This is a genomic window from Rubritalea spongiae, from assembly GCF_042652385.1.
Lineage (GTDB): Bacteria > Verrucomicrobiota > Verrucomicrobiia > Verrucomicrobiales > Akkermansiaceae > Rubritalea > Rubritalea spongiae.
In genome coordinates this window covers 2991865-3048971 of sequence record NZ_JBHSJM010000001.1, presented here as the reverse complement: position 1 = coordinate 3048971, position 57107 = coordinate 2991865, and the positions used below count along the sequence as shown (strand labels likewise).

Below are 57107 nucleotides of genomic sequence, written 5' to 3'. Positions count from 1 at the left end.
CTATCCATTCTGTACTATCGACCCAAATGTAGGCGTCGTCACAGTACCAGACGAACGAATCGCCGTTCTTAGCGAGCTTTCTGGCTCTAAAAAACTGATTCCTACAGCCATCGAGTTTGTGGACATTGCTGGACTTGTTGAAGGCGCCTCAAAAGGAGCTGGCCTTGGCAATAAGTTCCTCGCAAACATACGCGAAGTAGATGCCATCGTCCAAGTAGTACGTTGTTTTGAAAATGACGACATCATCCATGAACTCGGCTCAGTCGATCCCGTCCGTGACATTGAAATCATTAACTCAGAGCTAATCCTCGCTGATATCGCAGCTCTAGATAAACGACGCGACTCCCGGGCTAAAAAAGCCAAAGGCGCAGACAAAGAAGCTAAGGCTGAAGTCGCACTCATCGACAAACTCCTGCCACACCTCAACGAAGGCTACCCAGCCATCACCCTAGAACTCTCAGACGAAGAGCGCGAGCTCCTCAAAGACTTTTTCCTCCTCTCCAATAAGCGCTCCATCTTCGCCTGCAACGTCTCCGAAGACGAACTCGCAGCTGCAACGGACAACCCAGACGCACACCCACTCGTCTCCAAAGTCAAAGCCTACGCCGCAGAAATGCACGGCGCAGAATCCATCGTCATCTCAGCTAGCATTGAAGAAGAACTCATGGATCTCGACCCAGAAGAAGCAAAAGAATTTCTCGGCGACATGGGCGTAACCGATTCTGGCGTTTCAACCCTGATCAAAGGTGTCTACCACCTCCTCGGACTCCGCACTTACCTCACCACTGGCGTCCAAGAAACTCGAGCTTGGACCATCACCGCTGGCGACAAAGCTCCTGCAGCGGCTGGCGTCATCCACACAGATTTCGAAAAACAATTCATCCGCGCTGAAGTCATCTCTTACGACGACTACGTAAAACACAAGACCGTCGCAGCAGCACGTGATGCTGGCGCTCTCCGCGCTGAAGGAAAGGAATACGAAGTTCAAGATGGAGATGTCATCAACTTCCTCACCGGCGCATAAGCTGCCGCAACTACACATGATTTGCGAAAAAGCCACCCAGCGTTACAGCGAGGTGGCTTTTTCTTTTTGAAATCCCCTGCGACCTCTAGCAGAATTCATCCATGGCAAATATTCTCATCGTCGGCGGCACCGGCTGCGTCGGCATCGAAACCACACAAGCACTTCTCCAGCAAGGAACTCACAAGATCATTTGTCTCTCACGCGGCCAAACAACACACGCCGAAAATCAGCACATCACTTACCAGAAGGGCGACATCCTTGACCTCGATAGCCTCAGCTTAGCACTCGAAACCCACGCCATCACCCACGTCCTCCACGTTGCAGCGCTGCGCACCTCAGACTGCAAGGCGCAGCCGCATCTTGCGGTTAAAATTAATGTCAACGGTACCGCCAACCTCCTCGAAGCCATCCGCCAGTACGGCAAAGTTCAGCGCCTTGTTTTCCTCAGCACCGCAGCAGTCTACACAGTTTCAGATGATGAATCATTCGTCTCCGAGAATTCTCCCACCACCCCTCTCAACGCCTACACCGCGACCAAACTCGCCGGCGAACAACTCGTCGAGTGCTACTCCACCAATTACCAAATCCCCTCCACAATTCTCCGGCCTCAAATTATTTACGGTCTCAGCCGTGGCAGCGAAGGCTCCACTGCAGGAGTCAGCACCGCCATCACCAAAGCATTCCATAATGAGCCATTCACCATCCCCTTCGGCGGAACCACAGGCTTCCACTACGCACCTGACATTGGACAGAACACCACTCTAGCTCTGATCTCCAGTCCACAACATTTCGCCTGCTATAACCTCCCAGTCGAATCACTCTCGCTCAGTGAAATCACCCAAAACATCAACCGCGAGTTCCAAAATGAATCGATTTCACACGACAGCACCATCTATCCCTTCCCAACCGGATTGATCTACGACGCCTTCAAAAAGGACTTCCCAGACTACTCCCTCACCCCTTTCACCACGGCCCTCACGCAGATGCATCAACAACTCGCGCAGTAAGCTGCAAAGCTTTCTCAAAAACTATACCCCAATCAAAAAAAAGCTTCGAGCACGTCAGCGCTCGAAGCTTTTTGCATAAATTAACTCAGTAAAAGATCTAACGCTTATTTCTCAGATATGGCGGGATATCGAGATCCTCACCATCTACCAAATTTGGCTCTTCTCCATCAAATTTCCCACGCGGGCCGCCATCGAGATCCAACTCCTCTTGTGAACCTTTGCTAGTTTTCACAGCGCCATCAATAAGGTCTTCTTTGACCTCTTTCTCGAGCTCCTCAAACATTGTCATTTCATCGACCTCCTCCGGCTCTTCGCTCTCTTCAACTCGCTCAGAAACTGCAACAACTTCTTCCTTTTCTTCTAAGTTTACTATCTCTTCTACCTCAGTTTCAGGCTCATCAGACTCCCCAGAAATCTCCACACCCTCGTCATCTAGTAATGATGCCTCTCCTTCTGTCTCTTCGTCATCTAACTCCTGAGTCATTTCTTCTAGCTTATCCAGAAGGTTACCCTCTGAAACGACTTCGACATCAGCAGGCCTTTGGGAGCTTTCTTCAATTACCTCTTCGAGAGTGTCAGGTTCTACAGTTACCTCTGTCTCCTCGACAACTTCTTCCACCTCGGCGATCACAGTTTCTGTTTGCACTTCCTCAGCCTTTGAAAATTCATTTTCGGGTAGCGAACTAATAATAGTCACACTCAGGCTATCTCCCATATTCGCGTCCACAGCTGCACCGAACAAAATATGTGCACTTTCAGGAACATGCTTACTGAGTTCGCGCATCAACAATTCAACCTCGTATAAAGTTAGACTCTCACCACCGCAGACGTGCACCAAAGCTGTCTTCGTACTCTTGAGGAAACGTCCCTTATCTAACAGTGGGCTCGTCAGAGCATTTTGCAATGCTGCTTGGCTACGATTCTCACCTTGAGCAATCCCTGATCCAAATAAACAACGAGAACGGCTAGAGCTCAGCGAACTAATTAAATCATCTAACCCAACATTGATAATTCCTGGACGCACCACCAAGCGAGTCACCGCTTGAATACTCTCAGAAATCATCCGGTCTGCCGCAGCAAAGGCTTCATGAATCCCTTGCGCTGCCAGCACCAGCTCACCCATGCGAGAATTTTCAAAAGTCACCAAGGCATTTGCAATCACCGAAAGCTCATTCAGCGCAGTCTCAGCCTGCTCTCGACGGCGGCGCCCTTCAAACTCAAATGGCATGGTCGCAAAAATGACCACGAAAGCGCCCATTTCTCTGGCAATCCGAGCAACCAATGGTGCAGCACCCGAGCTAGTCCCGCCACCTAAGCCAACACAAATAAAAACCATATTGCGCTCACGCAGAGCATCGCGAATTTCAGTCTCCTGTTCCTTAGCAGCTTTTGCACCTAACTCAGGGTCACCACCACAGCCGAGCCCCATCGTTAGCTTGGCTCCCAGTTGTACTTTCTCAGAAGCAACAGAGCTCGTCAAAGAACGCGAATCGGATGCAAGAGCGAGCAATTCAACGCCCTGCATTCCATCCAATGCCACGCGATCGATCATATTTAACCCGGCGCCCCCCACACCTACGATTTTCACTTGAGAGTCTGGAATGGTCTGCTGTTGGTCGCGCTGGTATTCAATCATACTGGATAGAAATTTAGTTAGGTTTTCTGTACTACTTCTGCAGGAACTTGGCCAGACGATAAACTCTAACACTCACTTTTCTCTTCTCAGAAAGAAAACCAAGCATAGACTGCCGCCATGCCTCGCATCGCTCTGCTTCAACTCACCGCTCACACTGAGCCAACTGAGAACATTGCCAAGACTGAAAAAGCTATCCGCCAAGCTGCATCCGAAGGTGCCCAGATTATCTGCACCCAAGAGCTTTTTACGACAGAATATTTTTGTATCACCCAAGACACCGATAATTTTGATCTGGCCGATCCAATCCCTGGGCCATTGACAGAAAACCACCAAGCTTTAGCCAAAGAACTGGGCGTTGTGATTGTCGCTAGCGGATTCGAAAAACGAGCCACCGGACTCTATCACAACACCGCTTGGGTAATCGATGCCGACGGCTCTTACCTTGGTCATTATCGTAAAATGCACATCCCACAAGACCCTGGTTTTGAAGAAAAATTCTACTTCACTCCTGGCGACAAAGGTTACAAATCATGGGACACACAATTTGGAAAAATCGGCGTGCTGATCTGCTGGGACCAATGGTATCCTGAAGCTGCACGACTCACTGCTCTCGCTGGGGCTGAAATTCTTATTTACCCTACCGCCATCGGTTGGCTCCCCGAAGAAAAAGAACAGCTCGGTGAAGCCCAGCACAATGCCTGGCAAGCTGTACAATGCGGTCATGCAGTGGCAAACAGCTGCTACGTCGTTGCGATCAACCGCACGGGAACCGAAGGTGAAACAGAATTTTGGGGCCAATCATTTATCTCTAACCACTACGGCCAAGTCATCGCCAAAGCTCCAGTTCACGAAGAACAAATCCTCACCGCTGAGCTCGATCTCGACGCACTCGAACAACACCGTCGGATTTGGCCATTCTTCCGCGACCGCCGAATCGATTCCTATAGCGATATCACCAAGCGCTTCGTAGACTAACAGTCACAATGCATTTTACAGTTGATCCCATGCCCGAACATCAACATCTCCATTGGCCCGCAGAATGGGAGCAACAAGACGCAGTCTGGTTCAGCTGGCCGCACAGGCAAGACACTTGGCCAGCCGAAAAATTAACGCAGATCCAGCGCCAATTCGCCCACATCATCAGCACCTGTGCACGCTTTCAGCCCGTGCACATCAATGCTGCTGAATCCCTCCATTCGAGCATTCGTAAAACACTCACTCAGTCGCACTGCGAGCTAGATCACATAACGCTCTATCCGCACGCCACCAACGATGTCTGGTGCCGCGACCACGGAGCCAGCATTACCATCAATAAAAGCAGTAACAAGCTGCGCGCTGTCGATTGGCACTTTAACGCATGGGGAGGCAAATTCCCTCCATGGGATCTCGACGATCAAATTGCAGCACAAATGGCCACCGCTCTCGGTGCTGAACAGTATCGCTCTCCCCTCTACCTCGAAGGTGGAGCCATCGAAGGCAATGGCGCAGGAACTCTCATCACTACCGAAGCCGTCGCTCTCAATACCAACCGAAATCCAGAGTGGACCAAATCAGATGTCGAAACCGAACTGCGCAAAGCACTCGGAGTCCAAGACATTTTCTGGCTCCCCTCTGGAATCGAAGGAGACGATACCGATGGCCACATCGACGACCTCACGCGCTTCGTCCAAGAAGACGCCATCGTCTCAGCCGTCGAAACTAACAGTAAAGACGCGAATTACCACACGCTCCAGCGCAACCTCGAAATCCTCCAAGACCTCAAAACCACCCGCGGCTCCAATGTCGAAACCATCGAACTCCCCATGCCTGAGCCACTTCGTACCAAAGGCTGGCGACTCGAAACCCTACCTGCCAGCTACGCCAATTTCCTCATAATCAACGGCGCTGTGCTAGTCCCCACCTTCAACCAAACCAAAAATGACGACCACGCACTAGGCATCCTCCGCGAATGCTTCCCCAAGCGAGAAGTGATCGGCATCGATTGCCGTGACATCGTCTGGGAAGGCGGCGCCATTCACTGTATTTCACAGCAACAGCCGGTACTCTAACTACCGCAAGCTATTATAAAACTCGCTGCATTTCCCCATTGCTCTGACCCGAGTTTTGCATTTTGTTAGAGACCTCCAAATAAAGAACAACCCACATGACACAACCACCACCGCTTCCACAGGAACAACGTCGTTTTAGCCTTTCTGAATTCGTAGCAGCTACTGAACAAAAAGACCGCGGCGAGGGAGTCTTCGAACTCGAAACTCCACGCATGTTAGAAATTAATCTCAACGGACGCATCAACACCAAACTCGGCTCCATGGTTTCCTACCGTGGCTCCGTCAAGTTCACACGCGAGGGAATCCTCGACCAAGGCGTCGGCAACCTGCTCAAAAAAGCAGTATCTGGCGAAGGAATGCGCCTCACCTATGCCGAAGGTCAAGGCCAAGTCTATCTCGCTGACGCTGGTAAAAAAATCTCTATCCTCCATCTCGAAAATCAAGGAATTGTCGTCAACGGCAACGACGTGCTAGCCTTTGAAAGCAGTTTGAAGCACAAAATTTCCATGATGAAAAAGGTAGCGGGACTCGCCCAAGGAGGCCTCTTCAATGTTACCTTTAACGGTTCAGGTCTTCTTGCTATCACCAGCCATTACGAACCAGTCACCCTCCGCGTGACACCTGGCTCACCAGTATTCACCGACCCCAATGCGACCATCGCTTGGAGTGACAGTCTCTCACCAAACATCAAGACGGACGTCTCACTTAAATCCTTCTTCGGCCGCGCCTCCGGTGAAACCTTCCAAATGGCATTCGAAGGAGACGGCTTTGTCGTCATCCAGCCTTACGAGGAAATCTACCTCAACTCTAACGGCTAGAACCACCAATTCACATTTCATCTTCAGCACCATCGCTCACACGAGCCTTGGTGCTTTTTTATGAAGCGTAGTTATGCCAATTCACAGCGGCTCCAACGATTCCCTCGATCAACATTTGGACTCCAATCACTGCTAAAATAAGACCCATTAAACGAGTGACGATATTTAAACCACTTTTACCCAGGGTAGAGACTACTTTTCGACTACCGATGAAGAAAAAGAAAGTAACCACACATAATAATGCAAACATCGCAATGGTGATGACAGTCTCAGTCCAGCCGCCAGCCGATGAAAAGTTAATCGCAGTCGCTATCGTTCCCGGGCCAGCAAGGATCGGAACAGCCAAAGGTGAAATCGCCACCCCGTCATCCGCAGCATGATCTTCGCCTCGTGGCTTGTGCATTTTCGAACGCTCACCATTGAGCATATTGTAGCCAATAAAAAAAACTAGAATTCCACCAGTTACCCTCAACGCAGGAAGTGAGATCCCAAACATATGGAAAATCACATTTCCTAACAACGCAAAGGCAGTGACTATACAAAACGCGACTAATAATGCCTTAATCGCTATCTGACGCTTTTCAGCATCGGACTCCTCACTGGTCAAACCGACAAATACCGCCGTATTCGCCACTGGATTCATGATCGCGAAGAAGCCTAAAAAGACGTTGAGTATATGTCCTGTGATGTCGTTCATGTTAGAGGCCTGTACTTAAGACTGATACAGGTCTCTTGGAAATGATAAAAAAGTCACATTTCCCTGAGGCTATTTCACGAACAATTCTTTTACAAAAGAGTGAGTTGATACACACACCAATGCTCCATCTCACGATCTTCAGCTGACAAGCCCCACTGGCTCCGTATTTCAGCCCAAAGCTTTTCTGAGCGAACTAGGTAATCTTTCGCCTTACGTTTACTACCTGCATGCATTTCAATCTCGGCCAAATCACACAAAATTCGAGCCGACATCCGACGTGCCGACACCGACCGCAAACATGCCGGACCGCTGAGCACCGAAGCCAATAAGTCTAAAGCTCTGTCTCCATCCGACCTCGCCTTCACCGTACTGGTCTGCATCATGCTGCGCGCCCACAATAAAGCAGCACAACGACAGTACGCTGACACATTGTCAGGCTCAGCTACTAACAATCCGTTCAAAGCGTCAACCTGACGATCCATCAACTCGATCGCTGAGCGCTGATTCCCTTTATCCCAAGCTAAAAATGCTCGCACTCCATCAAGTGACGATTGAATCAACACATCACCACCACCAAGATCCAACGAACGTTTCGCACTTCCTAAGAGGTCATCCACTTTCGATAATTTCCTCTCGCGCAGACAATCCTCCGCAGCGACGACGTCTAGCTTAGCTAAAAGTAAATGCGCGCTGCGGCATTGAGGATCTTGAGCAACCAGCCATGAAGCCTGTTCGCGCGCCTGCTGCTTTAACTCCTCGCTCCACGCGCTCTTACCATCGATCGAGGGCAGAACACTCACGCTCTGACAGAGCTGAGCTAGTTTCGTGCGTAGTTTTCGGCTGTCTGGAGCATCTTTCACCACTGCGTCTAAAAATTTAATTGCAGTTAGATAATGCTTCAATGCGACGCGTGGTTCTTCTTTCAATTTTAAGTCGCCCTTCACTTCAAAGAACATCCCCGAGATGTAATTATGTTCTTCCGTAGCTTGCTCCATATTTTGCATCAACTCTATGCAAGATTCCACCAAAGCTTCTGCTTCTGCTTGTTTCCCCTGAGAAGCTAAATTGCGTGCGTGTTTGTAATAAATGCGGGCCAATATTAGCGCTCGTTCTTGCTCCATTCCAGCTGCCTCCCAATCAATCGAGCCGAGGTCGTGTAATTCAATTTCACCAGCCAGAGCCTGCGATTGAAGCACGCGCAAATTAATTAATGCCCGCTCACCCTCAAATGCGGCGTCTTCAGCCAAACTTTTGCTAAGCTCCTCCCACGATTTTTGAATCGCTTGCTCGCGCGCTTTTTCATCCTCTAAATCCAGTAACACACCGTGACGCGCTTCTGTTTTGAGAGCGTATATCTCTTGCGATAAACCAACCATCTTCTGGATCGATTCTCTCAAGCCCGACAGCTCCTTCCCAGCTTCTTCCGCTTGCTTTTGCATCTGCTCTTGATTCAGAGCTAATTCTTTCTCTTTTGCAGCCACTTGCGCCTTCTCGGTGTTAAGAGCTTCCTCCTTCTGTGCTGTAAACTCCCTTTCTTGCGAAATCTCACTTTCGCGTTTCTCGAGTGTTTCAAGCGTGGCTTGATGTTGATTCTGTAAGTTACCGAGTTTCACCGTCACCACCGCCCAATGCGTAACGGCCAAACCAATCCCAACTATTGCCGCAGCTTTCGGTGCATGCTTCCTCACAGTTCTAGCCACTACTTTCCACTGAGGCTCCGAAGTGTTCTCTACCTCGGCTTGCTCTTCCAGCAGTCCTGCTGCCCGCTGCCGTTCCAGCTTCTCGTCTTCACTAAGATATTGAAACCACCAGTCCTCGTTTGCCTCTGGCGTGTCCTGCTCCTTGTTCTCGTTCATTGATGATTATCCTCATTTTCTGTTACGGGGAATTGTTCGTTCCGGGGAGTAGTCACGACAGAACATATCCAAGTCTCATTATTACAAGTCGACTTTATATAACTCTGTGTGGGAGAGTCCTTACATCCGATGTCACTCGACCTCAAATACTAATCTAAAAAAAACACCCTCACCGAAGTGAGAGCGTTTTAAAAATTATTAACACTCACGTACTAACGAGGAGCACATGAATGTGATGGGAGATTTACTTGAGCATATCGACGAGCGTGCGGCCCATCTCAGAAGGAGTCTCAGAAACGGCGATCCCGCACTCTGCAAGAATCTTCTTCTTCGCTTCAGCTGTGTCGTCAGCACCGCCAACGATTGCACCAGCGTGGCCCATGCGGCGTCCCGGAGGCGCTGTAGCACCAGCGATGAAACCAGCGATTGGCTTAGAACAATTTTCCTTAGCCCAACGTGCAGCTTCAGCCTCAGCATTACCACCGATTTCACCGATCATGATGATCGCTTCAGTTTCAGGATCTTCATTGAACATCTTGAGAACGTCGAGGTGAGAAGTTCCGTTGATTGGGTCACCACCGATACCTACACATGTGGACTGGCCGTAACCGAGCTCAGTAAGCTGGTAAACAGCTTCATAAGTAAGAGTACCTGAACGAGAAACAACACCAACGTTACCACGCTTGTGAATGTAACCTGGAGCGATACCAATACGACAACCACCGTGTGAGTTCTCACCGCGACCAGGAGTAACGATTCCCGGGCAGTTAGGACCAATAAGACGCGTCTTAGAACCTTCCATTGCCGCCTTTACGCGCATCATGTCAGCCACTGGGATTCCCTCAGTGATTGCAATAACAAGATCAAGTTCAGCGTCAACAGCTTCAAGGATCGCATCAGCCGCGAATGGTGGAGGGACGAAAATTGCGGAAACAGTAGCTCCGGACTGCTTTGCTGCGTCGGAAACTGTGTCATAAATTGGAGTCTTCTCACCGAAAGTCTGACCGCCTTTACCAGGAGTCACACCAGCGACGATTTGTGTACCGTAGTCGATAGAAAGCTGTGCGTGCTTACCACCGAAACCACCAGTGATACCCTGAACGAGCACCTTGGTGTTTTCATCTACTAAAATAGCCATAATGATTTAAAAATTTAAGATTTGTAATTTAAGATTTATCCTTTGACTGCAGCAACGATCTTCTCAGCGGCATCGTTAAGGTTATCAGCGGCGATTACTGCGAGGTCAGAGTTAGCGATAAGCTCTTTACCGAGAGCCACGTTTGTTCCTTCAAGACGAACAACGAGCGGGATCTTAAGCTCGAGCTCAGCTGCTGCTGCGAGGATGCCTTCTGCAATAATGTCACACTGCATGATACCACCGAAAATGTTTACAAGGATACCTTCGACCTTAGGGTCGGAAAGGATGATCTTGAACGCTGCAGAAACCTGTTCCTTAGTTGCGCCACCCCCTACGTCGAGGAAGTTTGCTGGGTCACCACCGAAGTGCTTGATGATGTCCATAGTCGCCATTGCAAGACCTGCACCGTTCACCAGACACGCGATGTTGCCGTCGAGACCGATGTAGTTGAGATCGAACTCAGAAGCTTCCACTTCACGTGGATCTTCTTCAGTTGTGTCACGCATTGCGACGATATCTGGATGACGATAAAGCGCGTTATCGTCAAAGCCGAACTTAGCATCGAGAGCGAGTACGTCGCCAGCTGGAGTAACCACCAGTGGGTTGATTTCCACCATATCACAGTCACACTCGAGGAAGAGTTTGAAAAGGTTTTTCACAAGCTTAGAGAATTGCTTCGCTTGGTCACCTGAGAGCTTGAGAGCTGCAGCAAGTTTACGTACTTCGTATGGCTGAAGACCTGCGAGTGGGTGAACGAACTGGCGAACCAATTTCTCTGGAGTCTTCTCAGCAACCTCTTCAATATCCATGCCGCCTTCTGTGGAAGCAACAATCACTGGACGTGAAGTTTCACGATCGAGAAGGATTGCGAGGTAAAGTTCGCGCTCGATTTCTACACCCTCAGCAACCATCACCTTGTTAACAAGACGACCAGCTTCACCAGTTTGATGCGTCACAAGAACTTGTCCGAGCATCTGCCCAGCGAGTTCTTGGATTTTTTCTGGGGAATCAGAGAGGTGAACCCCCCCCTGGAAACCATTTTTAAAAGTTCCCTTACCACGGCCACCTGCGTGAACCTGGGCTTTGACTACAAGGTCACCACCACCAATTTCTTTGGCAGCAGCACCAGCTTCTTCAGCTGTGCTAGCAACAATCCCCTTAGGGCTTGGCACGCCGAACTTCTCGAACAGCTCTTTAGCTTGATACTCGTGAATATTCATGACTCTGAACGCCTTCATGGCGTAACAGGCGCCTTCTAGTTCTATGACACAGAACGGTCAAGGTGAATCAATCTCTGGCTACCAATTCCAGACACATTTCTCACAGCTATCGTCATCTCACGCATGAATTATATTAATACTTAACATTCAACTTCATTTACCAAGCTAAAGCTTCTTCAGCTGCCGCACAAATATCGTCACTCAATTCGATTGCCATTTCCTCTCAAATAGTGACAGTCAGAACTACCGCATCATGGAACTCGACCTCATAAATACCAAAATCAACCTTAAAGAATTCCCTCCGCAGGAAATCGAAGAAGTCCTAGAAGACCCCTTTTCGATCCGTCTCCTGCCCGACAATGATCGCTCCGACGGCGAATCGCGTTACTATATGCTCGGCCGCACCGTTGCCGACCGCCACCTCTTCCTATCCTTTTCTACCGACGGCAAAAAAGCACGAATCTTTGCCGCGAGAGAGATGTCTGAAGGAGAAGTGCGCTTCTACGCCCGCAAATTTGCGGAGTACAAATAATCTAAAAAACCACTCTATAACTATGCAGACTATTCACGACTGGAAGGACATTCCTGATTTCCAAGACGAACAGGAAGAAGCGGATTTCTGGAAAGATCACGACCTCGATGCCAAACTCATGATGGGCTCCATCCATGAGCTTTCCACTAAAGAGTCCACTACTATCACCCTCCGTTTCGATCCGCGCATGCTCTCTCGTATTAAACGCATCGCCAGATCTCGCTACCTCAATTACCAATCCATGATGAAGCAGTGGCTCTCCGAACGCGTAGAAGATGAGCTCAATCGCTCACCCTCTGAAGACGAACGCTAAAGCTCTTGTGACAACACTAAAATCCCTCATTAAAACCATTATCCTCCACTGCCAGCGACAACCTATCATCTGGTTCGCAGCATGGACCCTGTGGTTTATCACCCTGTGGTTACTCTCCTCCAATAACCCTGCACCACAAAACCTCCCCACTATTCCCCACCTCGATAAGATTGCCCACTTTGGCTTCTTCTTCGGCGGGGCGGGACTCTTCTGTGCATGGCTTCGCCATAAATTCCACAAACTGCTCGCGATCCATTGCATCTGGATCACCACTTTAGTTGGCTCCATCGTCGGCATGCTCGATGAATACCATCAAAGCTTTACACCCGGTAGAACAGGCAATGATCCAGGAGACTGGCTCGCAGACTTCTCTGGCACACTCTGCGGCGCACTCGTCATGCTCACCGTATTAAAACTCGCACACCGCCGGCTGCAAAAACACCAAATTGCTGAGCCAGCTCAACAGATTTAAATATTTCTCACTCCCAAGCTTGACAGATTGGCCAAAGATTCCTAGCTTCCGCGCCCGACCTGAATTTAACTAACCAATTTTCTATATATACCATGCGTGGAGTAACAATCAACAAAGGTGAGCCAGTAGATCGCGCACTTAAGCGCCTCAAATCTCTTCTCGATAACGAGGGAATCCTCGAAGAAATGCGCCGTCGTCGTGCATTTGAAACACCAGTACAGCGTGCACAGCGTAAAGCTCGCACAGCTTCTAAGCGCAACCGCCAGCGCTTCCGCTACACTAGCCCTACACAAGACGCAGCTGCAGCTGCAGCTAAAGAAGCTCGCGCTACTGAAGCATAATTAACCTAATTCAGGTCTACCTATTTCGGGCATCCTTTCACGAGGATGCCCTTTTTGTTATCCGGCTGCGCCATTTCAACTAACTTGATGCTTGGAAAGCTATGCTTTTCCAACTACCAACTCTGCCAGTCCACCATCATATGCGCACCCTATACATTCTTTATAAAAAAGAGCTAAAGCACTTCCTAATGACGCCATTCGGTTGGATCGTGCTCGCATTCATCATGCTCTTACAAGGACTTTCTCTTTCATCTGTCCTTGAGCAGTATGAAAAAGCCCCAGTACAGGCCAGCATGCTTCACTCCTGCCTTTCCACTCCGCTCTTCTGGGTCTACTTCATTTTCATCTTCCCCCTCATCACCATGAAGCAGTTTGCTGAGGAAGAACGCAGCGGCACCCTCGAAAGCCTCATGACTGCACCTGTCACCACTTGGCAGGTCGTCTTCTCTAAATACCTCAGCTCCTACACATTTTACGCAGTCCTCTGGATCCCAGTGTTCCTTCACATCCAGATTTTCTCCATCATCACAGGAAGCCCCGCGCCCGTCACCCCTTCGGAAATGTACGGATCATTTGGAATCTTGCTGCTCATTGGCTCCTTCTTCGTCGCCGTTGGAATTCTCGCTTCAGCCCTCACCTCAAGCCAGATCGTAGCTGCCATCATGACTTTCGGCGCCCTCGTATTTGTAGTCTTCCTCGGCTTCGTCCCAATGATTGTTGGTGACACCTTCCAAGGAGCTCCAATATTCCACTACATTTCTGTTCACGAACACCTTTCCTACTTTTCAAGAGGTCTCATCGATATCCGACCCATCGTTCTCTATTTCTCACTCTCATTTTTCACCCTTATTTTGACCCACCACCTCGTCGATTATAGACGCTGGAAACACTAAGCAACCATGGCTGAAGAATCATCCACACCAGAGGAGCTCGATGACACTCCACGCGTGAAGGTCAAAGCGATCAACCGTTTTGGCATCGGCACGCTTGCGATCGTTCAGCTTGCACTCGCAATGCTCTCAGTAGTAATGCTGAATTTCCTTTCCTGTACCAATCACCAACGTGTCGATCTCACACGTTATGAAGATTTCACACTCTCTCAGACGACTAAACAATACCTCGAAAGCCCCGAGGTCAAAGTGCGCCAAATGCCCATCAAAATCGTCGCCGTACTCTACCAACAAAGTCCCTATTATCTTCGCCTCCGCGCACAGTTAGAAAACTATCAACGTCATTCCGACAACAACATCCAACTCGAATTCATCGATCCAAAACTCGATGTCGATCGACTGCAGGATTTCGTCAACACCTACAAACGGGAAATGACTAACCTCTCTGAGGAAACCATTCTCATTGACGCCAGAAACTCACTCCCACAAGCCGAAACCACTGAAGAAGAAGAGCAAATTCAGCTTACCAAACACATCCGCACCATTCCTGTAAAAGACCTCTTCATTGAAGAAATCGATCGCTTCAATAAAAAGTTTATCTCTGCATGGAATGACGAAGCTTACCTCACCTCGAACCTCATCAGTGCAATCGAAGGAACACCACGCCGATTCTACTTCATTGTAGACAAAGCGAGAATCGATGAACGCAGCAACAGCACCCCCGCTTGGAAAACCTTCCAGAACATGCTTCGCGCTCAAAACGTCGAGCTCCAACCACTACAAATTTCTACCATTGATAAAATCCCTGACGACGCTGAAGGCATTGCCATCATCGGACCTGCCTTTGATTTTGACCAAAAAGAAATCGGCATACTTGAAGACTACTGGGGCCGCCCTTCTTCCGCCGTCTTTATTACCCTCGACCCAGCTGCTAAGCTCAAAAATTTCAAACGCTTCCTCCGCGATTACGGGATTTCTCCACAGGATAATCGAGTCATTTCCGTCCAAAATGGCAACACGCTCACCGCAGCCCGCGCATTTTTCGCCCAAGGCCCAGTGATCAATAAAGGGCTCGCCCACCAAGCGACTCAACTCGACGGTCCATCATCTGGCCTCGAAGTACTCACCGAGAATGACCGACTCACCATCCGCAACATCACTCCATTTTCACTCATCCAAGCCTCAGACGGCTGGTGGGGAGAATCCAGATACGACGAGCTCAACCCGAGTTTCAACCCGAAGGAAGACCAAGGAGTCATCCCTAATTCCCCTAATCCAACACCAGTCCACATCGCAGCTGCCGTTGTGCGTGGAATCGAAAATGACGACAAAACCAACCCGCTCACCTCGCGGATGATCGTTGTGGCAAATACTGACTTCCTACAGCCCGCCAACATGCGCGAAGAGCTCAACTATTTTATTAACTCATCGATCAACTGGCTCGTCGGCCGCGACGCCCTCATCGGCATCGACCCCAAACCAGTCTACCGCAAGAAAATCACCATCGAGTCCTCACATAAGTCACTCATCGATCAGTTCATTCTCATCTACCTCCCGATCGCCAGCTTGCTCATCGCTCTCATCATTTGGAATAGCCGCCGAACCTAGTTTCTGTGAAGATTTTCGTCACCATTTTTCTAGTCTTGAGCACCGCCGCGCTCGCTGTCCTCTCACTCATCCAGTGTGGGCGCATCGACCTAGCTAAGGAACTCCAATCCCAAACGACGATCCAACAAGGTCAAAAGCTTTTTCAAGCAGATCTCACAACTACCAGCGACCTCCGCCTCAACAAACAAGGCACACCGGAACACCATTTCATCTACAACAAAAAAACGGGACTCTGGAATGGTATAACACCTTGGCGCGACCGAGCTGACGGTCCAAAAGCAGTCGAACTAGCAATCAAATTTGCTCTCAATGCGGAAGTCGTCGAATCACTTTCGGTGGCTAAAAAGGAACTCCCTAAATACGGCTTTGATCAGGACGCTATCTCTTTCGAATGCCGCAACAGCCTCGGCGACATCATTGCCGAATTCGAAGTGGGAAAAGCTTCGGCATGGCACAAAAAAATCGAGGGAAAAGAAGACATCTACGTCCCCACTGTCTATCTGCGCCGCACAGATGAAGAAAACGATAAACATATCTATCTCTGCACGGATTTCACCGGAAACATCCGCAAACTTTTCAACACCGAGTTCAAAAACTTCCGCGATCACCGGCCCTTTGCACTCAACATCAACAAACTCCGACAAGTCCGACTCGTACGCAGTAAAACGGAAATCGTACTTGAGCGTCGAGCTCCTGACGCCAGCTGGTTACTTACCAAACCCCTCGAACTAAAAACCGATCCAGAGGCTGTCATTTCCTACCTTGTCAACCTCTCCAAACTCGAAGCCATCGCGCTGCATTCCACTGCCCAGGTCGCACTCCCTGAAGCCTCCGAGGAGCTCCAAAAAATTTCTATCTCAAATTTCGGTTCTGACGAAGAAACCACTTTAACCGTCTACCCTCCTGCTGAAAATGCCGGCAGCACCTACGCAACTGTGAGCAATCGTGATGTCGTCTTCGAACTCCCTCTCATCGCCACCCCTAAAGTCTCAAACCACATTACTCAGCTTCCTGACTCCATCAATAGCTTACGGTCTCGGACCATGCTCCACCTCAATGAAACCGACCGCGCTGACTTGAGGGGAATTATTGTCCGCTCACCAACATCAGGATCAGCTCCCGTCCTCATTTCACGCATTCCAAAAGGTCGCTACAAACTACTTGGCCACAATAACTCAAAAGAAGATATCGACGAAAGCGTCCTCGCGAACTTACTCAAACAGCTCATCACCACTCCAGTCAAAGACTTCGCCAGCGACGCCGCTGCCGATTTCTCCCCATTCGGACTAGATCAACCGACTGTCGTCATCGACTTCGTGTTCTTCTACGGCCCACCGATCCAACTTCGTTTCGGCAAAGTCACCCAAAACGGCCCCGACGGCATTCCTCAAGACCAATACTTCGCCAACCTGCGTGACTCTCCCATCGTTTGGGAAGTTACCGGAGAACTTATTTCTGACATCCCGACCCGCTCGTGGGACTGGCAGCCGAAAGAAATCTGGACTCTTCCGGTCATCGACATCGTCGGTTTTACGGCACAAACCGAGGGACAACCCGAGCTCGCAATCACCTACGACTACCTCGATGACTCCTTCACAGCTACCTTCGGCGACCAAGACGTCACTCAGAAACTCAACCCACAACGCGCCAAGTTCTTCCTCAACGAGAACCATCATCTTGTCGCACAGCAGCGACTCAGCCCACACAATGCGCAAGCTCAACAAGCTCTCGAAAATCCAATTCTGACAATTTCAATCACTGTCCAAGAATTTGACAATGAAGGCCTCCCAGCCGACAAGACAACCAACACACTCGAAATCGCCCCAGCCACCCGCTCAGAAAATAACGCATTCTTCTATGCCAAAGCGAGCAACTCATCTGGCTACTTTATCCTAAATAAAGACACTGTCGCCCAACTCGCGGCACGTGACATTTTCGAGGAAGACTAATTTGACACCATGAACGCTGACATCCGCGACCAATTTCCAATTCTCCACCAAGAGATCAACGGCAGACCGCTCGTCTATCTCGATAATGCGGCCACCGTACAAAAGCCACAGTGCGTGCTCGATGTCTCTCAGCGTTACTACTCAGACATCAACGCCAACATCCACCGCGGCGTCCACTATCTCTCGCGTAAAGCAACCGATGCCCACGAAACTGCCCGCAGCTACATCGCTGAATACCTCAATGCCCCGCACGAGCATGAAGTCATCTTCACATCTGGCACCACCGATGGCATCAACCTCGTCGCCGACACCCTCGCTCTCTCAGGAAAAATCACCTCGGACGACCACATACTCATTTCTGGACTCGAGCACCACTCAAACATCGTCCCTTGGCAAATGCTCTGCCAGCGCACAGGCGCGCAACTCGATGTCATTCCGATCACCGACTCAGGCGAATGGGACCTCAGTGAAATCGACAGTCTGTTGACCGACAAAACCAAGCTCGTCGCCGTCAACCAAGTCTCCAATGCTCTCGGAACCATTAACCCCATCCGCGAACTCATAGCCAAAGCGAAAGCTGTCGGAGCCTGGACCCTCATCGATGGAGCCCAATCCACTCCACACATGGCAATCGATCTCCAAGAAATCGGCTGCGACTTCTTCGTTTTCTCAGGCCACAAAACCTACGCCCCCACCGGCATCGGCATTCTCTGGGGCAAAACCGAACTTCTTGAAATGCTCCCACCGTGGCGCGGTGGTGGCGAAATGATCAAAGAAGTCACCTTCGCAAAAACCACCTACAACGACCTTCCCTTCAAATACGAAGCCGGAACCCCAAACATCGAAGGCGGTATCGCTCTCGCCGAAGCACTCAAATGGATGAAAGACATCGGCCTCGCCACCATCGCGTCACACGAAGACAAACTCCTCACACTCGCCACCGCAGCCATTTCTGAAATTGAGGGAATCAAACTCTACGGCACAGCAGCTAATAAAGCCTCTGTCCTCTCCTTCGGCATCGAAGGCGTCCACCACTACGACCTTGGAACTCTCATGGACCAAATGGGAGTTGGCGTCCGCACCGGCCACCATTGCTGCCAACCTCTCATGCAGCGCTTTGGCATCACCGGCACCACCCGAGCCTCTTTCGCCATATACAACACCGAGCAAGAAGTCGAACTCTTCATTCAAGCAGTCAAAAAAGCTGCCATGATGCTGCGTTAGAAAAATCTTTATCCTTTCTGCATTTTCCGTTCTTCTTAGCTCATGGTTCACCCAACAGCCATTATTTCTGAAAAGGCCACCATCGGCAACGATGTGACCATCGGCCCATACTGCGTCATTGGCGACAACGTCACCATCGGCGATCGATGTGAACTTAAGTCACACGTCGTTATCGACGGCATCACCAACATCGGCGAAGAAAACGTCTTCTTCCCATTCGCTGCTATCGGCCAGCAAACTCAAGATCTCAAATTTAAAGGGGACCCGACTTATCTAAAAATAGGCAATCGAAATACCTTCCGCGAAAACGTCACAATCCATCGCTCCACCGTCACCGACACTCCCACTACCATTGGCGATAACAATAACTTCCTCGCCTATTCCCACGTCGCTCACGACTGCGTTGTCGGCAATCATTGTATCTTTTCAAACAATGCCACTATCGGCGGCCACGTCATCGTCGAAGACTACGTTATCATCTCTGGACTCTCCGGCGTCCACCAATTCTGCCGACTTGGCGCCCACTCCCTCATCGGCGGTTGCACAAAAATCGTCCAAGACGTCGCACCTTTTGTTATTGTCGATGGCGCACCCGCCGCCGTCCGCTCCATCAATCAAGTCGGCCTCCAGCGCCGCGGCTTCACCGACCAAGACATCGCCTACCTCCGCCGCGCCTACAAACGCCTTTTCCTCAAAAAAAATACCAATATCGCGGTGTCCTTAGCCGAGCTCAAAATCGCCGACAGCGCCAGCAATCCACACGTCCAGCACCTCATCGAGTTCCTAGACAACGCCGAACGTGGAATAATACGATAACCCATTCAATATAACACCTTTGCGAGTAATTAGACAAAAAACTATAGTTCCCCACTCAATCTCGTCACTTGTATGCTTTCAAAGTCTCTCTCAAGTACACTCTTTGCCGTAGCTCTATTTTCTAGCAATCTCGCGCCACAACTACTATCGTCATAGACGATTTTACAGACGGACTTTCGCAAAGTGATGTCGCCAATAATGGCTCCACTAATCGCTATATTGAAGTAGTAACTAGCTACCATCTTCTTGGATGCCGCAAGCGCTAAGATGGTTAATCTCACTTACCCCGACACCGCCCCCGAGGCTCGTCACTCTCGTGAATAGCGATTTCAGAATGGAGAAACTCTGCAGCTTCTGCGGACTCTCTCACCTTTACTGCACTGCGTCCTAACATTTCAGCTTCAAACGCACGCAAACAAGCCTCCACATCTGCCTCGGAAGAACCATAGTGGGTGGTGATTGTACGCGCTAGGCTCATCGCATCGAGTAAGGCTTGATTTGCCCCTTGCCCCTTGAAAGGACTCATCGGGTGAGCCGCATCCCCAATCAAAGTAACAGCTCTCGCTTTTGCTAACAAATCAGCAGTGAGCAACGCCCGATCATACACCGGGTAACCAGAGATATGTGAAGCTTCAGTTGCCTCTAAAATGTGTGGAATCGGCTCATGCCATAGACACCTGCGGCACGCTTCTTCTTTCAGCGCTTGCGCTCCGCGACTACTGAGTTCCTTCGACTCTTCTTCAGCCAACGGAAAACTCAGCTGCCACATGACAGTATCAGCATCATAGGGCATCATATATATCCGTTCATTGCCATTCGCAGTCTGAAACACAGTCGCCGAATCTAACAATTTATTTTCCAAGCCCTCGAGGTTTTCCAAAGGACAAATTCCAAGAATAACAATACAGCCAAGATAGCGTAAAGGAGACACCTCTTCTCCCAGTACCAACCTACGCACCGAACTTCGAATCCCATCAGCTCCAACTACCAAATCGGCTTTTGCAGTTTTAATCTTTTCTCCAACTTTAAATGTTAAATCCACCCCACTATTATCACCTTCATTTAAAGCAACTAATTGATGTCCCCAACGAATCGATTCCTCACTTCCAAGCTGCTTCAAGAGCTCAGCTCTCAACGATTGTCTAGCAATGTGAATATTTGTGCGCTTAGGCAAGCTTCTATCATCTGAGCGCCCCCACTTTCTAATCCCCCACTCACCCACCACTCTACCTTCAGTAGTGTGCACCACATGGCGAGTGGAAACCACGCCACCTTCTAATTCGAAAATGCCCAATCCTTCAATCGCCTTACTCGCCTGCTGAAGAGTCAATCCATAGCCTTGAGAGCGTTCGTCAAAACCACCATCGCGTTCATAGAGATCAAATGGAATGCCTCTGTGCAAACAGGCAACAGCCATCGCTATTCCACCAATACCGCCACCAATAATCGCAACGCGCGGGTAACGCTCCTTATCCATTGGAGTGGGAGTATCTGTACGCATCAAGCCAGAGCCACCGCAAGTAACACAGGCATCAAGATGCCTTTTAGGAGGAAGCGGGGCATTCCCTTCACTCCCATTTTTTTCAAACGCAGTCAGAGCGTTCTGATACAGCCGCTTCGCCTTTTTGGAGAGCCTTCTACTTTTTCTACCACGCCCCTGACACTGTGGACAGATCGTCCAGTAACTCTCTTTATATTTCTCCACTTGCCTCTATGTATCAGCTCTTCCCACCACCACAAGCAGAGAAAACTCCCAGCTTCCAACCTAAATGCTCCTTGCTCAAAAGCTCCGCCTGACACTACTCTACCGACATGGAGTTAAACGCCATTAAAGAAGCCATCCGCCAGCTACCACACGATCAACGCAGCGAGCTAGGCATCTTTCTAACCCACCTTGAATTAGTCAATGACTCGAATTACTTCGAAACATTGCGCAGTAGAATGAACGACCAGTTAGAACAATCTTGGAAAGACCTCGACGAACTGTAAAAATGCGCGATCACTCAAAAGTATTCCTCCACGCCAGTGCTCAAACTCAGCTTCCCGCCACCGGCCAACGACGCGATATCCTCATGAGGAAGTTACGAAAAATCCAAATTTCCCCTGACGCTGGAGCTGATTTCCTATGGTCTAGCTCAAAATCCACCAAGCCAATCAAAGTGACCGTCTGCGTCGGTTACGCCATTTCATGGATCGCTGATAAAAATAATCTGCGCATCCTCGATATCCGTCCAATCCCAGCATGAACTCCTCACCCTTTTTCCTTTATCCTTTCAGCTCCCCACTCTAGCCTGCTTCCACTATGAGCGACCTCGCAGACATCAACATCACCGTCACAACTAACAAAGGTGACATCGACATTACTCTTTTCCCATCTGACGCACCTGTTACTTGTGCTAGCTTCCTCAACCTTGCATCACGCGGCTTCTACGATGGTATCGTGTTCCACCGCGTCATCGACAACTTCATGATTCAAGGCGGCGACCCAACTGGTTCCGGCATGGGCGGCCCAGGCTACAAGTTTGAGTGCGAATGCAAACCCGCAATCCGTAAACACGACAAGCCAGGTATCCTCTCCATGGCGAATGCTGGACCTAACACCAACGGTTCCCAGTTCTTCATCACCCACCTTCCTACTCCTCACCTCGACGGCAACCACACCGTCTTCGGTGAAACAACCAAAGGCCAAGACGTAATCAACTCCATCGTTCAAGGTGACAAGATTGAAAGCATCACCATCCACGGCGACACCTCAACTCTCTTTAAAGCGCAAGCTGACCGCATCGCTGATTGGAACGCTGTCCTCGGATAACTCTCCAATCCACATAATCATTTCAGCAAACGCTCAGCACGACCCGTGCTGGGCGTTTTTTATGGTCCGACAATCGACCTGAATCACCTCTTGAGCATTTTCATAAAAATCATGCAGAAAATTCTTGCCTCTACCTCGATATCAAGTAGAAACCCCGCACACCAAACAACACCTCGCTCGGGTGGCGGAATTGGTAGACGCGCTAGACTAAGGATCTAGTGGCCATTGCGGCCGTGGGGGTTCGATTCCCCCCTCGAGCACCATTTGTTTACAAAAGGCTTTCAGTATCCCTGAAAGCCTTTGTTTTTTCTAAAAACTACGCTCAGGAATGAGCCCCCTCCTAACCAGCACAGCGAGGAACTCAGGGTTGGACTGCTTCAGGGTACATCACGCTCCAGATACCATCCACTTTATGGAGCAGCAAAGTTACACCATGCAGATCACCAGCGAAGCGAGAATATTTCCCCTAGAACACCAACCTCCTCCTCAGGTCCCTCCACCTAACAATAAAAGGCCTCTCAGCGATTAAACTGAAAGGCCATCAAAAACGTTGGGGGGCTACGTACCTTAGTTAGAACGGCATGGATTACCGTATTCTGCACGATCCTGAACTTTCGGCCACACATCGCAGTCCTTGCTGCAGCTAGAAGCACTGATAGTATCACAACAAGAGCTCGCAGCGAAGGCAAAGGCCGCTGCACACATTCCGATAAGTAGTTTTGAAATAGCCATGCCCTATAATCTAGCAGAAGTCTATAAAGATGCAAGACGTCACTTTAGGCTTTTCACACATATTCACTACAATTTCCACTCGCTTTTCATACTCCCCTCCCAGAGACTCCCCTCACATTATTATGTTTTTCCAAAATCTAGCACGCAAAAACGAAATCGGCGCCAACTGCTACCTTCTAGAAACTAGTGACAGCACGATCGTTCTAGATTCTGGCATGCATCCGAAAGAAGAAGGCCTAGATGCCCTTCCCGCACACCACGAGATCCCTCCATCCAGCGTAGACGCCATCGTCCTCAGTCACGCCCACCTCGATCACACAGGAACTATTCCTGTGCTCATGCGCGACCAACAAGACGCGCCCCTCTACCTCACCCAAGCGACCGCTGACCTAGCCAAAGCCCTGCTTCACAACTCCGTCAACGTGATGCAACACAAACGCCTCGAGTTCGGCATCACCGAATACCCGCTCTACGGCCACCGCGAACTCGACCGGCTCGCCACTCGCTGGGAACCACAAAAATACGAAGCAAGCTGGAAAATTAATCGAGACACCAAGCTCACTTTCCACGACGCAGGCCACATCCTCGGCTCCGCCGGAGTCATGGTGGAATCTGGTGAAAAACGCATTTTCTATACAGGAGATATCCAATTCGAAGACCAAACTCTCATCACTGGAGCCAAATTCCCCCAAGAACACGTCGACACACTCATCGTTGAAACCACACGAGGCGCGTCTCCGCGAGCAGCTGACTACGACCGCGACATCGAAGAACAAAAACTCCTCGACGCCATCCTCGCCACCCTCGAACGCGGTGGCTCCGCACTCATCCCAGTGTTTGCCATTGGTAAGACTCAAGAAGTCCTCACCATGATCCACAAATTCAAACAAAGTGGTCAACTCCCTGACAGCACGCCCGTCTATATGGGTGGACTCAGCACTAAGATGACGATGATCTTCGATGACCTCTCTGACTCAACCAGTCGCAAAGTCCCGGACTTCAAAATTCTCGAAGACATGGACCTCCAAACTGGATCTAAAAAGCACAAAGGCGCCCCCATCACCTACCGCCCCGGTGCGATCTTCTGCCTCTCTAGTGGCATGATGTCAGAAAAGACCACCTCTAACATTTTTGCCCAAACTTTTATTTCTAACCCAAAGAACAGTTTGCTCTTTGTCGGCTATGCAGACCCAGCTTCTCCTGGAGGAATCATACGCCAAACGACCAAGGGAGACATCGTAAAATTATCGAAAGATCAACCAGCTGTCGTTCTCAACTGCCCAGTTGAAGTCTTCGACTTCTCAGGCCACGCCACGCGTGACGCCATCCTCGACTACATTCTTAAACTTAGTCCCCAGCAAGTTTTCCTCGTTCACGGTGACATTGAAGCCAGCGAATGGTTTCAACAACAAATTACCGATCGTCTTCCACAAACAGAATGCGTCATCCCACTTCCAGGTAAGAAGTATTCATTGTAATTTGTCACATTTTAAACAAAGTTCCTCCACCCTAACGCTACAGCTAGACGGGTAACTAAAAACCTACTCTCAATGCACCATCGCTTGAGGTCTCAAAAATTCATGAAAAAACAACTAAGTATCGCAGCTCTTGGCCTTGCATTCTCAGCAAGTTCATTTGCTCAGGACAAAGCAGCAGAAGAAGCGAAACCAGAACTTTCCCCTGAAAAAGTACGTACCGACTCTTCCTATTTCTTCGGTTACCAGAGCGCAGCTCAGCTTGCAAATGCTGGTCTCACCGCAAGTGACTTCGACAAAGACAGCTTCTATGAAGGCTTTGTTAGTGGTCTTAAAAACGACGAGCCAAAAGTCAGCCAAGATGAAATCACCGCAGTCATGCAGGCTCTTCAGGCACAAATCCAAGAACGCGATAAAAAGCTCGGTGAAGAAAACCTAAAACAGGAAGAAGCATTTCTCGCTGAAAATAAAGAGAAGGAAGGCGTTATCACTACTGACAGCGGTCTCCAATACATCGTTCTCGAAAAAGGCGGCGACAAGAAATACGCAGCCCCTGAAGAAACGCCTAACGGCATGGATATGCAAACTGAGTTCACCGTGAACTACAAAGGCACTCTCATCGACGGTACCGAGTTCGACGCATCTCCAGAAGGTGAGCCTGTTAAACTCACCCTCCAAGTCGTTCCAGGCTTCGGCGAAGCACTCAAAACTATGCCTGTCGGCGCTAAGTGGAAGCTCTTCATTCCGTCCAAACTCGGTTACGGTGAGCGCCGCATGGGACCAGTTCTCGAGCCACACTCCACACTCATTTTCGAACTTGAACTCAAAGAAATTGGAAAACGTGAAATGCCACAAGGCGGTATGCCATTCCAACTTCCTGCAGGAGCAATGCCACAAGGTCATCCAGGCCAGTAAGCTCTAGCAACTAGTTCTAACAAAATCTAAAGCGCAGCCTCACAAGCTGCGCTTTTTTACTTCTAAAAAATCGATTCCCACACATATTTATTACCATGAACGTCACTTTTTACGGCCACTCCTGTTTCGCAGTAGAGATCAACGGTTCTAAGATCCTCTTCGACCCCTTCATCAGCCCGAACCCAAAAGCAGACGGCGTCAATATTGATACAATCGAAGCTGATTACGTCCTCATCACCCATGGCCATGAAGACCATGTCGCAGACGCCGAAACCATCCTCAAACGCACCGGAGCTACTCTCATTTCTAACTACGAGATTGTTTGCTGGTTCGGCGAAAAAGGTATCGAAAAGAGCCACCCGCTCAACCACGGAGGTTCAGTCACTCTCCCTTTTGGCAAAGTAAAATATGTCAATGCCGTCCACTCTTCAGCCCTCCCCGACGGCAGCTATGGAGGTAACCCTGGTGGTTTCGTCATCGAATCCAGCGAAGGCGACTTCTACATTTCAGGTGACACCGCGCTTACTTACGACATGAAGCTACTCGGAGAATTCCACAGGCTCGATTGGGCGGTGCTCTGTGTGGGTGACAACTTCACTATGGGCTATCAAGATGCCGCCATATGTGCCGAATGGATCAATGTCGACAAAGTACTAGGAACCCACTTCGATACCTTCCCATACATCGAAATCGATCACCAATCTGCTATCGACTACTTCGCTAGCAAGTCGAAAGAACTCATCCTTCCAGAAATCGGACAAACCATTGCACTTTAACACATTCTAACATAATGAAAATTCGCACCGGCATCGGCTACGATGTCCACCAATTCGCCGAAGGCCGCAAATGTATCCTCGGTGGCGTTGATATCCCGCACAGCGTTGGCCTGCTCGGCCACTCAGATGCTGACGTCCTATGCCATGCTATCGCCGACTCTATTCTCGGTGCCCTAGGACTTCCAGACATTGGCTACTATTTCCCTCCAGAAGACGATAGTATTGAAGGCATTAGCTCTCTGGACATTTTAAAGAAATGCAAAGCCCTAGCAGACGAGAAAGGCGCAGACCTGCAAAACGTAGATTCAGCACTCGTGGCTGAAGCCCCAAAAATTCTTCCGCACATCGCAGAAATGAAAGCGAATATCGCTAACGCTCTAGCCCTCGTTCCCGAAGACATCGGCATCAAAGCCACTACCAACGAAACAATGGGCTTCGTCGGACGCAAAGAAGGCATCGCAGCCATGGCCACTTGCTGTCTCGTCATCCATTAATCTACCCCCTCAGTAAAGACTTGTAAGCCTATCATGCCCAAACCCCTCATCAATGACTTACCCGAGGAGGATCGCCCTCGCGAAAAACTCACAAAGTGGGGCCCTCAAGCCCTTAGCAACGCGGAGCTCATCGCTATCTTTCTCAGAGTTGGGGTCACTGGCAAAAGTGCAATCGAAGTCGCACAGGAACTACTAGACACACACGGAAGCCTGCGCTCGCTCGGACGCGCTAATGTCAAAGAAATTGCCAAACAACACGGAGTCGGCCCTGCCAAAGCTGCACAAATCTCCGCAGCCTTCGAGCTAGGACTGCGTTCTGCGAAGGAGGAAATGAATAAAGCTTCCGTCGCATCACCCAAGGAGATCTACACGCTCATGAGCCCTATACTCTCCCACCAAAGTTGTGAGAAAGTATTCCTCCTCCTCGTAGACACTAGACTTAAGCACGAACGTACCATTGAGCTCTCACATGGCTCCGTCACCGAAAGCATCTGCCACCCGCGCGACGTATTGCACCACGCTCTCCTCCACCAGTCCTATGGTTTTATACTCATCCATAACCACCCCAGTGGAGATGCGTCACCGAGTGAAGCCGACAAGCGAATGACCCAAGCCATTCGTGAAGCTGCAGAACTCATGCAGCTCCGCTTTATCGACCATCTGATTATCGGATCACCAAACAATCATCGAGACGCCTATTACTCGTTCCGAGAACACGGCTTCTTTAACTAACAATTTCTAACCATGATCCACCCAACTGCTATCATTCACCCTGATGCCAAAATTGGAAACAATGTCTCCATCGGTGCATTTACCATCATCGATGCCAATGTCTCCATTGGCGAGAACTGTACAATTGACCCACACGTCTGGCTCACAGGCCATACCACACTCGGAGAGAACAACTTTGTGGGCTTCGGTTCCCATATCGGCGGCGATCCACAAGATGTGTCCTTTGAAAAATCTACCAGCTCAGGAGTAAAAATCGGTAAAAACAACACCATTCGTGAACACGTCACCGTTCACCGTAGCACTAGTGAAAATGGATTCACAGTCATAGGCAACAACAACATGCTCATGATCAATAGCCACCTTGCTCACGATGTACACCTTGGCTCTAACAACAACCTAGCTAACAGTGTACTCATCGCTGGCCACATTCGCATTGGTAGTAATTGCTTTCTCGGTGGAGGTGCAGGCTTCCATCAGTTCATCAAAATTGGAGACTACGCCATCTGCCAGGGCAATGCAGCAATCACCAAGGACATCCCGCCCTACTGTATGGCTCACGGACAAAACCACCTCGCAGGCCTAAACGTCATCGGCCTGCGCCGGGCTGGATTCAATGGCGACCAACGCAAGGAAATCAAATCCCTCTACAACCTCCTCTTTAAAAGCGGTCTCGGTATGACTGAAGCTCTCAGACAAGCCGATGAACAAAGATGGTCCTCGGAAGCTCAGCTCCTCCTAAATGCAGCGAAACAACCATCACGCAAAGGCATCATGATGTAAACTTTCGCATGCACTCCTTTTAAAAAAGGCAAAACCCGCAGGATATTAATTCTGCGGGTTTTTCATTCAAAAAAAACGAGCGAAGTCCGAAAACTTCGCCCGCTGTAAAATAGAATCTGATTAACTCAAATTAGAAGCTAACAGAAAGGGAAACACCACCGAAGAAACGGTTTTGCTCAGAACGGCCAGAACCGTTCATTGGTGCTGCGTAACGCTCAAGACCAGCAAGCTCCCATGTGTATGCGAGGTATGGTGTGAGTGTTGCGTGATCAGTAAGCTCCCAATCGTAACCTGTCTTCAAAGTGATGTGTGAAGCACCGAAGCCTTCGAAGAGGAAACCAGTTGTGAGTGTGGTATCAAGAGTGTAACCGAAAACGTCTGTGTCGTTACCGAGAACGAGCTCATTGTAACCATCGTTGTCAGTAGCATACACGTCCCAGAAGTATGTGTAGCTAGCGTTGAAGCCCCAGCAAAGATCTTTAGAAAGACCGAAGTATACTTCGTGAGCGTTGTTTGTTTCTCCGTCGAAGAAATCGTAGTAGATGTAACCTGTGGTGAAACGAGCCCAACCAAAGTCCTTAGAACCTTCGATCCAAGCATTGATTTCGTCGTCGAAAGATTCCTCTTCAACGTTACCAGCCCAAAGACCACCTGCAAAATCAAGACCCCATGCTGAGGTAGAAGCTTCTACAGAAGAATCAACAAGTGCACGCCCGAGGAAAAGACCACGCCAGATATAATCTGAGTGTACGCCAACAGAAACAGAAGCTTCATAACCAGGCTCAACTGTAACTGGCTCAGGTGCAACTACTGGGCCTGCATAAGCAGAACCGGATAGAAGCGCACCACCGAGTAGGGATAATGTAGTTTTGTTATTCATAACGCCTGTTAGTTAGCACATCTAATACCATCGTAAAACAAAAAAATTACTTTTTTGTCACTTAACCTACATCCCCGAAGGGTGGTACATCAATAGATTCCCCCAATTTCTTTAAGCTTATCTAATTATCATAATTAGCACAGTATAATGCAACCAACCATAAAATTGTTAGGTGAAATAGTAATCAACCATCTCAGGAGCATCCTCAACCCTTCACCACTATATATAGTACATTTCCATCCACATCAAATAGCACTCGAAAACGACAAAATTCTCTATACCCCAAAGACAAGTAGTCTATTCCGAACCTCATTTTAGTGCAGCCCCTCACTCATAGGCCTATACGGCTAGTGATGGAACTTCAGAACCAGCTAGCCCATACCCGACACTAGAGTACCGCCATTTCATCGAGCAAATGGCAACCATGCAGCTAAAGCAAAGCCTGACGACTGGTCATATATATTCTTCTGTATACGCATAGAGTAGATTTCCTAATCTTCCCACAAGCAGTCTAGTCAGTGTGGAGATTCTCAAAAGTGATCATACAAAAAGCTCAATCGCATCATGAGTCACCCCTTCAATAAACCATGCATCAAACTCATGATGAATAATTTTATTTCTATTCATCACAAAGTTGGCATGCCGCATGCTAACCCCCAATGCAGACTATAAACCTAGCATATAGACAATGAGAAAACTACTACTCAGTACAGCAATTGGTTCACTAGGCCTGATGGGCACAGCGTTTGCACAAGACGCAGGTCCTTCTACAACTGAAGTGAAATTTATTATCGATAACCTGTGGATCCTTATTTCCGCAGCACTCGTATTTATCATGCACCTTGGCTTTGCCTCCGTTGAGGCTGGCATGTGCCAACGCAAAAACACGGTGAACATCATGTTCAAGAACGTGTGGATCGTCTGCATCGGCGCAGTCGGTTACATGCTCTGGGGCTTCAATGCGATGTACCCTGGCGACTTCGGCGGAGTATTCGCTACAGGTTCACCAATCGCAGCTGGCTTCTCAGGAGAAGCTGCTACAGCTAACCTTACTAGCGAATATGCTGACTACACTTACTGGTCAGATTTCATCTTCCAAGCAATGTTCGCTGCTACAGCTGCAACCATCGTATCTGGTGCTGTCGCTGAGCGTGTGAAGCTTGGTTCCTTCATGATCTACGCAGCAATCCTCGTAACATTCCTCTACCCAGTATCAGGTTCTTGGCACTGGGGTGGTGGCTGGCTTGCAGAAAAGGGCTTCGGCGACTTCGCTGGTTCTTCACTAGTACACGCCTTCGGTGGTTTTGCAGCTCTCGCAGCAGTAATCATTCTCGGACCACGCGCTGGCAAGTATACAAAATCTGGCATCAAGCCAATCCTTCCATCCAACCTCCCACTTGCGAACATTGGTGTATTCCTCCTCTTCCTCGGTTGGTTCGGCTTCAACGGTGGCTCTGTACTCTCTGCAGACGCAGCTACAGTATCCCTCGTATTCGTAACTACAGCCATGTCTGGATTCGCTGGCGGTATCGGTGCCATCCTCATGTCATGGATCATCACCAAGAAACCCGACCTATCTATGGCTCTCAATGGTATGCTAGCTGGACTCGTATCCATCACTGCTGGTGCTGACGTCATTCCACCATACTACGCACTCCTCGCTGGTTTCCTCGGTGGTATCATCGTAGTACTCTCCGTTGGCTTCTTCGACAAAATCAAGATCGACGATCCAGTAGGCGCTATCTCCGTACACGGTGTAGTTGGCATCTGGGGCACACTCGCAGTAGGTATCTTCGGTGGTGGCGACTTCGGTGTACAGCTCATCGGTACTCTATCAATCTCAGCGTTCGCATTCATCAGCTCATTCATCCTCTTCTTCATCATCAAGCTCATCATGGGTGTGCGTGTTGAAGAGCAAGAAGAGCACGAAGGCCTCGACGTTGCTGAGCACGGTGTTCCTGCATACAACGACTCCGCTAACTAACATTTCTCTATAACTATATTGTGATAGTACAAGGGAGGGACTTCGGTCTCTCCCTTTTTCTTATCTTTAGAACCAAGCTCTTTTCCCTTGTTCTAGATTACCTCACATGGCAATTCAGTTCCGCACGAAGTGCATTCCGAAATGCAATATCTATTGATCGATAACTCAAACACACGAACCAAGTTCGCCCTCGGCTCGAACCAATGCTTAGGAAAAACTATATCGATCATTCCCACCTCCGAGATCTCTCCCAGCTCTCTCGACTCAGCCCTCAAGGATATCACTTATGACGCCGTAGTTCTATGCTCAGTCGTTCCAGAAAAAGCTGAAATCATGGCCGATTTCTTCGAGGGAAAACCATTCCACCAACTCAGCTCCGAAAGCAAACTGGGGATACAAATCGAGTACCCCAACCCTAATCAGATTGGAGCCGACAGACTAGCCAATGCGATAGGCGTCCAAACCCTCTTTTGCTCACCTGCTATAGTCATTGATTTCGGAACCGCTGTCACCTTTGATGCCATAGGCTCAGACGATCGCTACCTCGGTGGAGTCATCGCACCAGGTCTCGCATCCATGACCCAAAACCTAGCAAAGCGCACTGCTCTTCTCCCGCAGATCGAGCTCACTGAACCTACACACGCTATCGGAAAGTCAACAACTGAGGCGATGCTCGCTGGAGCCGTTTTTGGCTATCGAGGCCTCATCAAGGAAATCATCCACAAGCTCAGTGAAGAAATGCACACGACTCCAACCGTAGTAGCTACTGGTGGTGACGCAGAACTCATCGCTCGCGGTCTCCCTGAAATCCAGCATGTCTCCCCCACACTCACCCTCGAAGGCATCCGCATTGCCGCAACTCTCCAATTTTAAAACCTTTTACAATTTTATGGAACTTACCAACAAAGCAATAGGAATCGATTTCGGCGGCACATCCATCAAATTTGGAGTCGTTATTGGCAAGCAAATCATTGCCGAAGCTCCACCCATCCTCCCAAAAAACCACCCAAAACCGAACGACCTCATCCAAGCCATTGCCGACACTTGTAAATCACTCGTTGAAAAGCATCCAGACATCCAAGCGATTGGCTGTGGAGTTCCCGGTTTTGTTGATACACCCACTGGACTCATTCACAATCTCACCAATGTCCCTGGCTGGATTGACATCCCACTGCGCGATCTCCTGTCACAAAAAACAGGCCTGCCTTGTATTGTCGAAAATGATGCCAATGCTATGGGAGTAGCTGAGTGGAAACTCGGCGCAGGTGCAGGCTTCCAACACCTCGTCTGCCTCACACTCGGCACGGGAGTCGGCGGCGCCATCATAGTGAATAACCAACTCGTACGAGGAGCAAAATTTGTAGCCGGCGAGCTCGGCCAAACATCTATCCACTACAATGGTCGAGTCGGTGCATATAACAATCCTGGAGCACTAGAAGACTACGTAGGCAACAACGAATTTGCAGCGGATGCTCAACAAGCCTATTTCGAATCTGGCATTGAAAAAACATTAGACGATTGCTCACCGGCCGCACTAGATGCAGCGGCTACAGCGGGATGTGAAATTGCAATTGCCTGTTGGGACGACTTCGCTCGTAAACTCGCTTGCACACTCGCTAATTGCTGCTGGCTGCTCAACCCTGAAGCTTTTGTCATCGGTGGTGGATTAAGCAAGGCTGGAGACACTCTCTTCAAACCACTTCGCAAGCACCTTGCCGCCCAACTTAGCCCACCATTCCGCGACCACCTCCAAATCATCCCTGCAAAATTCTCTAACGAGGCTGGCATCATCGGCTGCTCAGTACTCGCACTTGAATCATTAGATTCTTAAGCTCCCCATTAAAATGGCATGAGCTGGCATTTCTCACACTATTGTCACCTTTCAGCTATCGCTCTTTGCCCATGATGAGGTGATTGCTCTAACCAGCATTCACCTCATTTTTTATGGCACCCGATAACATTGACAAGTACTTCAAACACCTCCGCGAAGAATACATCGACCAGTTCGATGAAGAACTAGAAATGGAGTTCGGGGAATTCGATGAAGAAAATACCGACCACGGTGGCTCGCAAGACCACAGCAGCGATTTCCGTAAATCATACTTCCGTGAACTCTATAGAGTACAAACTGAACTGGTAAAACTCCAAGATTGGGTCGTAGAAACGGGCCATAAACTTGTTGTCCTTTTCGAAGGAAGAGATTCAGCTGGTAAAGGTGGAGCTATCAAGCGTATCACTCAGCGTCTCAACCCTCGTATTTGTAGAGTCGCCGCTCTCCCTGCCCCCAACAACCGCCAACGCACTCAATGGTATTTTCAGCGCTACGTCGAACACCTGCCCGCAGCTGGAGAAATCGTCCTTTTCGACCGTAGCTGGTACAACAGAGCCGGCGTAGAAAAGGTCATGGGCTTCTGCGACGATGATGAATATGAAGAATTCTTCCGTTCAGTACCTGAATTCGAAAAAATGCTCGTTCGCTCAGGTATCCAAATCATTAAATACTGGTTTTCGATCTCAGATGACGAACAGGAATTCCGCTTCGATTGCCGCAACCACGACCCACTCAAGCAATGGAAACTCAGCCCAATGGATCTAGAGTCACGCATCCGCTGGGAAGAATACACCAAAGCCAAGGAGGTTATGTTAGAGAAAACACATATCCCCGAAGCGAAATGGTGGGTCGTCCCTGGAGATGACAAAAAGAAAGCACGCCTCAATTGCATCAACCACCTCCTCAGCCAAGTCCCATACCAACATATCGAGCGCGAGCCAGTCGAACTTCCCGAGCGAGTGTATCACGATGACTACCATCGTAACCCAACTCCAGAAGAGTTCTTCGTCCCCGAAAAGTTTTGAGACAAGCGCCCTCAATACGGCAGCCTCAATGCTCCGTGTTCGTGGTCACGGAGCAATTCAGTCAACTGCTGTACCACATACACCAACTCACCAAGAGTGATGTAAAACGGCGGCGTGAACGCTAAAATGTTTCCATCGGGCCCATCCGCTAACATCACCACTCCACGCTCTAACATTTGCCCGAGCAATTGACCTGCGACATCACCAGCTGGTTGTCCATCCGGATGACGCAGCTCGACCCCGATCATTAGCCCGCGCCCACGCACCTCGTGAATGAGCGGAGAGTCGATCTCTTCTAACATAGAAATGAGTTCATTACCTTGGCGCTCCACATTTGCCGCCAACAGTGGATCAGCATGCATTTTCAAGGCTTCGACAGCCATCGCGCAGCCCACAGGATTTCCTAAAAAAGTACTCGTATGTAGCGCCTCACCAGGGCTCACCGGCCACTTGTCCATCACTGAGGGCAGCCCGACACAAGCGGAAATAGGATAACCGCCCGACAGAGCTTTTCCCACACAAATCAAATCTGGAAACACTCCTTCCCATTCACAAGCAAATAACCTGCCAGTCCGATTAAATCCGCTATAGATTTCATCAAAAATCAACACCACTCCATGCGTATCCGCCCACTCGCGTAAAATCTTCAAAAAGCCAATTGGTGGAATAACCTTCCCACCACGTCCTTGCATCGGCTCCAACAAGAGCGCCCCGATTCCCTCACTGAGCAAACCTGCTAGCTGCTGACGCAAAATTGCTAAATCCTCCTCAGTCCGCGGAAAATCCAGCTCGTATCTCACGTTTGCCAATTGAGGATCAAATGGCCCACGAAACTTATCAAAACCACTACCCAATAAGGCTCCATAGCCAAGTCCGTGATAACCATTTTTAAAATGCAAAACTCCAGCCTTCCCCGTCGCTATAAAGGCTGTCTTCAGTGCAGTTTCTACCGCCTCAAAACCAGAATTAGCCAAAACCGTCTTCCCCCCCCCTTTTCCCCAGCGCTCGAATGTAAGCTCTGACAGGCGCTTACACACTTCAATTTTCAACTCCGTAGGATGCACATCGCCCATCGCATGCATTAACTTACCACTCTGCTCAACCATTGCATCGCGCAACACTTCATGGGTATGGCCTAAGCCAGCCACTCCAAAGGCACTAGTGACATCTATATAACGATTCCCATCTGCATCCCACACACTACTTCCCTCAGCACGCTCCCAAAATATCGGCCAATCCTCCGCCACATAAGTCACATTGTGGCTCTCGTATTTGCGTAGTTCAGCTGCAAGCTCAACAGAGCGTGGACCAGGAATCGAAGTTTTGAGTTCGGGCAACATAGCTGCGCACATCATTCTTATTAACATCAGAATAACAACCAGATTCCCCTCACTGATGGCCAGTTTTTCGCTGAACACTTCTTGCATCTCATCAAAAAGCATGCTGTCTTTCGTCCGCACGACCTATGTATTCTCACATCATCTTTGATCTCGATGGCACACTCATTGAGTCCCTCCCTGGGATAGCCGCAGCTCTCAATACAGCACTCGCTGCATCGAAGCTACCTACCCACAGCATTGAAGACGTTCGTACTTTCATTGGTGACGGCTCTCTTACGCTTTGTGAACGCGCCGCTCCAGATCAATCCTCAGAAACTATCCACGTAATCCACGAGACATTCCTCGCCGAATACCCAAAAGCTTGGAAATCCGGAACGACTGTATTCGCTGGTATCCACGAAGTCATCAGCGAACTCAAAGGCATGGGCTGCACACTCAGCATCCTTTCCAACAAAGTACATGAGTTTACTACGGAAATGGCGGATTACTTTTTCCCAGAAAAACCCTTCGACCTCGTACTCGGTCAACGCGAAGGAATCGCCAAAAAGCCTGACCCATCTGGAATCCACGAACTCCTTGGTGAACTCGACAAATCCAGTTCGAATAGCATTCTCGTCGGCGACTCCACCATCGACGTCATTACCGCACGCAATGCTGGAATCAAGTCCCTCGCTGTCACATGGGGCTACCATGACAAGTCAGCACTCAAAGCCGTGTCCCCCACACTTACCGCACACAAAGTGCCACAAATTCTAGAGCTACTCACGCCCACTCAGGTTCCAAGCTTCCGCCAACCTGCTTAAAATCAGCGATCGTGCTCCTGGCACGCATACTGCAGAAGATCTCACTAGCTAGAAGCCATGCAGTCAGAAGCCCACCAGTTCTTAGATCAATTGCGCGCAGAAGGCGTCGACATCCCGCAAGATCGATACTCCCAAATCGACTCCGAAATCCTCTCTAATGGGAATTATCGATTAAATCAAACGGAACTCCTCTGGGCCGCAAAACTCGCTTGGCGAAATAGTGAAAAATGCATCGGTAGACTACATTGGGCAAATATCGAAGTGCTCGATGGCCAATCGGCGAGATCCGCTGCAGAAGTTTTTCAACTTTGCCTCGAGCACCTATCCAGCTCCACCAACAAGGGACGCATACAGCCGATGATGAGTTTTTTTCCACCATCCAAAAACGGTAAAAAAGTGCGCATCCTCAACTCCCAACTCATTCGTTACGCTGGTTATAAGCTCACCGATGGATCCATCTTAGGGGACCCAGACCAAGTCGAAACCACTCAGTTGGCACTCGATTTAGGTTGGCGCCCTCGCAAGCCCAAAACACGCTTCGACATCCTCCCACTCATCATCCAGTTTCCCGGTGAAGCCCTCCAGTATTTTGAAATCCCACAAGAATACGTACTAGAAGTCCCCATTCGCCACCGCGAGCTCGATTGGTTTGCTGATCTAGAGTTAAAATGGCACGCACTCCCCGCCGTAAGTGACCGGGCTATCAAAGTCGGTGGACTGCTTTTTACCGCCGCACCTTTCAGCGGATTCTACATGGGCACAGAAATTGGCGCCCGTAATTTCGGCGACACCTATCGCTACAACATGCTCCCCATTGTCGCAGAAAAAATGGGACTCGATACCAGAAAGTCAGACAGCCTTTGGCGTGACCGCGCTATTATAGAGCTCAATTCCGCTGTCCTCTATTCCTTCCGTGAAGATGGCGTCACTATCGTCGATCACCACACAGCCTCACGCCAATTCATCAAACACATTGAAAATGAAAAAAGCAAAGGCCGTGAAGTCCCCGGAAACTGGAGCTGGCTAGTCCCTCCCATTTCTGGCTCTACCAGCCAGGTCTTTCATCGTGGATATTCAAAGAAACAGCGCTGCCCTTTTTTCTCCCAGCAGTAGCCTCAAGAAATTTCTCCAGACTACGGGGCTTTCGGCATGAAAATCCATAGGACAATGTAAATCAAAGGTCCGACTCCAAACAACAAGGTCGAACATACGAAAATCACCCGCATAATCCATGCTGCCATATTCGCCTTCTTCGCGAGCGTATAACACACGCCGCCGATCATTGGTTTTTCTACTTTTGTACTCATCAAGGTTAACCTAACAGACTCTTCACCATAGGTCGACCTTCAAGCCTAAACAATTGATCGATTCCTCCCTTAAGCTCACACAAAATTCTTAATTCGCCTTCGGCATAAATATCCAAAGGATAATATAAGGTAAGAAACCAAAACCAAAACAAAGCACTGACATCACAAAAATCACCCTCCACACCCAAGTCGGAATATTAAAGTTCAATTTCTTACTTAGCGTGTAACACACGCCACCAATCATCGGTTTATCTGCAGAAGCATTCATCAATACCAATGATTAACTCAAAACTTTGAATCTAGTCGATTACGAAACCCAGAGGATTTTACAATCATCGTCCATACAACTCATCTGCTAAGAAAAACGTTTTCTCGCTTGTAAATTTCACATGCGCCAAAAAACTCGTCCACCTTTTGAGTGGATCTGTTCTGAGGATATATGCCCGATGAGATGCGGTCTCGGACGGAGTCTACGACAAGCTCATTAGAGCTTCTCGTAATTGCCATCGATACGCTTCTCGAGCACGGTAAAGCCCGCTTTCTTCGCATCGATTTTCGACATTGGTTTGGTGATACTTGGTGTGTTGATCCGGCTGATCACCTTTTTGACCGGCTTTCTACAAAGTGGGCAGTTCTCCAAAGGAGCTCTATCCACTGGACGTCTTAGTTCAAAACCTTTCGAACACATACGACAGCTCTTCCCTTCAACACCGGGTTGTTCTGAAATATATTCGTATAAAGGCATATTCCTAAGATAGTTCTTTAACGATTGTTTGCCTAGATCCAATGACAGAAATGACGCGAGTCGGCCTAACCAACTCACGCCATCTAGAAATTGTGTCTATAGCACTGTAGCGCTTAGTATTACCAAGATGACTTGGTCACACCCGGGATCATCCCGTGTGATGCAAGCTCACGGAAAGCAATACGAGAAAGCTTAAAGCGACGGAGGAAACCGTGACGACGTCCTGTGTACTCACAACGGTTTACAACGCGTGTTGGTGATGCATCACGTGGAAGCATGCTAAGTCCAACATAATCTTTCTCTTGCTTAAGTTGCTCGCGAAGCTTCGCATACTTAGCTACAGTCTTTTTCTTGCGCTCGTTACGCGCGATCCAGCTCTTCTTTGCCATAGGGAGCGCGAGGTGTATACAGATCGTGCAGTCAATCAAGACATTTTTTGTCTTTTTCTAAAGTTCTTCCTTCTAGCCACGTATATACTATGAATAATACCCCCAAACTTGTTAGGAGCCTAGCTCCTGTAATTAAATACTCTTAAGAAATTATGCTTACAAAAACATTCACCGCGCTTTGCGCCACAGTAGCTGTCACATTCACAGTTACTGCAGACCCAAAACCTAAAGTGACCACCCTAGAAATCGGCGCGCAAGCTCCTGACTTCTCCCTCCCAGGTACCGATGGCAAGACTTACACTCTTAATTCTTTCAAAGATGCTAAGTATCTAATGACTGTCTTCACCTGCAACCACTGCCCTGACGCCATCGCAGCACGCGGCAAGATCAATCAATTCGCCAAGGATTATAAAGACAAAGGCGTAGAAGTGGTTGCCATTTCTAGCGCTTCCATGGACGGCGTCATGGTTTGGGAAAATGCTTTCTCAAAGTACGACGACGACTTCGAATCCATGAAGAAAGTAGTAAAAGAATACGAACTCGTTCACCCCTACCTCTACGACGGTGAAGAGCCGCAAGCAGCATCCCAAGCATACGGCGCTGTAGCCACCCCACACGTATTCATCTTCGGCCCTGAACGTAAACTCCTCTACCAAGGTCAATTCGACGATGGCAAGCGCGACCCAGGCCCAGCGGAAAACAATACAGCAATCAATGCCATGGAAGAAATTCTCGCCGGCAAACCCGTATCTAAACCAACCAGCCGCGTCTTCGGTTGCTCCACCAAATGGTACTGGAAAAAAGACATGGTCGCTGAGCGCAAAAAAGAATGGGCTGAAAAGCCTGTCAGTGTTGCGCCCATCAACACCGAGCTCGCCAAGACTCTTGCTAAAAATGACACCAACAAACTGCGGCTCATCAACCTTTGGTCCACTACCTGTGGTCCTTGTGTCGTAGAGTTCCCAATGCTTGTAGAAACCTACCAACGTCACGCACTTCGCCCATTCGAACTCATCACCATCTCCATCGATGATAAAGAAGATGCCAAGGCTGTCTCCGATTTCGTCATTGAACAACACCTACCACTCGCCCGCTGGACTGAAAAATCAGTAAAGAAAGAAGGCCGTGAAACCAACAACTTCCACTTCCAAGGCGACGACCTCGAAGCTTTTGCCAAAGCAATCGACCCAGAGTGGCAAGGACCTATCCCTCACTCTGTCCTCATCGCTCCCGGCGGTGAAGTCGTTTGGCGTCACACTGGCGAGCTCCACGAACAAGAGCTGCGTAATGTCATCGTCGACGAACTAGCTAAAGCGCAAAAACCTAAGAATCACTAACTTGCCCAAGCAGTATCAAACTTCTTAAAACCTCATGAACGACTTCGCCTGGCTTGGACCAGCACTCATCTTCGGTCTACCTCCGATGATTAGTTACCTAGCCGGCGGATTCCTTCTCAACCTCTATGTCGATGGCATTAGCCTCAAGCTCGCAGGCATCGGCAACTTATAAGTCACCCTGCTCCTCTCCACCATCGGCTTAAAACTCGATACAAAATCACTGATGAAACCGGTGATTTACCAAAGGACCGCCTTTCACACACTGGGAACCGTTCTGTTTTTCCAATTAGGAATCTTCCTCACCAGCCTCACCAGACTCAGCCTTTTTGCTGATCTGAATTCACAAGTGCCGCACTCATCGCATTTGCTCTCAGCGTTTCGAGCACCGCTTTTTCCGTCAAAAACTTAGAAGAAAAAGGCGAACTCTGTTGGCCATAGTGAACTTAAATGCATGCGCTACGTACGCAATCGCCGATTACAACCTACAAACCGAAGAACTCGAAGCCGCTGGGCTCGATAAAGTCTGGAGCCTCAAGCCCCAATCTGGAATCCAATACGCTAGTGACCTCCTCTCCTTCAATGATGGGAAATTCGCTCCAGCATCTTGATGCTAAATTGTGACAATTCATTTTGTCAGGATGTCTTGCTCTCCAGTACATTTTCCTTATGACATGGCACATGCCGTGCATAACTCTACGGCAAGCCACCTAACTACCACTTTACAATGAATCCTGAATGCACCTCTGAAGCCCTCACCCTAGAACACGAAGTACTCATTCTTGGAGGTGGCTTCGGTGGCATTTACGCAGGAAAAGCTCTCGGTAAAAAGCTCGATAGCTTCGGCCAATCCGCTCTCGTCAGTGAGCGAAACTACATGGTCTTCCAGCCAATGCTCGCGGAAGTGGCAGGAGCGTCTATTTCCCCGCGGCACGTGATCAACCCCAATCGCATGCTCTGCCGCAACCTCAATGTTTACCGAGGAAAAGTCAGCCATATCGATCTCAAAGCAAAAGAAGTCTCAGTCAACACCGGCCACTTTACTCACGGCATCAAAATCCGCTACAAACATCTCGTCATCGCTCTGGGTGCAGATATCGACCTGAGTCGCGTTCCAGGAATGCCAGAACACGGCTTGCTCATGCAAAATGCTGGTGATGCAATGAAGCTGAGATCTACCGCGATCGCCCGGATGGAGGAAGCAAACTTCGTCCAAGATCCAGTCCTACGCCAACAGCTTCTCAGTTTCGTCGTCGTAGGCGGCGGGTACTCCGGCGTCGAAACCGCTGGTGAAATACTCGATATGCTCAACTCTTTGCGCAAATACTACAAGCGCATCACTCCTGAAGACATTCGCGTCATTCTCGTCCACAGCCGCGACCGTATTCTACCCACTCTCAGTGAAAAACTCGGTAAATACGCGCAAAGTAAATTGCAAAACCGTGGACTAGAGCTCCGCCTCAACACCCGCGTTAAAGCAGTCACCGCCACTAAAGTATTTCTCAACAACGGTGAAGAAATTTCAGCCAATACCGTCGTTTGCACAATCGGCAACGCGCCGAATGCCCTCGTTACAAAAATGATCAAAGAGTTCGACATTCCAAATGAACGCGGACGTATTAGAGTCGATCCCACCATGGCTGTCGAAGGCTGGGACGGTCTCTGGGCTCTTGGTGACTGTGCCCACATGCCAATGCCTGATGGCAAGCCCTACCCACCCACCGCGCAGTTCGCGATGCGCCAAGGCACACAGTTAGGTAAAAACATTATCAACAACTACCGCGGAAAACCGAGCAAAGCCTTCACCTTCGAAGGGCTCGGAGAACTTGCATCCATCGGCCACCACACCGCAGTGGCCAGTATCATGGGCGTCCAAATATCGGGCCTCCTCGCCTGGTTCCTCTGGCGCACGATCTACCTTAGCAAACTCCCAGGCATAGAGCGTCGTCTTCGCCTCACCATTGATTGGACTCTCGATATGTTCTTCCCCCGCGATCTTAACCTCGTCGACCCCTCCAAAACTGAAGTCATCTCTGACATCCACCTCGAAGCTGGCGACACCCTTTTCTCCACAGGAGAGCCCGCATTCTCACTTTACGTCGTCAAATCTGGCAAAATTCAATTGCAAAACAAAGACGGAGTCATCGTCCGCGAAATCACCACTGGCGACTTCTTTGGCGAACGTGCTCTCGTCCACAAATGTGGCTACCTTTACGATGCCATAGCCGCCGAACCGACAACTATGATTTCCGTCCAAGGAGAATCTATTCTCCCTATCCTCCAGCACAGCCGCCGCCTCCGCCGCGTACTCGCGAAGACCACTGCTCAACAATCTGCGGAGAGTGAACTAGAAACGATCCTAGATCAAATCCCCGACGCCATCTGCGAACAACCACTCGCTGAAATCATGCATTCCCCTGTTGCTGTGCTCCAACACGACAGTACGGTCTCAGACACTCTACAGCTCTTCCGTGAGCAACGATTCAGTATTTATCCAGTCGTCGATGAGCTTGGCAGACTGGTCAATGTCATCAACCGCGACGATTTCTTCGACTTCATGAAACGACGCGGAGTCGACCTCACCACTTCGATTTCCGCTCTAGAACATTTCCACATTCCAATGTGTACCACCGACCAACGCGTCGCCGACGCCGTAAACGAAATGGTCAAAGCCGGAAGATACAAATGCCTCATCAACGATCCCGACGGCAAACTTACAGGCATCGTCACCATGAACGACATCATGAGCGCCGAACTCTTACTCGAAAAAATGGCAATTGTTTAAACCTAGGGACTCAAGAAACTACAAAAAAGCCGGCTCCTACTCGGAACCGGCTTTACGATGGTGGAACCTCTATTCTTCTTCCACCCGTTCTAACATCTCTGGAACTTCATCAGTTGCCTCTTCATTTGGAATATCCTCTTTTTTCTCCTCAGTGAGAGTTTCTAGATCATCCAACAAAGAACCGAGTGTTGATTTGCTCACAAGATACAAATAAGGATGACACGCTTTCTCAGCTGCAAGCTTCTGCTCAAATTGCTCACGCTCTTCAGCAAACTTCTTATCAGCTCTTTTTGTTTCTTCCTCGGTTTCGTCCTTCTCAGCTTTTCGCTCTTTCGCTAGCTCGGCACTCACTGAGACACTCAGCACATAATCCCCATTGGTATCCTCGGAATCTTGCGGTGCAAAATTTAAGATGTACTCGAAGCCTTCAAATGTCTGGAGCTTAGCCCTACGGGTTGAGACATCAGAATTTTCTTTTTCCCAGTCATCCCAAGTTTGCTTACCTAATACTGAGTTAAAGCGAGCTGAGCTCAGCAGACGTTTAAAACTCGTCATTTCACTGGCCTTAGCTTGCTTACCTTCCGGAAGATTCTGCAACTCAAAATCAGCCTCCTCCGACTCCCTCACCACTGACCAAGATTGATCTTCAGCTTCCACCTTCACAGATTTCAGCCCTTGCACCTTTATAAAGTCTTTCTTCAGCCACGACTGCAAATCATCGCTAAAGCTCATGAATGTGTCTTTCAGAGAATAGATCGTATTCGGTTCCGAACTTAGGCGCACTCTGCGCCCCACATTCCGACTTCCACCCATCAGCCCTTGAGTACTTGCCTCAATCAGATCACCCAAGAAAAGCGTCTCTAACACTTCCCCTTCAGCGTCTTTGAATGTCAGCACAATCGCATCCTCAGCAAGAGAATCACCTCCAGCAACACCGAAACGATCATAATACTTCTCGCCCGCTTGGACGGGGTGAGTGACCTTCGCTGCAAAAAGATCTCCCATCTGACGCTTCAATCTATCGGCGTCCGCTGGGAAGCCACCCTTCTCTGGCGCCAGCCATTTCCCATCATCGAGCTTCAGTTCAAACTCATGCTCCGACGTACGAAACTCCAACGTCGCGACTTTGCTCGAATCGAGTTTCTCTAACAATACATCACCATCGGCAAGCGATGATACATGCTCAATTGGTCGCTCTTGTGCATCGCGTACTTTTAATACCGCTACGAACAGCACAGCGACCAATGCCCATAAACTTACTAATACTTTTGTAGACATATTTCTAACAGTTTGTTGAGTTATGCTTTCTTTAACTGGTTCTGCTTACGAATCGCCCAAACAAATCCGCCAGTGATCAATACCAGGCTAATAATAGGCAACATAGTCAGCTGGATAATCTTTCCTGAGAGTGCATCTTTCTGACGCTGTAAACCTTTCTGCATTTCACGGATTTCCTTGGCATAAGCCACTTGCTCTTTATTCAGAGATTCCAGTTCTTTTGCCGAATCTTGGCTCAGGCTAAACCCTCCATTCTGTCCTCGTTTCGCTTCCAATTGGCGAATCTTGTCCAGAGTCGCATTTTGCTTCATCTGGATTTCTTCAATTTTCTGCCCTACATTTCGCTCAAACTCAGCCTCCATTTCCTGCACTACAGTAAATGGACGACGAGTTGAACTACGGCCGCGAGCTCCAATCAAATGCTTCGAGCCCATAGTTTGATCGAGAATGTTCAGCAAAAAGGCGGAGTTTCCATTAATTGGATTTACCATCTGCATTCCCATCATATTAGAAACCTGGAACGCAAAAGGGTCAGCTAAGAAATCAGCATCAGCGATCAAGGTAACCGACCCTTTACCTGATGATTCTTTCAACTGAACAACCTCCTCCTCATCATCAACTTCAGGAGCATCCTCACCTGCATCTGCGTCTGAAGCTTCATTCTTATCTGTAGCTACATCTTCTTTCGCGAGTCCATCTGGGAAGGCGGTCTTGAAGTTACCACTCAAGCGCATCGCAAGCCCATGAGCCATACTATCCACTGGGTTCGTGTACATAGAACGAGACACACCGCGTATATCTCCAGCTTCATGTGATGCCAGCATCCCAGACTCAGTGGATGATCGCAACAAGGTCTCAACTTCTAGTTCAGAATCCCCTCCTTGCAGACTACCTGACATTACCATCACTAGGTCATTCAACCCCTGCACAGCCAGATCCTCACGATGAACTATTGCATCACCATTGAGACTTAAGAAAACCGGAGAAGTCATTCCTCCCTGTAAGGGAGTTCTATGCTTTAAGTCGAACAGCACCTTGCCTGAATCATATTGAACGCCCCATGCCTTCAAAAGATTCGGCAAGTCTGAACTACTCGCCCCCATTCCGCGTCTTGCTGTATAGCAATAGGGATCAATACAAGCTACGACAGAGCCTCCTCCTAACAAATACTGATCAATCGCATATTCGGTTTTTTCAGAGAGTCCAGTAGGGTGTAGAAGAAGCAATGTGGTGATTTCTTTGGGTGAAATCTCTTCTGGATAGCTTCCAAGATCTTGCAGCTCATAGGATTGCTGTAACGCCTGATGAATAATCCAAGGTGCCTGAGGTGCTTGACCAGGCATTCCCGCAGGTGCACTTGTAAGAGGCAGACCACTAATCAAACCTAAGACTGGCTTGTCTGTACGAGAAACCTCAGCAATTGCCTTAGACAAGTCATACTCTAACATTGTCTCACGACTCACATCAACCGATGCAATACGTGCCTTCTGATCGAGACACTCCACAGCAATCCCAAGATACAGATTTTCTTCCTGGTTATCGAGCATCACACGCTGCCCCGCAATCCCGTCCAGACGCGCTGAATCTTCTGCGTCCGTATCAGGTTGTGGATCGATGAACTCTACACGCAGAGCTCCTTTCGCTAAAGATTGATACTCCTTTAGTAAGCTGTCTACCTTACCAATAAACAACTTCTGTTCTCTAGAAAGCAAAGGACTCTCACGCGTGGCGTAAAAGCGCACAGAGACAGGAGTTTCAGGATCTAATTCCTTTAAAATACTACGAGTGCCTTCAGTTAGGGTATGTACCTTGTTTTCCGTTAGGTCGACCCCTGAATTCCCCACCACCGTGAGCCGCGTAAGCCAACTCCCAAGTACTACTATTAAAAATAACGCTACTATTCCAAGAGTAGCTCGCATCATCGGACTAATCTTTTTCATGATAGTTGATTGTTAAAATTCTCTTCTAAGCACGCTTCGCCTTCAACACAGCATTGGTTCCTAACAAACCTCCCACAATAATAGAAAAAAACCACACAAGGTCATGCAGTCTCACATTCCCTCTCACCATCGAGCGAAAATGCTCATCTACGGTCGTGGAAGCCACCAAATCTGAGAGCCATTCTGGCAGCACACTATTCATCGATCGTAATAAAGGCTCAAAGCCTGCTAATGTCATGAATGCACAAATAAACACGGACACGACCAGACAAACTACTTGGTCTCGCGTAAACGCCGACACTAGAGAGGTCACAGCCAAAAAACATGCACAAACAAGCAAACTCCCTAAATAACCAGAGACAATCAGCAAGTTATCAGGGTCTCCCAAGTAATTGACAACGATCCAAATTGGGAATGTGAGAGCAAGCGTAATCGCCCACACAGCAAGTGATGCCATATATTTCCCTAGGATCACAGACCGCATGGGAATCGGCAGCGTTCCTATCAGCTCTATGGTTCCATTACGATACTCGTCAGACCATAAACGCATACCAACCGCTGGAACCAAAAACATTAGAAACCATGGCAACCAGCGGAAAAATGAATATTCCAAACTAGCATCACCAATTTCCATGAAATGACCAAAGGAAAAACAAAAACCTAAGGACAAAAGCAGAAAAACAATAATCAATGCATATGCTGTGATTTGTGTAAAGAAGCTCGAAAACTCGCGCTTAAAAACCTGCAATGCCCCAGTATAATTAAATAATGAGAAATTCATTGTTCTATGCAGCTGTTGTTTCTTTCGTCGTTACTTTTCTGAATAATTCATGCAGCGATTGACATTCCGACTTCGTCCGGAGTTCCGCAGGAGTCCCATTCTCCACAATCTTTCCTTGATCTACGATCACTACGCGTGAACACGCAGCATCCACCTCTTCCAGAATATGCGTAGAGAATAAAATCGATTTCTCTTTGCCTAAGTCACGAATCAAATTTCGCACTTCGTGCTTTTGATTCGGATCCAATCCGTCAGTCGGCTCATCTAAAACCAACACCTCAGGATCATGTAATAAGCTCTGAGCAAGACACGTTCTATGCCTAAATCCCTTTGAGAGCGTATCGATGGTCTGATGAGCTACCTTCTGTAAAAAACAAGTCTCAATAACGCGCTCTATTGCCTCCTTCCGCGCTTTCCCCCTCATTCCTCGTGCACTAGCACAAAAACCTAAAAAACTAGTCACACTCATCTCTGGATAAAGTGGGGCAGATTCAGGCAAATATCCTATTTTGTCTTTTACCCGCTCAGGCTCTTTCTCGACATCTAAGCCACATACGCGGATGCTTCCACGCCCCACTGGGATAAAGCCAGTGATCATGCGCATCGTCGTCGACTTGCCAGCACCGTTTGGCCCTAAAAACCCTAGGACTTCCCCTTTTTCAACTGTGAACGATAAATCGTGCACAGCATACTTACTTCCGAATTTCTTAGTCAGATTAGTGACCTCAATCATCTTTAGTGTTTTATGTTTGTTTAGTTCGATTCGCTTTATGAGAGCGAAATTCATGTACCCTAGCGACACAGCCATTAGAGCTTTGTCTGAAAAGGCGAAATTTTTTCTAATTTTTCTCAATCGCACTTAGCAAGTCAGAAAGATAAAAGATTGCCTGAAACTGCATCCTGAAACATAACACCTCAAACGACTTTCTCACACATGTCCGATAAACCATTTCATTTCCAAAAGCAGTTTCCACTTGGTCCCGACAAAACCGAATACGACCTCATTTCAACCGAAGGCATTTCTGTAGCAAAACTCGGTGATCGCGAGATCCTCCATATCACCCCTGAGGCGCTGACTTTGCTCGCGAACGAAGCGATTAAAGCCATTTCCTTCAAATTGCGCCCGTCCCACCTCAAGCAAGTCGCTGCTATCCTCGAAGACCCAGAAGCCACCGAGAACGACCGCATGGTAGCTCTCACGCTTCTACGCAATGCGGAAATTGCCGTCAACGGCATCCTCCCAAATTGCCAAGACACAGGCACCGCCATCGTCATGGGTAAAAAAGGCGAAAACGTCTACACAGGGGCAAATGATGAAGAAGCGCTATCCCACGGAATTTATAAAACTTACACAGAGGAAAACCTGCGCTATTCGCAGACCGTGCCTCTCACCATGTACGAGGAAACCAACTCCAAAACCAACCTCCCTGCGCAAATCGATCTCTACGCGACTCAAGGCGACTCCTATGAGTTCCTCTTCATCACCAAAGGCGGTGGATCAGCTAACAAAACCTTCCTCTTCCAAGAAACCAAAGCGCTGCTCAATCCAGATTCACTCAAGTCCTTCTGTCTTGCGAAAATGGCTACCCTCGGCACCTCAGCTTGCCCACCCTACCACCTCGCAATCGTCGTTGGCGGCACATCCGCTGAAGCCAACCTCAAAACCGTCAAAATGGCCTCCACTCGCTACTACGATGAACTTCCAACAGAAGGCAACGAGCACGGCCAAGCATTCCGCGACACCGAACTTGAAAAAGAATTGTTAGAACTCTCACGCGAGATCGGTATCGGCGCTCAATTCGGCGGTAAACACTTCGCCCTCGACGTCCGCGTCATTCGCCTCCCACGTCACGGTGCATCCTGCCCAGTCGGCATTGGCGTCTCTTGTTCCGCGGACCGTCAAGCAAAAGCAAAGATCACCAAAGACGGTATCTTCCTCGAAAAACTCGAAACCAATCCAGGCCAGTACATCCCAGAAAAATTCCGTGAGTGGAAATTTAAAGGCGTCGAAATCAACCTCGACGAAGGCATGGACAAGACACTCAAGACACTTTCACAGTATCCTGTCACCACCGCGCTCTCGCTCAATGGCCACATCATCGTCGCCCGCGACATCGCACACGCTAAACTCAAGGAAATGATCGATGCCGGCAAGGAACTCCCCGACTACGTCAAAGACTTCCCCATCTACTACGCTGGCCCAGCGAAGAAACCCGATGACCTTCCATCTGGTTCCTTCGGCCCAACTACTGCTGGTCGCATGGACGGCTACGTCCCTATCTTCCAAAAAGAAGGCGCCTCCATGGTCATGCTCGCTAAAGGGAATCGCTCCCAGCAAGTCACCGATTCCTGTAAAGAATACGGCGGCTTCTACCTCGGCTCTATCGGCGGCCCTGCTGCGATCCTCGCCAAAGACCACATCAAAAATGTCGAGGTCGTCGACTTCCCAGAACTCGGCATGGAAGCCGTTTGGAAAATCCGCGTCGAAAACTTCCCCGCCTTCATCCTCGTCGATGACAAAGGCAACGACTTCTTCCAACAACTCAATTCCTGCCCGACCTGTAAATAGCGTAAAAGAGGCTTATAGCCTCTTGGAAACGACTCTTAAAGCCAATTTGCTCCACGCAACTTGGCTTTTTTCATTCTCGACGAAACCACCAATCAAACACTAAAAAAGCAACATGTCGTCGCAGCTCGAAAACCTCATTTCCAAACTCGCAAAGAAAGGTCTCAACGAGGAACAAATCTACCAAAACCTCCTCAACTCAAATAAAATTCAAGAGCCCTTCACCCTCGCCGACATCTATGCCTACATGGCAAAAGAACGTATGGCCAGCGAACTCTTAAACCGCAGCAATCCAAGTAACGCCATAGGCCGACGCATCTTCGGGGTCCTCTTCCTTGCTGGCGGAATTTTTACCTTGATGAATATTTATCAACCTGGCTCAGGAAGGCTCGGTTCAAGAGTTGGATTTTTCGCGATACTTCTCACCATCGCTGGCCTCGTGCTCATTTTTAAACCAAGAGCTGAAATCGATATTTAAATTTTCCTAAATATTCGCTATGGAGTAAACCAACAACCGACCTATCTCCACACCATGAAATTTTTTCTCTTTCTCCTACTCCTCCTCGCTGGCGGCTTTGCTTTCTGGAAATACCAAGACCAACTCCCCTCATTCTCCAACCAAAAAACTGAAGACGGAGTCGTCATCCACACCGTCGTGAAAGGCGACACCCTCCACGCGCTTTCGAAAAAGTACAACACATCGGTTTCTAACATCAAACAGCGCAACGGACTCACAAACAATATCATCCACATAAACGACAAACTCCATATCAAACCAGGCGAAGCAGTGAACAGCGCCCCCTCTCCAGTTGTTGCTCAGCGCACTCCAGAGCCTACACCAAAAGCTGCCCCGCCAAAACCAAAGGCCGCTAAACCAACCAAGCCAGTCGTCAAAAAAGAACTTCCAAAATCCACTGTCATGGAAACCTCCTCCATCGCCATCGACATCGACGACCGCAACCAAGTCTACCTCAAAAACCGAGACGGAAAATTCGCCCCCGCTGGCTCTATCATCTATGGCTCAGATGCCGACGCCAATGGCATGGAAGTCAAAACTATCACATTTCGCGACCTCAAGGGGAAAGAAACCACTCTGCCAAACTCTGCCGATCCACAGGAAGTGATTCGCCTTGCTCTGAAGAAGCAATAGCCTTCCACGCCTCTGGGTCCTTCAGCCCCCGATGATGGAAAAAGATAATCTGACTGAGTTTCGCAAAGATTGGATTCCCAATCGCCAAGTTCAACAAACTGTTAGGTAAAGAAATCGTATCCATCCCCCAGCGCAGCAATTGCTTCGTTCTCCATTCAGGCCTGCGCCATTCTAACAAAGCTGCCGGATGGCTAATCCTCCCTTCCAAAAAATCCGCTATCGCCTCACCCGCAGCCTTCCCGACTTGCAACGATGGATGAATCCCTCCAGCAGTGAGCGGCGAGACCCAACCAGCGGCATCGCCTAACAGCATGGATCGATCAGTAAACCATTCTCGCTTCGCTCCACCACAAGGAATCAAACCTCCACGTCGCTCTACCACTTTCGCATTTCTAAAATCGAAAACCTTCTTCAGCTTTTCTAAAAATCTCCCTAACTGAGGTTGGTGAGGCTTCCTAACAGCCAGCCCTATTTGAGTTACTCCCACACCGGGTACTACCCACGCAATATACCCAGGAGCTATCTCACTATCCAGAAATACATGCAGCCGATCTTGGTCGACACCATGAACACCTATCATTTCCACTTCTGCACCAACCAGAAACTCCCTATTCTCAGGCAAGCCTAACAAGCGAGCATAGTTTGACCTCGCACCATCAGCTCCCACTCCAAAACGCGCTCTCACCAACTGGCTCGGAAACTCCACCCCATTTAACGACTCACTCAACTGCGCGACATTCTCTCCAGTCCTTATTTCAGCACCATTGAGTTCAGCCTGCCTTCCCATCCAGCGCATCAACTCTGGAGTATTGATCGACTGAAAGCGATAGCCTCTACTCTCCAAGTCGAGCGATTTCAAACTAGGTGCATAAAGTCGCACACCATGAATATCCCTCTTCAAGCGATGAGGAACAGCTAACACCTCAGCCGCCTCACCTACAAAAATCCCAGTAGTACGAATCTTTGCCCCTAGATCTCGCTTCCTCTCTAAAACCAGCGTGTCTAATCCATGCGCTGCGGCACTCCTTGCACACGAAAGCCCTGCATAGCTACCTCCTACAATTACGGTATCATATAAGTTCATCACAATCTGATATACCTCAATTTTTCCAGCTTGTGTGGGTCTTCACGGAGTTTTCACAAAAGCCTTCTTCCTCTTCATAATGTTTTCAATTAAACTGCCCACTAACTGTTAGAATCTCACTCATGCAATGGAAAGGTAGACGCCAAAGTACAAACGTTCAGGATCGCCGTGGCGAGCGAGTAAGCCGCGCTGGAGGAAATCCAGCTGTCACATCAGCTCTCTTAAGCTTCTTCTTAAGAAGTAGTGGCAAAACCAAGCTAGTGGTCGTTCTCATCGCCCTCTTCGGCTTGGCTTTCTGTCGCGGCCCAATGTTACAAATACTCGGATTCTCTAGTGCCCCTTCCACCACCTACGTCGCTAACGCTTCCGATAAAGAAATGAAGGCATACCTAAGCACCATGATGGGCGATAACGAAACAGTCTGGGCCGATATCCTCCCACAATACGATCTGCGCTTCCGCCCAGCACAAATGACAATTTACGCCCAACGCATCGATATGCCTGGCGGCTACGCTGATGCTCGCATGGGACCATTCTACCTGCCGGCAAACGAAACCATCTACATCGACCCCAGCTTCTTCACCGAAATGAAAGAAAAGTTCGGAGCCACTGGCGATTTCGCGGAAGCCTACGTTGTAGCCCACGAATATGGACATCACATCCAAAACATTATGGGCCGACTCCAAGAACTCCACAGTAGTCATGGCAAAGTTTCTCAACGCGATTTCAACAGACATTCAGTCCGCGTTGAACTCCAAGCCGACTTCCTCGCCGGAGTCTTCGCTCGCCACGCAGACACTACCTTTAAACAATTTCTAGAAGCTGGCGATATCGAGGAAGCCATGCGTTGCGCCGAGGCCATCGGTGATGACCGCCTCCAACAGCAAGCCCAAGGCAAAGTCGTTCGAGATTCCTTCACCCACGGCACCTCCAAACAACGTGCCTACTGGTTTAACAAAGGCTATTCCACAGGCGATCTCCGTGAAGGCGAAGCCCTCTACAGCTTGCCATACGATCAGCTTTAACCCTCCTCAGTGATAAGAGCCGAAGACCTTCCAGACTGTCCCATTACTCGCTATTTCGCGCTTGCGTCAATTTTCTCCGCATGCCTTTTGAAAATAGCAAACTCTTTTTTCACCACAGGAAGTAGGAAGTAAACGCCAATCATATTCGGTAACACCATCGCAAACAGCATCGCATCACACACCCGAACCACATTCGAAACTGATGCCACTGAGCCAACTACCACAAAGCCACAAAATGCAACTTTATAAATAATTTCCGCAATCTTATTATCGATTCCAAAAAGGTAATTCACTGCCTGCTCACCGTAGTACGACCATGAAATCATCGTCGAAATCGCAAACAGAACTACCGCCACGGAGAGAACTTGTGGGAACCAACTAAAGCGCCCAGAAAAAGCGAGCGACGTTTTCTGCACCCCAGCTACCGGCTTCACATCAGCCATTGGCACCCAGAATCGCTCATCGTCCATTAACACCTCTCCATAACTCACAGCATCTTCACCTTTACCTACTGTTTCCTTACTCAAAATTCGCAATTCAGTGCCCTCATCTAAAGTTTTCACCATAGTCTGCTCTAGTGCTGGTTTAGCATACAGAGGAACAGCTTCCGCATTCGTAACTCCATCAACCTTCCACGAACCAGAAATAACCAAAACCAGCGCCGTCATTGTACACACAACCACCGTATCTACAAACGGCTCTAACAATGCCACAAGACCTTCAGAAGCTGGCTGATTCGTCTTCACCGCCGAGTGCGCAATCGGTGCTGAACCAATCCCTGCCTCATTTGAAAATGCGGCACGCTTGATTCCCTGAATCAACACCCCAACAAAACCTCCACCAATCGCAACTGGTGAAAAAGCTCCTTCCACGATCTGCTGCAGCGCCGAAGGAATCTCAGTCGCATTCACTAACAAAATATACAACGCCGCGATTAAATAAATACCGCACATGAACGGTACTAGCAACGAAGTCACACGGGCAATCGATTTAATCCCACCAATAATCACCATCCCGACAACCACAGCCACGATAATGCCAAAATAAATCTTATCTCCACCCTGAAATACCCCAAACGAATCAGCAAACTGCGATGCAGCCTGATTCGCTTGAAACATATTTCCAGCCCCAATCGCTCCACCAACACACATCAATGCAAAAAACACCGCCAAAAACTTCCCTAAGCCAGACCACCCACGTTCAGCTAAACCATCCCGTAAATAATACATCGCCCCACCATGGGTATCTCCATTTTTATCAAACTGACGGTACTTCAACCCCAAAGTACATTCGGCAAACTTCGTAGTCATGCCACACAAGCCCATCAGAATCATCCAAAATGTCGCCCCCGGGCCACCGAGTCCAACCGCAACTGCTACACCCGCGATGTTTCCCAACCCCACAGTCGCCGAAAGAGCCGCGGTCAAGGCTTGGAAATGCGTAATCTGTCCAGCTGCGTCAGGCTCCGTATACTTTCCCTTAACCGTCCGCATTGCCAAACCAAGACAACGCACATTGATAAACTTGAAATAGATCGTTAGAAAAATCGCCGTGCCTGCCAAAATCACCAAAACAAAAGGTATCGAGACACCTGCCACAGGTATTGCATAAAAAATGATTGCCTCTAACACATCAGCCACACCTCCTAAAGCTGAGTCAAATCCATTCCCTCCTGCAGCAAACGCTGAATTCATCAACCCTAAAAAACTCATTAAAAATACGCCTAACCAAAGATGTGGGGTTCGTTTACTTATCATCATGTAAATCGTTTGTTTAAAGTCCCAACTCTGACAGGCACGAATAGCACCTCAAGGATAAAAATAGTTCTTCAGATTAACTTTATTCATCATTTCTAACACACCCTAACATCCATGCTTCTCAAAACTCATCCCAGTATGCGGCTAGGGCGTATGAGCCAATTGTAAAAACGATTCTTCAGAAAATTTCCTTCACAGCTCACCTTCTATACCCCAGCGTAACTGGCAGCATGCGCCTACTTTGTATTTCCATTTTCACTCTATGCTTGAGCTCTCTACTCATTGCCAAAGGTAAAAAGCAACCTCCCGTTGCCATCACATTCCACACCGAAGCCTCCGATTTACAGTCAAAGAAGCTCACTTTCGAAGTCGACACCCCAAAAGGTAAGCGCTTCATGAGCAAGTCCCCCTTCATCATGACCAGCGACATCGTCGCCTATAACACCTTCCCTTCCCCTCATAACCCAGAATTCTTCGGTTGCTCATTCCAACTCAATCGCGCAGGAGCAAGCCGCCTCAAAATGACCTCAGGCCAATTCGCCGGCAAATGGATCATGTGCGCCATCAATGGCCAAGTCATCGACATGATCTACATTGATCGCCAAATTGACGGACGTGTCATCACAGTTTGGCGCGGGATCGACCCAGCAATGGCCCAGCTCTTGGACAACCTCTACCCCCGTATCGGCGAAACGCCTGAAGCCTGGAAAGTACGTAAAAAAGCAGAAGCGAAAGCGCAACGCTAACGAGCCACTTAATACTTACCTATGAAATTTTTCGCCCTCCTTTTTGCATTCGTCACAGCTTCAGCACTACACGCCTCCACCCCTCTCAATCTCACTCTCCCCACCGAGAACGAACACATCTTCAGCAATACTCCCGAAAAGTTCTACATGTACACCTATCGTAATTTCGAAGGTGTCGACTCCCACCCGTGGACCGCAGGAAAATACGGCTACGTCAGAACTCTCCGCCGCACCGACGAAGGTGTCATTGCCACAAAATTCCACGAAGGAATCGATATCCGCCCGATCAAGCGCGACCGCTACAACCGACCATTAGACATAGTCAACTCCATCGCCGACGGCAAAGTCGTCTACATTAACCCGCACGGAGGCAACTCTAACTACGGCATCTATCTTGTCGTCGAACATGACTGGGGCAGCGGTCTCTTTTACAGCCTCTACGCTCACCTCGCCTCTGTCTCATGTAAAACAGGCCAAACTGTCTCAGCAGGCTCCCCACTCGGAATAATGGGCTACACAGGATCCGGCATCAACCGAGAACGTTCCCACCTCCACCTCGAACTCGGAGTGATGGCCAACCAAGAATTCTCAAAATGGCATGCTAGTTACTTCAGTTCACCCAATCACCACGGAAATTACAACGGACTCAATATGAACGGCCTCAACATTGCCGAACTCTTTATCCGTAATAAAAATAATCCAAACCTAACAATCACCCAATTCATATCAAAGGTCCCCACCTACTTTAAAGTCACCATCCCGCGCCGCCGCGAGCTTGACCTAGCAAAACGGTACCCATGGATTCGCAAAGGGAACCACGAACTCATGACCCCCGCCTGGGAAATTAGCTTCGCGAGCTCCGGCTTCCCACTCGCCATCACTCCCAGCAATCGCGCAGTAGTCAAACCCACCGTAACCTACGTCACCCCGACTAAGTCCGACCATAAATACCACACCAAAGGCATTATTCGCGGCACAGGCAAGCAAGCTACCCTCACCAGCCTAGGCCAACGCGTCATGTCCCTCATGACATCCAGTTTCCTCGATTAGCCCCTGCTAGCATAAGGACACAAAAAACGTGAAAAACAGCCATCTAGCCGCTTCTCACGCTTTATTCAATTAATTAAAATTGTAACTTGCTACGACGTAAAACAATTGCGTCAAAGCTAGCACTCTAGCGTCTACGACGCAAAATCACGGCAATACCACCAAGACCAAGAAGCGCTGTGCTGGATGGTTCTGGAACTGCGACGACTTCCCCAGAAAGGATAAAATTGTCTGCAGTCATCGAGCCTGACGTGTTGTCTCTCATACCAAACTTAAAGACAAAAGAATCTCCATTAGAAAGGCCTGATAAATTTTCCCCAGGAGTAAAAGCATGATTGTAATTAACCGTTACATCATTAGCAGGATCTACAGTTGAACCGGACTGAACACCGTCTACATAGAACGCGTAGCGCACAGTATTCTTTGTATTCTCAAAACTATATACATCTAGTGATAGATTAGTGATATTTAGGGCTTGGCCAGCGGTTAGCCCAGTAACTGTATAAACGAAGCTGAAACCATTCTGGGCAGCTATTTGATTGGTATTAGAATCTGCTAGGTCGAGATTGAGTAAATCTGTGCCTGCAGTCCATGCTGAACCCAGAGTTACTACAGATGAGCTACCAGCATAAAGTTCAGAAGTTACTGCTAACTGATTCGATGCGGCTGAAGTGAATGCATATTCAGCGAGTGTTACTGCTTGTGCTGCACCTGCCAAAACCAAACCTGCACCCAGTGTGTAGAATGTATTTTTCATATTTTTTTATTTTAGTGTGTTTAAACTATGAACTCACGGGGGGAATTACATCGCCCAGAATTCATCATTTCGGTGTAATACACATATAGACCGGTTTTGCCTATCGCACGAATGTGCGATGCCCCTTCAAACAAGCGACGCTAATCTGCTTTTCTTCAGAGAGGTGCCACCCTAATCTTCTTTAAACACACTCCCTCTCTCCCAGCATTTTTCAACCTCTATAAACTACCGTGCCAAGCTTCTCCATC

General features: G+C 48.9%; 59 protein-coding genes and 1 tRNA gene (1 of these 60 running past the window's edge). 40 read left to right on the top strand and 20 right to left on the bottom strand.

Annotated features, from left to right (window positions below):
• Positions 1 to 1024, top strand: partial view of a redox-regulated ATPase YchF gene (gene ychF / locus ACFPK9_RS13475; protein WP_377095458.1) — the 3' portion only. Its footprint begins 92 nt before the window's first position; 1024 of the gene's 1116 nt are visible here — the last part of the coding sequence; its start codon lies beyond the left edge, outside the window; it ends in the stop codon at positions 1022 to 1024.
• Between the two features lie 101 nt (positions 1025 to 1125).
• Positions 1126 to 2031, top strand: a complete 906-nt coding sequence (locus ACFPK9_RS13470) for an NAD-dependent epimerase/dehydratase family protein (protein ID WP_377095456.1) — start codon at positions 1126 to 1128, stop codon at positions 2029 to 2031.
• A gap of 97 nt (positions 2032 to 2128) precedes the next feature.
• Here ACFPK9_RS13470 and ACFPK9_RS13465 read toward each other — a convergent pair whose 3' ends face one another.
• Positions 2129 to 3667 (bottom strand): cell division protein FtsZ, encoded by a 1539-nt coding sequence (locus ACFPK9_RS13465; protein ID WP_377095454.1) that lies wholly within the window; start codon positions 3665 to 3667, stop codon positions 2129 to 2131.
• 117 nt (positions 3668 to 3784) lie between these two features.
• On the opposite strand from ACFPK9_RS13465, the gene ACFPK9_RS13460 reads away from it, so the two are divergent.
• From ACFPK9_RS13460 to ACFPK9_RS13450, 3 genes are all read left to right on the top strand, one after another.
• Entirely contained in the window at positions 3785 to 4642 is an 858-nt protein-coding gene (locus ACFPK9_RS13460; protein ID WP_377095452.1) for a carbon-nitrogen hydrolase, read from the top strand.
• A gap of 29 nt (positions 4643 to 4671) precedes the next feature.
• Positions 4672 to 5715 carry an agmatine deiminase family protein gene (locus ACFPK9_RS13455; RefSeq protein WP_377095450.1) on the top strand — a complete coding sequence of 348 codons (1044 nt, stop codon included), beginning with the start codon at positions 4672 to 4674 and terminating at the stop codon, positions 5713 to 5715.
• Between the two features lie 95 nt (positions 5716 to 5810).
• A complete protein-coding gene (locus ACFPK9_RS13450; protein ID WP_377095448.1) occupies positions 5811 to 6533 on the top strand; it encodes an AIM24 family protein in 723 nt (240 codons plus the stop codon).
• Positions 6534 to 6591: 58 nt separating this feature from the next.
• Here ACFPK9_RS13450 and ACFPK9_RS13445 read toward each other — a convergent pair whose 3' ends face one another.
• From ACFPK9_RS13445 to sucC, 4 genes are all read right to left on the bottom strand, one after another.
• A complete protein-coding gene (locus ACFPK9_RS13445) occupies positions 6592 to 7230 on the bottom strand; it encodes a MarC family protein (RefSeq protein WP_377095447.1) in 639 nt (212 codons plus the stop codon).
• 89 nt (positions 7231 to 7319) lie between these two features.
• On the bottom strand, positions 7320 to 9086 hold the full coding sequence (locus ACFPK9_RS13440) for a coiled-coil domain-containing protein (protein ID WP_377095445.1): 1767 nt from the start codon (positions 9084 to 9086) through the stop codon (positions 7320 to 7322).
• Between the two features lie 244 nt (positions 9087 to 9330).
• Positions 9331 to 10224, bottom strand: coding sequence for a succinate--CoA ligase subunit alpha (gene sucD, locus ACFPK9_RS13435; protein ID WP_377095443.1), 894 nt, complete (start codon positions 10222 to 10224; stop codon positions 9331 to 9333).
• 35 nt (positions 10225 to 10259) lie between these two features.
• Positions 10260 to 11444 (bottom strand): ADP-forming succinate--CoA ligase subunit beta, encoded by a 1185-nt coding sequence (gene sucC, locus ACFPK9_RS13430; protein WP_377095441.1) that lies wholly within the window; start codon positions 11442 to 11444, stop codon positions 10260 to 10262.
• Between the two features lie 253 nt (positions 11445 to 11697).
• Here sucC and ACFPK9_RS13425 point away from each other — a divergent pair, with 253 nt between their 5' ends.
• The 9 genes from ACFPK9_RS13425 (at position 11698) to lpxA (ACFPK9_RS13385) (ending at position 19589) form a co-directional block, all read left to right on the top strand.
• Complete coding sequence (locus ACFPK9_RS13425) at positions 11698 to 11976, top strand: BrnT family toxin (protein WP_377095439.1); 279 nt, start codon at positions 11698 to 11700, stop codon at positions 11974 to 11976.
• A 22-nt stretch (positions 11977 to 11998) separates the two neighbouring features.
• Entirely contained in the window at positions 11999 to 12289 is a 291-nt protein-coding gene (locus tag ACFPK9_RS13420; protein ID WP_377095438.1) for a CopG family antitoxin, read from the top strand.
• 7 nt (positions 12290 to 12296) lie between these two features.
• Positions 12297 to 12761, top strand: a complete 465-nt coding sequence (locus tag ACFPK9_RS13415; protein WP_377095436.1) for a VanZ family protein — start codon at positions 12297 to 12299, stop codon at positions 12759 to 12761.
• A 92-nt stretch (positions 12762 to 12853) separates the two neighbouring features.
• Positions 12854 to 13102, top strand: coding sequence for a 30S ribosomal protein S21 (gene rpsU, locus ACFPK9_RS13410; RefSeq protein ID WP_377095434.1), 249 nt, complete (start codon positions 12854 to 12856; stop codon positions 13100 to 13102).
• Between the two features lie 101 nt (positions 13103 to 13203).
• Positions 13204 to 13995, top strand: coding sequence for an ABC transporter permease (locus ACFPK9_RS13405; RefSeq protein ID WP_377095432.1), 792 nt, complete (start codon positions 13204 to 13206; stop codon positions 13993 to 13995).
• 6 nt (positions 13996 to 14001) lie between these two features.
• Positions 14002 to 15600, top strand: a complete 1599-nt coding sequence (locus tag ACFPK9_RS13400) for a DUF7088 domain-containing protein (protein WP_377095430.1) — start codon at positions 14002 to 14004, stop codon at positions 15598 to 15600.
• Positions 15601 to 15635: 35 nt separating this feature from the next.
• The gene (locus tag ACFPK9_RS13395) at positions 15636 to 17549 is read left to right on the top strand and encodes a DUF4340 domain-containing protein (protein ID WP_377095428.1); all 1914 of its coding nucleotides are present in this window, start codon (positions 15636 to 15638) and stop codon (positions 17547 to 17549) included.
• 9 nt (positions 17550 to 17558) lie between these two features.
• Positions 17559 to 18773, top strand: a complete 1215-nt coding sequence (locus tag ACFPK9_RS13390; protein ID WP_377095426.1) for an aminotransferase class V-fold PLP-dependent enzyme — start codon at positions 17559 to 17561, stop codon at positions 18771 to 18773.
• Positions 18774 to 18815: 42 nt separating this feature from the next.
• Positions 18816 to 19589, top strand: a complete 774-nt coding sequence (gene lpxA, locus ACFPK9_RS13385; RefSeq protein WP_377095424.1) for an acyl-ACP--UDP-N-acetylglucosamine O-acyltransferase — start codon at positions 18816 to 18818, stop codon at positions 19587 to 19589.
• A 277-nt stretch (positions 19590 to 19866) separates the two neighbouring features.
• On the opposite strand, the gene ACFPK9_RS13380 is transcribed toward lpxA (ACFPK9_RS13385), so the two are convergent.
• Positions 19867 to 21294 (bottom strand): FAD-dependent oxidoreductase, encoded by a 1428-nt coding sequence (locus tag ACFPK9_RS13380; protein ID WP_377095422.1) that lies wholly within the window; start codon positions 21292 to 21294, stop codon positions 19867 to 19869.
• Positions 21295 to 21401: 107 nt separating this feature from the next.
• Here ACFPK9_RS13380 and ACFPK9_RS13375 point away from each other — a divergent pair, with 107 nt between their 5' ends.
• From ACFPK9_RS13375 to ACFPK9_RS13360, 4 genes are all read left to right on the top strand, one after another.
• The gene (locus tag ACFPK9_RS13375; protein WP_377095420.1) at positions 21402 to 21578 is read left to right on the top strand and encodes a hypothetical protein; all 177 of its coding nucleotides are present in this window, start codon (positions 21402 to 21404) and stop codon (positions 21576 to 21578) included.
• A gap of 2 nt (positions 21579 to 21580) precedes the next feature.
• Positions 21581 to 21835, top strand: a complete 255-nt coding sequence (locus tag ACFPK9_RS13370; RefSeq protein WP_377095418.1) for a hypothetical protein — start codon at positions 21581 to 21583, stop codon at positions 21833 to 21835.
• A gap of 56 nt (positions 21836 to 21891) precedes the next feature.
• Positions 21892 to 22401, top strand: a complete 510-nt coding sequence (locus ACFPK9_RS13365; protein WP_377095416.1) for a peptidylprolyl isomerase — start codon at positions 21892 to 21894, stop codon at positions 22399 to 22401.
• Positions 22402 to 22576: 175 nt separating this feature from the next.
• Positions 22577 to 22664 (top strand) — tRNA-Leu (locus tag ACFPK9_RS13360).
• A gap of 304 nt (positions 22665 to 22968) precedes the next feature.
• On the opposite strand, the gene ACFPK9_RS13355 is transcribed toward ACFPK9_RS13360, so the two are convergent.
• Complete coding sequence (locus ACFPK9_RS13355) at positions 22969 to 23133, bottom strand: hypothetical protein (protein WP_377095414.1); 165 nt, start codon at positions 23131 to 23133, stop codon at positions 22969 to 22971.
• A gap of 122 nt (positions 23134 to 23255) precedes the next feature.
• Here ACFPK9_RS13355 and ACFPK9_RS13350 point away from each other — a divergent pair, with 122 nt between their 5' ends.
• The 6 genes from ACFPK9_RS13350 (at position 23256) to lpxA (ACFPK9_RS13325) (ending at position 28305) form a co-directional block, all read left to right on the top strand.
• Positions 23256 to 24611, top strand: coding sequence for an MBL fold metallo-hydrolase (locus ACFPK9_RS13350; RefSeq protein ID WP_377095412.1), 1356 nt, complete (start codon positions 23256 to 23258; stop codon positions 24609 to 24611).
• A 102-nt stretch (positions 24612 to 24713) separates the two neighbouring features.
• Positions 24714 to 25523: an FKBP-type peptidyl-prolyl cis-trans isomerase N-terminal domain-containing protein gene (locus ACFPK9_RS13345; RefSeq protein ID WP_377095410.1), complete on the top strand. Its 810-nt coding sequence runs from the start codon at positions 24714 to 24716 to the stop codon at positions 25521 to 25523.
• Positions 25524 to 25618: 95 nt separating this feature from the next.
• A complete protein-coding gene (locus ACFPK9_RS13340) occupies positions 25619 to 26299 on the top strand; it encodes a metal-dependent hydrolase (RefSeq protein WP_377095408.1) in 681 nt (226 codons plus the stop codon).
• 14 nt (positions 26300 to 26313) lie between these two features.
• Positions 26314 to 26793 carry a 2-C-methyl-D-erythritol 2,4-cyclodiphosphate synthase gene (gene ispF / locus ACFPK9_RS13335; protein ID WP_377095406.1) on the top strand — a complete coding sequence of 160 codons (480 nt, stop codon included), beginning with the start codon at positions 26314 to 26316 and terminating at the stop codon, positions 26791 to 26793.
• A gap of 33 nt (positions 26794 to 26826) precedes the next feature.
• On the top strand, positions 26827 to 27525 hold the full coding sequence (gene radC, locus ACFPK9_RS13330; protein WP_377095404.1) for a RadC family protein: 699 nt from the start codon (positions 26827 to 26829) through the stop codon (positions 27523 to 27525).
• A gap of 12 nt (positions 27526 to 27537) precedes the next feature.
• Positions 27538 to 28305: an acyl-ACP--UDP-N-acetylglucosamine O-acyltransferase gene (lpxA, locus tag ACFPK9_RS13325; protein ID WP_377095400.1), complete on the top strand. Its 768-nt coding sequence runs from the start codon at positions 27538 to 27540 to the stop codon at positions 28303 to 28305.
• Positions 28306 to 28435: 130 nt separating this feature from the next.
• Here the strand turns inward: lpxA (ACFPK9_RS13325) and ACFPK9_RS13320 are convergent, their stop codons facing one another.
• A complete protein-coding gene (locus ACFPK9_RS13320) occupies positions 28436 to 29185 on the bottom strand; it encodes a hypothetical protein (RefSeq protein WP_377095398.1) in 750 nt (249 codons plus the stop codon).
• Between the two features lie 733 nt (positions 29186 to 29918).
• Between ACFPK9_RS13320 and ACFPK9_RS13315 the strand changes: the two genes are divergently transcribed.
• The 4 genes from ACFPK9_RS13315 (at position 29919) to ppk2 (ending at position 34025) form a co-directional block, all read left to right on the top strand.
• A complete protein-coding gene (locus ACFPK9_RS13315; RefSeq protein WP_377096644.1) occupies positions 29919 to 31169 on the top strand; it encodes an ammonium transporter in 1251 nt (416 codons plus the stop codon).
• Between the two features lie 141 nt (positions 31170 to 31310).
• Positions 31311 to 32042 (top strand): type III pantothenate kinase, encoded by a 732-nt coding sequence (locus ACFPK9_RS13310; protein ID WP_377095396.1) that lies wholly within the window; start codon positions 31311 to 31313, stop codon positions 32040 to 32042.
• A 16-nt stretch (positions 32043 to 32058) separates the two neighbouring features.
• Entirely contained in the window at positions 32059 to 33000 is a 942-nt protein-coding gene (locus tag ACFPK9_RS13305) for an ROK family protein (RefSeq protein WP_377095394.1), read from the top strand.
• Positions 33001 to 33113: 113 nt separating this feature from the next.
• Positions 33114 to 34025 carry a polyphosphate kinase 2 gene (gene ppk2 / locus ACFPK9_RS13300; RefSeq protein ID WP_377095393.1) on the top strand — a complete coding sequence of 304 codons (912 nt, stop codon included), beginning with the start codon at positions 33114 to 33116 and terminating at the stop codon, positions 34023 to 34025.
• 11 nt (positions 34026 to 34036) lie between these two features.
• Here ppk2 and ACFPK9_RS13295 read toward each other — a convergent pair whose 3' ends face one another.
• On the bottom strand, positions 34037 to 35380 hold the full coding sequence (locus ACFPK9_RS13295) for an aspartate aminotransferase family protein (RefSeq protein ID WP_377095392.1): 1344 nt from the start codon (positions 35378 to 35380) through the stop codon (positions 34037 to 34039).
• A gap of 110 nt (positions 35381 to 35490) precedes the next feature.
• Here ACFPK9_RS13295 and ACFPK9_RS13290 point away from each other — a divergent pair, with 110 nt between their 5' ends.
• Both ACFPK9_RS13290 and ACFPK9_RS13285 read left to right on the top strand, forming a co-directional pair.
• Positions 35491 to 36168: an HAD family hydrolase gene (locus ACFPK9_RS13290; protein WP_377095390.1), complete on the top strand. Its 678-nt coding sequence runs from the start codon at positions 35491 to 35493 to the stop codon at positions 36166 to 36168.
• A 57-nt stretch (positions 36169 to 36225) separates the two neighbouring features.
• Positions 36226 to 37281 (top strand): nitric oxide synthase oxygenase, encoded by a 1056-nt coding sequence (locus ACFPK9_RS13285; protein WP_377095388.1) that lies wholly within the window; start codon positions 36226 to 36228, stop codon positions 37279 to 37281.
• A gap of 20 nt (positions 37282 to 37301) precedes the next feature.
• On the opposite strand, the gene ACFPK9_RS13280 is transcribed toward ACFPK9_RS13285, so the two are convergent.
• The 4 genes from ACFPK9_RS13280 to rpsN form a co-directional block, all read right to left on the bottom strand.
• Positions 37302 to 37475: a PspC domain-containing protein gene (locus ACFPK9_RS13280; protein WP_377095386.1), complete on the bottom strand. Its 174-nt coding sequence runs from the start codon at positions 37473 to 37475 to the stop codon at positions 37302 to 37304.
• 88 nt (positions 37476 to 37563) lie between these two features.
• Positions 37564 to 37719 (bottom strand): PspC domain-containing protein, encoded by a 156-nt coding sequence (locus ACFPK9_RS13275; protein ID WP_377096641.1) that lies wholly within the window; start codon positions 37717 to 37719, stop codon positions 37564 to 37566.
• Positions 37720 to 37959: 240 nt separating this feature from the next.
• A complete protein-coding gene (locus ACFPK9_RS13270; protein ID WP_377095385.1) occupies positions 37960 to 38220 on the bottom strand; it encodes an FmdB family zinc ribbon protein in 261 nt (86 codons plus the stop codon).
• A gap of 119 nt (positions 38221 to 38339) precedes the next feature.
• The gene (rpsN, locus tag ACFPK9_RS13265; protein WP_143184365.1) at positions 38340 to 38609 is read right to left on the bottom strand and encodes a 30S ribosomal protein S14; all 270 of its coding nucleotides are present in this window, start codon (positions 38607 to 38609) and stop codon (positions 38340 to 38342) included.
• Between the two features lie 152 nt (positions 38610 to 38761).
• On the opposite strand from rpsN, the gene ACFPK9_RS13260 reads away from it, so the two are divergent.
• The 4 genes from ACFPK9_RS13260 to ACFPK9_RS13245 all read left to right on the top strand — a co-directional run bounded on the left by ACFPK9_RS13260 (position 38762) and on the right by ACFPK9_RS13245 (position 42728).
• On the top strand, positions 38762 to 39946 hold the full coding sequence (locus tag ACFPK9_RS13260; protein ID WP_377095383.1) for a redoxin family protein: 1185 nt from the start codon (positions 38762 to 38764) through the stop codon (positions 39944 to 39946).
• 34 nt (positions 39947 to 39980) lie between these two features.
• Entirely contained in the window at positions 39981 to 40118 is a 138-nt protein-coding gene (locus ACFPK9_RS13255; RefSeq protein ID WP_377095382.1) for a hypothetical protein, read from the top strand.
• A 265-nt stretch (positions 40119 to 40383) separates the two neighbouring features.
• Positions 40384 to 40554, top strand: coding sequence for a hypothetical protein (locus ACFPK9_RS13250; RefSeq protein ID WP_377095381.1), 171 nt, complete (start codon positions 40384 to 40386; stop codon positions 40552 to 40554).
• 116 nt (positions 40555 to 40670) lie between these two features.
• A complete protein-coding gene (locus ACFPK9_RS13245; RefSeq protein ID WP_377095380.1) occupies positions 40671 to 42728 on the top strand; it encodes an FAD-dependent oxidoreductase in 2058 nt (685 codons plus the stop codon).
• 69 nt (positions 42729 to 42797) lie between these two features.
• On the opposite strand, the gene ACFPK9_RS13240 is transcribed toward ACFPK9_RS13245, so the two are convergent.
• Genes ACFPK9_RS13240 through ACFPK9_RS13225 form a run of 4 tightly spaced genes read right to left on the bottom strand, consistent with a single transcriptional unit; the run spans position 42798 to position 47460 of the window.
• Positions 42798 to 44006: a DUF4340 domain-containing protein gene (locus tag ACFPK9_RS13240; protein WP_377095379.1), complete on the bottom strand. Its 1209-nt coding sequence runs from the start codon at positions 44004 to 44006 to the stop codon at positions 42798 to 42800.
• 20 nt (positions 44007 to 44026) lie between these two features.
• Positions 44027 to 45946 carry a Gldg family protein gene (locus ACFPK9_RS13235; protein ID WP_377095378.1) on the bottom strand — a complete coding sequence of 640 codons (1920 nt, stop codon included), beginning with the start codon at positions 45944 to 45946 and terminating at the stop codon, positions 44027 to 44029.
• Positions 45947 to 45971: 25 nt separating this feature from the next.
• A complete protein-coding gene (locus ACFPK9_RS13230; RefSeq protein ID WP_377095377.1) occupies positions 45972 to 46727 on the bottom strand; it encodes an ABC transporter permease in 756 nt (251 codons plus the stop codon).
• A gap of 4 nt (positions 46728 to 46731) precedes the next feature.
• Positions 46732 to 47460: an ABC transporter ATP-binding protein gene (locus ACFPK9_RS13225; RefSeq protein WP_377095376.1), complete on the bottom strand. Its 729-nt coding sequence runs from the start codon at positions 47458 to 47460 to the stop codon at positions 46732 to 46734.
• Positions 47461 to 47661: 201 nt separating this feature from the next.
• Between ACFPK9_RS13225 and ACFPK9_RS13220 the strand changes: the two genes are divergently transcribed.
• The 3 genes from ACFPK9_RS13220 (at position 47662) to ACFPK9_RS13210 (ending at position 50443) form a co-directional block, all read left to right on the top strand.
• Positions 47662 to 49296 carry a fumarate hydratase gene (locus ACFPK9_RS13220; RefSeq protein WP_377095375.1) on the top strand — a complete coding sequence of 545 codons (1635 nt, stop codon included), beginning with the start codon at positions 47662 to 47664 and terminating at the stop codon, positions 49294 to 49296.
• 112 nt (positions 49297 to 49408) lie between these two features.
• Positions 49409 to 49771, top strand: coding sequence for a hypothetical protein (locus ACFPK9_RS13215; protein WP_377095374.1), 363 nt, complete (start codon positions 49409 to 49411; stop codon positions 49769 to 49771).
• Between the two features lie 54 nt (positions 49772 to 49825).
• Entirely contained in the window at positions 49826 to 50443 is a 618-nt protein-coding gene (locus ACFPK9_RS13210; RefSeq protein ID WP_377095373.1) for a LysM peptidoglycan-binding domain-containing protein, read from the top strand.
• Here ACFPK9_RS13210 and ACFPK9_RS13205 read toward each other — a convergent pair.
• Complete coding sequence (locus tag ACFPK9_RS13205) at positions 50367 to 51527, bottom strand: FAD-dependent monooxygenase (RefSeq protein ID WP_377095372.1); 1161 nt, start codon at positions 51525 to 51527, stop codon at positions 50367 to 50369. The two genes, ACFPK9_RS13210 and ACFPK9_RS13205, sit on opposite strands and share 77 nt — an antisense overlap.
• Positions 51528 to 51649: 122 nt before the next feature.
• Here ACFPK9_RS13205 and ypfJ point away from each other — a divergent pair, with 122 nt between their 5' ends.
• The gene (ypfJ, locus tag ACFPK9_RS13200; RefSeq protein WP_377095371.1) at positions 51650 to 52552 is read left to right on the top strand and encodes a KPN_02809 family neutral zinc metallopeptidase; all 903 of its coding nucleotides are present in this window, start codon (positions 51650 to 51652) and stop codon (positions 52550 to 52552) included.
• Between the two features lie 50 nt (positions 52553 to 52602).
• On the opposite strand, the gene ACFPK9_RS13195 is transcribed toward ypfJ, so the two are convergent.
• Positions 52603 to 54246, bottom strand: coding sequence for an alanine/glycine:cation symporter family protein (locus tag ACFPK9_RS13195; protein ID WP_377095370.1), 1644 nt, complete (start codon positions 54244 to 54246; stop codon positions 52603 to 52605).
• Positions 54247 to 54575: 329 nt separating this feature from the next.
• On the opposite strand from ACFPK9_RS13195, the gene ACFPK9_RS13190 reads away from it, so the two are divergent.
• Positions 54576 to 55055: a hypothetical protein gene (locus tag ACFPK9_RS13190; protein WP_377095369.1), complete on the top strand. Its 480-nt coding sequence runs from the start codon at positions 54576 to 54578 to the stop codon at positions 55053 to 55055.
• Positions 55056 to 55076: 21 nt separating this feature from the next.
• Positions 55077 to 56105 carry a M23 family metallopeptidase gene (locus ACFPK9_RS13185; protein WP_377095368.1) on the top strand — a complete coding sequence of 343 codons (1029 nt, stop codon included), beginning with the start codon at positions 55077 to 55079 and terminating at the stop codon, positions 56103 to 56105.
• Between the two features lie 124 nt (positions 56106 to 56229).
• Here the strand turns inward: ACFPK9_RS13185 and ACFPK9_RS13180 are convergent, their stop codons facing one another.
• On the bottom strand, positions 56230 to 56859 hold the full coding sequence (locus ACFPK9_RS13180; protein WP_377095367.1) for a PEP-CTERM sorting domain-containing protein: 630 nt from the start codon (positions 56857 to 56859) through the stop codon (positions 56230 to 56232).
• Positions 56860 to 57107: the final 248 nt, after the last annotated feature.

Coding starts and splice junctions, on each gene's coding strand:
- ACFPK9_RS13470 (WP_377095456.1), top strand. CDS start 1,126: ATGGCAAATATTCTCATCGTCGGCGGCACCGGCTGCGTCGGCATCGAA.
- ACFPK9_RS13465 (WP_377095454.1), bottom strand. CDS start 3,667: ATGATTGAATACCAGCGCGACCAACAGCAGACCATTCCAGACTCTCAA.
- ACFPK9_RS13460 (WP_377095452.1), top strand. CDS start 3,785: ATGCCTCGCATCGCTCTGCTTCAACTCACCGCTCACACTGAGCCAACT.
- ACFPK9_RS13455 (WP_377095450.1), top strand. CDS start 4,672: ATGCCCGAACATCAACATCTCCATTGGCCCGCAGAATGGGAGCAACAA.
- ACFPK9_RS13450 (WP_377095448.1), top strand. CDS start 5,811: ATGACACAACCACCACCGCTTCCACAGGAACAACGTCGTTTTAGCCTT.
- ACFPK9_RS13445 (WP_377095447.1), bottom strand. CDS start 7,230: ATGAACGACATCACAGGACATATACTCAACGTCTTTTTAGGCTTCTTC.
- ACFPK9_RS13440 (WP_377095445.1), bottom strand. CDS start 9,086: ATGAACGAGAACAAGGAGCAGGACACGCCAGAGGCAAACGAGGACTGG.
- sucD (WP_377095443.1), bottom strand. CDS start 10,224: ATGGCTATTTTAGTAGATGAAAACACCAAGGTGCTCGTTCAGGGTATC.
- sucC (WP_377095441.1), bottom strand. CDS start 11,444: ATGAATATTCACGAGTATCAAGCTAAAGAGCTGTTCGAGAAGTTCGGC.
- ACFPK9_RS13425 (WP_377095439.1), top strand. CDS start 11,698: ATGGAACTCGACCTCATAAATACCAAAATCAACCTTAAAGAATTCCCT.
- ACFPK9_RS13420 (WP_377095438.1), top strand. CDS start 11,999: ATGCAGACTATTCACGACTGGAAGGACATTCCTGATTTCCAAGACGAA.
- rpsU (WP_377095434.1), top strand. CDS start 12,854: ATGCGTGGAGTAACAATCAACAAAGGTGAGCCAGTAGATCGCGCACTT.
- ACFPK9_RS13405 (WP_377095432.1), top strand. CDS start 13,204: ATGCTTTTCCAACTACCAACTCTGCCAGTCCACCATCATATGCGCACC.
- ACFPK9_RS13400 (WP_377095430.1), top strand. CDS start 14,002: ATGGCTGAAGAATCATCCACACCAGAGGAGCTCGATGACACTCCACGC.
- ACFPK9_RS13390 (WP_377095426.1), top strand. CDS start 17,559: ATGAACGCTGACATCCGCGACCAATTTCCAATTCTCCACCAAGAGATC.
- lpxA (WP_377095424.1), top strand. CDS start 18,816: ATGGTTCACCCAACAGCCATTATTTCTGAAAAGGCCACCATCGGCAAC.
- ACFPK9_RS13375 (WP_377095420.1), top strand. CDS start 21,402: ATGGAGTTAAACGCCATTAAAGAAGCCATCCGCCAGCTACCACACGAT.
- ACFPK9_RS13370 (WP_377095418.1), top strand. CDS start 21,581: ATGCGCGATCACTCAAAAGTATTCCTCCACGCCAGTGCTCAAACTCAG.
- ACFPK9_RS13365 (WP_377095416.1), top strand. CDS start 21,892: ATGAGCGACCTCGCAGACATCAACATCACCGTCACAACTAACAAAGGT.
- ACFPK9_RS13355 (WP_377095414.1), bottom strand. CDS start 23,133: ATGGCTATTTCAAAACTACTTATCGGAATGTGTGCAGCGGCCTTTGCC.
- ACFPK9_RS13350 (WP_377095412.1), top strand. CDS start 23,256: ATGTTTTTCCAAAATCTAGCACGCAAAAACGAAATCGGCGCCAACTGC.
- ACFPK9_RS13345 (WP_377095410.1), top strand. CDS start 24,714: ATGAAAAAACAACTAAGTATCGCAGCTCTTGGCCTTGCATTCTCAGCA.
- ACFPK9_RS13340 (WP_377095408.1), top strand. CDS start 25,619: ATGAACGTCACTTTTTACGGCCACTCCTGTTTCGCAGTAGAGATCAAC.
- ispF (WP_377095406.1), top strand. CDS start 26,314: ATGAAAATTCGCACCGGCATCGGCTACGATGTCCACCAATTCGCCGAA.
- radC (WP_377095404.1), top strand. CDS start 26,827: ATGCCCAAACCCCTCATCAATGACTTACCCGAGGAGGATCGCCCTCGC.
- lpxA (WP_377095400.1), top strand. CDS start 27,538: ATGATCCACCCAACTGCTATCATTCACCCTGATGCCAAAATTGGAAAC.
- ACFPK9_RS13320 (WP_377095398.1), bottom strand. CDS start 29,185: ATGAATAACAAAACTACATTATCCCTACTCGGTGGTGCGCTTCTATCC.
- ACFPK9_RS13315 (WP_377096644.1), top strand. CDS start 29,919: ATGGGCACAGCGTTTGCACAAGACGCAGGTCCTTCTACAACTGAAGTG.
- ACFPK9_RS13310 (WP_377095396.1), top strand. CDS start 31,311: ATGCAATATCTATTGATCGATAACTCAAACACACGAACCAAGTTCGCC.
- ACFPK9_RS13305 (WP_377095394.1), top strand. CDS start 32,059: ATGGAACTTACCAACAAAGCAATAGGAATCGATTTCGGCGGCACATCC.
- ppk2 (WP_377095393.1), top strand. CDS start 33,114: ATGGCACCCGATAACATTGACAAGTACTTCAAACACCTCCGCGAAGAA.
- ACFPK9_RS13295 (WP_377095392.1), bottom strand. CDS start 35,380: ATGATGTGCGCAGCTATGTTGCCCGAACTCAAAACTTCGATTCCTGGT.
- ACFPK9_RS13290 (WP_377095390.1), top strand. CDS start 35,491: ATGTATTCTCACATCATCTTTGATCTCGATGGCACACTCATTGAGTCC.
- ACFPK9_RS13285 (WP_377095388.1), top strand. CDS start 36,226: ATGCAGTCAGAAGCCCACCAGTTCTTAGATCAATTGCGCGCAGAAGGC.
- ACFPK9_RS13280 (WP_377095386.1), bottom strand. CDS start 37,475: ATGAGTACAAAAGTAGAAAAACCAATGATCGGCGGCGTGTGTTATACG.
- ACFPK9_RS13275 (WP_377096641.1), bottom strand. CDS start 37,719: ATGATTGGTGGCGTGTGTTACACGCTAAGTAAGAAATTGAACTTTAAT.
- ACFPK9_RS13270 (WP_377095385.1), bottom strand. CDS start 38,220: ATGCCTTTATACGAATATATTTCAGAACAACCCGGTGTTGAAGGGAAG.
- rpsN (WP_143184365.1), bottom strand. CDS start 38,609: ATGGCAAAGAAGAGCTGGATCGCGCGTAACGAGCGCAAGAAAAAGACT.
- ACFPK9_RS13260 (WP_377095383.1), top strand. CDS start 38,762: ATGCTTACAAAAACATTCACCGCGCTTTGCGCCACAGTAGCTGTCACA.
- ACFPK9_RS13255 (WP_377095382.1), top strand. CDS start 39,981: ATGAACGACTTCGCCTGGCTTGGACCAGCACTCATCTTCGGTCTACCT.
- ACFPK9_RS13245 (WP_377095380.1), top strand. CDS start 40,671: ATGAATCCTGAATGCACCTCTGAAGCCCTCACCCTAGAACACGAAGTA.
- ACFPK9_RS13240 (WP_377095379.1), bottom strand. CDS start 44,006: ATGTCTACAAAAGTATTAGTAAGTTTATGGGCATTGGTCGCTGTGCTG.
- ACFPK9_RS13235 (WP_377095378.1), bottom strand. CDS start 45,946: ATGAAAAAGATTAGTCCGATGATGCGAGCTACTCTTGGAATAGTAGCG.
- ACFPK9_RS13230 (WP_377095377.1), bottom strand. CDS start 46,727: ATGAATTTCTCATTATTTAATTATACTGGGGCATTGCAGGTTTTTAAG.
- ACFPK9_RS13225 (WP_377095376.1), bottom strand. CDS start 47,460: ATGATTGAGGTCACTAATCTGACTAAGAAATTCGGAAGTAAGTATGCT.
- ACFPK9_RS13220 (WP_377095375.1), top strand. CDS start 47,662: ATGTCCGATAAACCATTTCATTTCCAAAAGCAGTTTCCACTTGGTCCC.
- ACFPK9_RS13215 (WP_377095374.1), top strand. CDS start 49,409: ATGTCGTCGCAGCTCGAAAACCTCATTTCCAAACTCGCAAAGAAAGGT.
- ACFPK9_RS13210 (WP_377095373.1), top strand. CDS start 49,826: ATGAAATTTTTTCTCTTTCTCCTACTCCTCCTCGCTGGCGGCTTTGCT.
- ACFPK9_RS13205 (WP_377095372.1), bottom strand. CDS start 51,527: ATGAACTTATATGATACCGTAATTGTAGGAGGTAGCTATGCAGGGCTT.
- ypfJ (WP_377095371.1), top strand. CDS start 51,650: ATGCAATGGAAAGGTAGACGCCAAAGTACAAACGTTCAGGATCGCCGT.
- ACFPK9_RS13195 (WP_377095370.1), bottom strand. CDS start 54,246: ATGAATTCAGCGTTTGCTGCAGGAGGGAATGGATTTGACTCAGCTTTA.
- ACFPK9_RS13185 (WP_377095368.1), top strand. CDS start 55,077: ATGAAATTTTTCGCCCTCCTTTTTGCATTCGTCACAGCTTCAGCACTA.
- ACFPK9_RS13180 (WP_377095367.1), bottom strand. CDS start 56,859: ATGAAAAATACATTCTACACACTGGGTGCAGGTTTGGTTTTGGCAGGT.